General features: G+C 58.4%; 41 protein-coding genes, 2 tRNA genes and 3 pseudogenes (1 of these 46 cut by a window edge). 25 read left to right on the top strand and 21 right to left on the bottom strand.

The features are described from left to right. Window positions 1-95: pseudogene (locus NDI54_RS10120) on the top strand (IS5/IS1182 family transposase); the annotation flags it as partial. 149 nt (window positions 96-244) lie between these two features. Here the strand turns inward: NDI54_RS10120 and NDI54_RS10115 are convergent. Both NDI54_RS10115 and NDI54_RS10110 read right to left on the bottom strand, forming a co-directional pair. Then, window positions 245-1,732, bottom strand: coding sequence for an oligosaccharide flippase family protein (locus NDI54_RS10115; protein ID WP_310896322.1), 1,488 nt, complete (start codon window positions 1,730-1,732; stop codon window positions 245-247). Further along, complete coding sequence (locus tag NDI54_RS10110; protein WP_310896321.1) at window positions 1,729-3,018, bottom strand: CapA family protein; 1,290 nt, start codon at window positions 3,016-3,018, stop codon at window positions 1,729-1,731. The genes NDI54_RS10115 and NDI54_RS10110 overlap by 4 nt, the downstream gene beginning before the upstream one ends. Window positions 3,019-3,472: 454 nt before the next feature. On the opposite strand from NDI54_RS10110, the gene NDI54_RS10105 reads away from it, so the two are divergent. Further along, window positions 3,473-3,676: a hypothetical protein gene (locus NDI54_RS10105; RefSeq protein ID WP_310896320.1), complete on the top strand. Its 204-nt coding sequence runs from the start codon at window positions 3,473-3,475 to the stop codon at window positions 3,674-3,676. Continuing rightward, window positions 3,673-5,325, top strand: a complete 1,653-nt coding sequence (locus NDI54_RS10100; RefSeq protein ID WP_310896319.1) for an alkaline phosphatase family protein — start codon at window positions 3,673-3,675, stop codon at window positions 5,323-5,325. Before NDI54_RS10105 ends, NDI54_RS10100 begins: the two co-directional genes overlap by 4 nt. On the opposite strand, the gene NDI54_RS10095 is transcribed toward NDI54_RS10100, so the two are convergent. Together NDI54_RS10095 and NDI54_RS10090 are read right to left on the bottom strand one after the other, a co-directional pair. Continuing rightward, window positions 5,319-6,362 (bottom strand): glycosyltransferase family 4 protein, encoded by a 1,044-nt coding sequence (locus tag NDI54_RS10095; protein ID WP_310896318.1) that lies wholly within the window; start codon window positions 6,360-6,362, stop codon window positions 5,319-5,321. The genes NDI54_RS10100 and NDI54_RS10095 overlap by 7 nt on opposite strands. Beyond that, window positions 6,363-7,469 (bottom strand): glycosyltransferase family 4 protein, encoded by a 1,107-nt coding sequence (locus NDI54_RS10090; protein WP_310896317.1) that lies wholly within the window; start codon window positions 7,467-7,469, stop codon window positions 6,363-6,365. It abuts the gene before it with no gap. 113 nt (window positions 7,470-7,582) lie between these two features. On the opposite strand from NDI54_RS10090, the pseudogene NDI54_RS10085 reads away from it, so the two are divergent. Beyond that, a pseudogene (locus NDI54_RS10085) lies at window positions 7,583-7,870 on the top strand (glycosyltransferase); the annotation flags it as partial. Window positions 7,871-8,402: 532 nt separating this feature from the next. On the opposite strand, the pseudogene NDI54_RS10080 reads toward NDI54_RS10085, so the two are convergent. Next, window positions 8,403-9,037 (bottom strand): annotated as a pseudogene (locus tag NDI54_RS10080) (IS6 family transposase). 759 nt (window positions 9,038-9,796) lie between these two features. Beyond that, complete coding sequence (locus NDI54_RS10075) at window positions 9,797-11,101, bottom strand: transposase (RefSeq protein ID WP_310896315.1); 1,305 nt, start codon at window positions 11,099-11,101, stop codon at window positions 9,797-9,799. A gap of 44 nt (window positions 11,102-11,145) precedes the next feature. Between NDI54_RS10075 and tnpA the strand changes: the two genes are divergently transcribed. The 3 genes from tnpA (at window position 11,146) to NDI54_RS10060 (ending at window position 12,695) form a co-directional block, all read left to right on the top strand. After that, complete coding sequence (tnpA, locus tag NDI54_RS10070; protein ID WP_310896314.1) at window positions 11,146-11,544, top strand: IS200/IS605 family transposase; 399 nt, start codon at window positions 11,146-11,148, stop codon at window positions 11,542-11,544. A 216-nt stretch (window positions 11,545-11,760) separates the two neighbouring features. Then, window positions 11,761-12,045, top strand: coding sequence for an AbrB/MazE/SpoVT family DNA-binding domain-containing protein (locus tag NDI54_RS10065; RefSeq protein WP_310896313.1), 285 nt, complete (start codon window positions 11,761-11,763; stop codon window positions 12,043-12,045). Between the two features lie 212 nt (window positions 12,046-12,257). After that, the gene (locus NDI54_RS10060) at window positions 12,258-12,695 is read left to right on the top strand and encodes a hypothetical protein (RefSeq protein ID WP_310896312.1); all 438 of its coding nucleotides are present in this window, start codon (window positions 12,258-12,260) and stop codon (window positions 12,693-12,695) included. On the opposite strand, the gene NDI54_RS10055 is transcribed toward NDI54_RS10060, so the two are convergent. Together NDI54_RS10055 and NDI54_RS10050 are read right to left on the bottom strand one after the other, a co-directional pair. Then, window positions 12,692-13,231 (bottom strand): winged helix-turn-helix domain-containing protein, encoded by a 540-nt coding sequence (locus NDI54_RS10055; protein WP_310896311.1) that lies wholly within the window; start codon window positions 13,229-13,231, stop codon window positions 12,692-12,694. The two genes, NDI54_RS10060 and NDI54_RS10055, sit on opposite strands and share 4 nt — an antisense overlap. Before the next feature lie 182 nt (window positions 13,232-13,413). Further along, on the bottom strand, window positions 13,414-15,105 hold the full coding sequence (locus NDI54_RS10050; protein ID WP_310896310.1) for an SWIM zinc finger family protein: 1,692 nt from the start codon (window positions 15,103-15,105) through the stop codon (window positions 13,414-13,416). Window positions 15,106-15,204: 99 nt separating this feature from the next. Between NDI54_RS10050 and NDI54_RS10045 the strand changes: the two genes are divergently transcribed. Then, window positions 15,205-18,255, top strand: a complete 3,051-nt coding sequence (locus NDI54_RS10045; protein WP_310896309.1) for a hybrid sensor histidine kinase/response regulator — start codon at window positions 15,205-15,207, stop codon at window positions 18,253-18,255. Between the two features lie 7 nt (window positions 18,256-18,262). Here the strand turns inward: NDI54_RS10045 and cmk are convergent, their stop codons facing one another. The 4 genes from cmk to NDI54_RS10025 all read right to left on the bottom strand — a co-directional run bounded on the left by cmk (window position 18,263) and on the right by NDI54_RS10025 (window position 20,623). Continuing rightward, window positions 18,263-18,880: a (d)CMP kinase gene (gene cmk / locus NDI54_RS10040; protein ID WP_310896308.1), complete on the bottom strand. Its 618-nt coding sequence runs from the start codon at window positions 18,878-18,880 to the stop codon at window positions 18,263-18,265. Between the two features lie 72 nt (window positions 18,881-18,952). Continuing rightward, entirely contained in the window at window positions 18,953-19,423 is a 471-nt protein-coding gene (locus NDI54_RS10035) for an ArsR family transcriptional regulator (RefSeq protein WP_310896307.1), read from the bottom strand. Between the two features lie 337 nt (window positions 19,424-19,760). Next, a tRNA-Ser gene (locus NDI54_RS10030) sits at window positions 19,761-19,844 on the bottom strand. A gap of 26 nt (window positions 19,845-19,870) precedes the next feature. Continuing rightward, window positions 19,871-20,623, bottom strand: a complete 753-nt coding sequence (locus NDI54_RS10025; RefSeq protein WP_310896306.1) for a hypothetical protein — start codon at window positions 20,621-20,623, stop codon at window positions 19,871-19,873. Between the two features lie 101 nt (window positions 20,624-20,724). On the opposite strand from NDI54_RS10025, the gene NDI54_RS10020 reads away from it, so the two are divergent. Continuing rightward, a complete protein-coding gene (locus NDI54_RS10020) occupies window positions 20,725-21,267 on the top strand; it encodes a hypothetical protein (RefSeq protein ID WP_310896305.1) in 543 nt (180 codons plus the stop codon). Here NDI54_RS10020 and NDI54_RS10015 read toward each other — a convergent pair whose 3' ends face one another. Next, window positions 21,268-21,894 carry a uracil-DNA glycosylase gene (locus NDI54_RS10015; RefSeq protein WP_310896304.1) on the bottom strand — a complete coding sequence of 209 codons (627 nt, stop codon included), beginning with the start codon at window positions 21,892-21,894 and terminating at the stop codon, window positions 21,268-21,270. A 1-nt stretch (window position 21,895) separates the two neighbouring features. Then, window positions 21,896-23,143 carry a chorismate synthase gene (gene aroC, locus NDI54_RS10010; RefSeq protein ID WP_310896303.1) on the bottom strand — a complete coding sequence of 416 codons (1,248 nt, stop codon included), beginning with the start codon at window positions 23,141-23,143 and terminating at the stop codon, window positions 21,896-21,898. Window positions 23,144-23,327: 184 nt separating this feature from the next. Between aroC and NDI54_RS10005 the strand changes: the two genes are divergently transcribed. Both NDI54_RS10005 and NDI54_RS10000 read left to right on the top strand, forming a co-directional pair. Then, window positions 23,328-23,594: an AbrB/MazE/SpoVT family DNA-binding domain-containing protein gene (locus tag NDI54_RS10005; RefSeq protein WP_310896302.1), complete on the top strand. Its 267-nt coding sequence runs from the start codon at window positions 23,328-23,330 to the stop codon at window positions 23,592-23,594. Between the two features lie 3 nt (window positions 23,595-23,597). Beyond that, a complete protein-coding gene (locus NDI54_RS10000) occupies window positions 23,598-23,999 on the top strand; it encodes a PIN domain-containing protein (RefSeq protein ID WP_310896301.1) in 402 nt (133 codons plus the stop codon). 103 nt (window positions 24,000-24,102) lie between these two features. On the opposite strand, the gene aroA is transcribed toward NDI54_RS10000, so the two are convergent. Next, window positions 24,103-25,392, bottom strand: coding sequence for a 3-phosphoshikimate 1-carboxyvinyltransferase (gene aroA / locus NDI54_RS09995; RefSeq protein WP_310896300.1), 1,290 nt, complete (start codon window positions 25,390-25,392; stop codon window positions 24,103-24,105). Between the two features lie 96 nt (window positions 25,393-25,488). Here aroA and NDI54_RS09990 point away from each other — a divergent pair, with 96 nt between their 5' ends. Both NDI54_RS09990 and NDI54_RS09985 read left to right on the top strand, forming a co-directional pair. After that, a complete protein-coding gene (locus NDI54_RS09990) occupies window positions 25,489-26,196 on the top strand; it encodes an SDR family NAD(P)-dependent oxidoreductase (protein ID WP_310896299.1) in 708 nt (235 codons plus the stop codon). A 45-nt stretch (window positions 26,197-26,241) separates the two neighbouring features. Continuing rightward, window positions 26,242-27,108, top strand: coding sequence for a ZIP family metal transporter (locus NDI54_RS09985; protein ID WP_310896298.1), 867 nt, complete (start codon window positions 26,242-26,244; stop codon window positions 27,106-27,108). Window positions 27,109-27,456: 348 nt separating this feature from the next. Here the strand turns inward: NDI54_RS09985 and NDI54_RS09980 are convergent, their stop codons facing one another. Next, the gene (locus tag NDI54_RS09980) at window positions 27,457-28,689 is read right to left on the bottom strand and encodes an ornithine cyclodeaminase (protein ID WP_310896297.1); all 1,233 of its coding nucleotides are present in this window, start codon (window positions 28,687-28,689) and stop codon (window positions 27,457-27,459) included. A gap of 141 nt (window positions 28,690-28,830) precedes the next feature. On the opposite strand from NDI54_RS09980, the gene NDI54_RS09975 reads away from it, so the two are divergent. Further along, window positions 28,831-29,598, top strand: a complete 768-nt coding sequence (locus NDI54_RS09975) for a LolA-like protein (protein ID WP_310896296.1) — start codon at window positions 28,831-28,833, stop codon at window positions 29,596-29,598. Between the two features lie 51 nt (window positions 29,599-29,649). Here the strand turns inward: NDI54_RS09975 and NDI54_RS09970 are convergent, their stop codons facing one another. From NDI54_RS09970 to NDI54_RS09960, 3 genes are all read right to left on the bottom strand, one after another. Continuing rightward, window positions 29,650-30,216, bottom strand: coding sequence for a hypothetical protein (locus NDI54_RS09970; RefSeq protein ID WP_310896295.1), 567 nt, complete (start codon window positions 30,214-30,216; stop codon window positions 29,650-29,652). A 107-nt stretch (window positions 30,217-30,323) separates the two neighbouring features. Beyond that, on the bottom strand, window positions 30,324-31,112 hold the full coding sequence (locus NDI54_RS09965; RefSeq protein ID WP_310896294.1) for a M14 family metallopeptidase: 789 nt from the start codon (window positions 31,110-31,112) through the stop codon (window positions 30,324-30,326). Window positions 31,113-31,157: 45 nt separating this feature from the next. After that, window positions 31,158-31,640: a DUF309 domain-containing protein gene (locus NDI54_RS09960; RefSeq protein WP_310896293.1), complete on the bottom strand. Its 483-nt coding sequence runs from the start codon at window positions 31,638-31,640 to the stop codon at window positions 31,158-31,160. A 124-nt stretch (window positions 31,641-31,764) separates the two neighbouring features. Here NDI54_RS09960 and NDI54_RS09955 point away from each other — a divergent pair. The 4 genes from NDI54_RS09955 (at window position 31,765) to NDI54_RS09940 (ending at window position 36,124) form a co-directional block, all read left to right on the top strand. Next, window positions 31,765-31,848, top strand: a tRNA-Leu gene (locus tag NDI54_RS09955). Between the two features lie 668 nt (window positions 31,849-32,516). Next, entirely contained in the window at window positions 32,517-33,791 is a 1,275-nt protein-coding gene (locus NDI54_RS09950) for a PGF-CTERM sorting domain-containing protein (protein WP_310896292.1), read from the top strand. A gap of 384 nt (window positions 33,792-34,175) precedes the next feature. After that, window positions 34,176-35,816 carry a PGF-CTERM sorting domain-containing protein gene (locus tag NDI54_RS09945; RefSeq protein WP_310896291.1) on the top strand — a complete coding sequence of 547 codons (1,641 nt, stop codon included), beginning with the start codon at window positions 34,176-34,178 and terminating at the stop codon, window positions 35,814-35,816. 167 nt (window positions 35,817-35,983) lie between these two features. Then, window positions 35,984-36,124, top strand: a complete 141-nt coding sequence (locus NDI54_RS09940; RefSeq protein WP_406600176.1) for a hypothetical protein — start codon at window positions 35,984-35,986, stop codon at window positions 36,122-36,124. Window positions 36,125-36,253: 129 nt separating this feature from the next. Here the strand turns inward: NDI54_RS09940 and NDI54_RS09935 are convergent, their stop codons facing one another. Continuing rightward, entirely contained in the window at window positions 36,254-36,787 is a 534-nt protein-coding gene (locus NDI54_RS09935) for a metal-dependent hydrolase (RefSeq protein WP_310896290.1), read from the bottom strand. A gap of 116 nt (window positions 36,788-36,903) precedes the next feature. Next, on the bottom strand, window positions 36,904-37,926 hold the full coding sequence (locus tag NDI54_RS09930; protein WP_310896289.1) for a DUF1616 domain-containing protein: 1,023 nt from the start codon (window positions 37,924-37,926) through the stop codon (window positions 36,904-36,906). Between the two features lie 211 nt (window positions 37,927-38,137). Between NDI54_RS09930 and NDI54_RS09925 the strand changes: the two genes are divergently transcribed. The 7 genes from NDI54_RS09925 to NDI54_RS09895 all read left to right on the top strand — a co-directional run. Next, window positions 38,138-40,216 carry a hypothetical protein gene (locus NDI54_RS09925; protein ID WP_310896288.1) on the top strand — a complete coding sequence of 693 codons (2,079 nt, stop codon included), beginning with the start codon at window positions 38,138-38,140 and terminating at the stop codon, window positions 40,214-40,216. A gap of 118 nt (window positions 40,217-40,334) precedes the next feature. Further along, window positions 40,335-41,855, top strand: a complete 1,521-nt coding sequence (locus NDI54_RS09920; RefSeq protein ID WP_310896287.1) for a hypothetical protein — start codon at window positions 40,335-40,337, stop codon at window positions 41,853-41,855. A 65-nt stretch (window positions 41,856-41,920) separates the two neighbouring features. Then, window positions 41,921-43,609: a sodium:phosphate symporter gene (locus tag NDI54_RS09915; protein ID WP_310896286.1), complete on the top strand. Its 1,689-nt coding sequence runs from the start codon at window positions 41,921-41,923 to the stop codon at window positions 43,607-43,609. A 90-nt stretch (window positions 43,610-43,699) separates the two neighbouring features. Beyond that, on the top strand, window positions 43,700-44,401 hold the full coding sequence (locus NDI54_RS09910) for an ABC transporter ATP-binding protein (protein WP_310896285.1): 702 nt from the start codon (window positions 43,700-43,702) through the stop codon (window positions 44,399-44,401). Between the two features lie 6 nt (window positions 44,402-44,407). Further along, window positions 44,408-47,473: an ABC transporter permease gene (locus NDI54_RS09905; RefSeq protein ID WP_310896284.1), complete on the top strand. Its 3,066-nt coding sequence runs from the start codon at window positions 44,408-44,410 to the stop codon at window positions 47,471-47,473. Between the two features lie 92 nt (window positions 47,474-47,565). Continuing rightward, complete coding sequence (locus NDI54_RS09900) at window positions 47,566-47,841, top strand: hypothetical protein (protein ID WP_310896283.1); 276 nt, start codon at window positions 47,566-47,568, stop codon at window positions 47,839-47,841. Continuing rightward, a protein-coding gene (locus NDI54_RS09895; protein ID WP_310896282.1) for a DUF4350 domain-containing protein crosses the window boundary here: on the top strand, window positions 47,841-48,119 show its beginning. The gene runs 816 nt beyond the window's last position; 279 of the gene's 1,095 nt are visible here — the first part of the coding sequence; the start codon lies at window positions 47,841-47,843; its stop codon lies off the right edge, out of view. The genes NDI54_RS09900 and NDI54_RS09895 overlap by 1 nt, the downstream gene beginning before the upstream one ends.

The raw sequence follows: 48,119 nt of genomic DNA, 5'->3' as shown, positions 1-48,119 counted from the left end.
GTGCCGTGCGTGCGCGAAGCTGGTGGCTCGAATTCCGTGAAATCATCCTCAAAGCCACCGTCTACAACCTTCGTCGGAGCGTCCGATATCCGTGAAATCCAGCGCAGTGTATCGAAACTACAGAGCCGAAGAATTTGCAATTTCGGGAGGGACTTCATCTCGTCGAATTACACGGCAAACATGTAAATATCTGAGGATTTCAACAAAGCCTCTAGTTACTATTATAATGGACTGTAGATCTACTCTATACAAAGTCTTGACCGAGGTGGTCTTGCACTTTATCCAAGACCTCTCGAATGTCGTCTCGGGGGAAGGCACCGAACACTATTGAGAGAATCAGGAAGATCAAACCGCCTACCGGGGGAACAACCAGTAGAGATATCAATCCATCAAGCTGGCCGCCGAGCCACAAGATTACTGGTCCGGCAACCATTGATACGGCAAGAATCCGAATTGCGTTGTTCCAATTTACAGGACGATAATTGAGATACCATGCACAGACAACCATCGAGACTGGAAGTGCCGCATAGCCTGCTGTTGAGGCGGCTGCCGCTCCATTTACTCCATATTGAGGAATCAAAACTGCATTCAGGATCAGATTAAGCCCTGCTGTGAACCCTGTAGCAGCGATAAGTGGACGAAGTTTTTCACTTGCCTTCGTGATTCCAAACAGAGGACGCCCAATCGCCAACGCTGCTGTCCCAGGTAACAGAATTAACAGGGGTGTAACAGCCTCAGAGTATTCCCTTCCATAATACAATGGGACAACTGTGTCTGCTAAAGCTGCAAGGCCGAGAGCGAGAAGTATTGTGAGAAGGGAGACATACTGAGTTGCTCGTGTTGCAACGGCACTAATCTCCGATAGTTCATCATACTCCCAGTAATCAGACACTCGTTGGATGAGCGCCCACTGGACTGACTGAGGGACAAGCCAGAGAAATTCAACGAGAACCAGTGCTGCCTTGTAAATACCGATCTGAGACTCGGAAACAAATCCTTGTAGCATAAGGACATCGACGTGATACAGGGAGGAAAAGAAGAGAACGACAACTGTACTCTGTAGATTGTATGTGAGGAGATCTCGAGATGGGAAATCATTGGGGGTTCGTCGAGCAACGGACGAAAGGTTAACGTGATTTCGTAGAAACCAGAGCCCGACAGTAAATATTAGTATACAAGACACGATATGGCCGATAAGAACGCCCCCAACTCCATATCCGAAGTAAGCAAGAGCAACTGCAACAACCGCAAACGTACCTCGCTTAATAACAGTAAGTGGCTCAGAAAACTTCTCTAATTGAAGTCCCATGAGTACGCGCCGGACGTAAGTACTATACTGTAACGCGACAGCGTAGACGGCTAACAGATAGAAGTAGTTGGTAAAGTCTGGACCGAAGAAGTGTGCAGCAAGGCCGAAGTAAGCAAAAGCAGCGAAGGCAGCTCCCGCAAGTAATGCAAAAGCGCCTGCAACTCGGAAGAGAAACCCCCAGACTTGATCTACCCATTCAGGGCCACGAGACCGAGAAAAGTACGCCTGAGATGCGCTTGAAATGCCAGAACTCATCAATATCTGTGTAAGGCCAAAAACAGCGAGGATAGATGCGTATGCGCCATACCCATCGGAACCCAAAAGTCGAGCAATGATCGGCGTAGAGAGTATTCCGATTAACATCACAACGACTTTTCCACCGAAGATAGAAACGACCGCGGACAATACCGATTTCCGGGTCATTCTTTGATTCGCCGAATCGCGGTTTTTATTCGGCGATTCATCCTTTCGATGAAAGATTCCTTAGGTGTTTTTGACACGAACTCAAGTAGATATTCTACGTCTTCATTCACTTGGGGAGTTCGCCTATCAGAAATTACTCCGGAGCGGAGTTCGAGCGCGGTTCGAATCGCTTCTGAATGGGATTCGTTCTGTAGATAATTGATGATAGATAGATCTTTTTCAGATCGATCCAGATCTCTAGAAAAGTCTTGAGTTAAACGGTCTAAGGCCCAGATCGGCTCTGAAGTCAATGTTCCAATTATTGAACTCGACCAATCAGACAATCTCCGACTGTATTCTTCTTCAAATAAATGTGTCGCAATTGCTTGCCAGATTGCCCGATCACCACTTAACTCACCACTCCGGATCAGATACTGCTTGTGGGACGATCGATCTCGAGACTTCATCTTCTGAATGATTCCATCCTGTTGCTCTGTGAGGGTGACCTCAGCATGATGGAGTTCGTGATTCTGGATACATATTTCAACAAAGAATGACCACTGAGTTCCAGGATGTGGTTGATACGTCAGCCAGTTCCCCAGGCTATAGAATATTACCGAGTCGTCTCGAGTCTCCCAGCCCTGTGCCACATGGGGATGGTGTCCAATAACAGCGTCAACTCCAGCATCAACGAACGCCCGTAATTGATGAACCCAATTTAGTGGGGGTGTCGGAATGTGTTCCAATCCGCCATGCGCATTAACAATTACAATATCGCTGCGATCAGACTCAGCTTCGATCACTTGGATGGTCTTTGGATGATGAGACCAAGCTGCCCCCGCTCTATCATTATCTGCCATCCCGAACTCTCGCTGGGCGACCGAGAATATCGCTATCGAAGTACCTCCGACGACAGTTCGAATTGGTTCAACAGCTTCAGCTGGTGTTGAGCCAATCCCTGCTGTATCTAATCCCTCACTTTTACAGCTATTTTTGGTTAATTCTGCATCTTCAAACCCATAGTCCAACATATGATTATTCGCAAGTGAGGTCGCATCAAAACCAACTGATGAGATTAGATCGAGCGTAGATCGGTCAGTTTTAATTACAGGACCCCATTTGGGTTTTGGCTCCCCGTTGGCTATTGGTGCCTCAAGATTTGTCATCGCAAAATCCGCATCAATTATAGCTGTGTTGACTGGATCAGAAAGTGGATCCGAACGCCAAAAATTGGAGGTTAGCATCGTATCTCCCGTAAAGAGTAGCCGTTGGTAATTCTCGCTGCAACTCTGACCGATCTTAATCATAACAGAGTCACATTACCGGCAGTATATAACACATGTTGTTGGCGTATACTGTTTCTTTCTTCGCACATATCAGGGCGTAATTTACTTATTGATTGAGGTGGGATGTAGTTTTGTCGACATTAATTTTGTTCGGTATAAAGAGTTTGCAGCGCCGATCAGTAATATGTTTGTGTATTGTCTCGTCTGAACAACCAAATCAGCTCTAGGATGTCTACTCTGTCCATCTGGTGGTATTTCCAGAATAACTTAAAAATCGATATAAATCTCACCTATACTTTCCAACTGATCATAGTGTTAAGTTTACTCTGATTGGAAACAGCTACATAGTGGACCTAACTGAAAAACCACAGAGAGTAGTATTCTTACAATTAAGCCCAGAGTATATCCTTATACCCTCAACAGGTTAACAGAACACACCGTTGTGCTTTTGTATAATCGATGAACAGTAGCTATTATGGAAATTAGTGAGGAACGACTAGAAAAGTTCCGTGAGCTATCATCCTCTTTGTCGGGATTTGAGGACGAGGAAGAGCTGATCGAATATATTCTTGATGCTGCAGTTGAAGAGATAGAGAATCAATCGGGATCGGTACACCAGAAGAACATTGATGAAAATACTGTTGAGAATCGCCTAGAGGACCTCGGGTATCTAGGATGAGTCAACGTACTGTTTATCTGATAGGACTCGACGGGATTCCACCCCGTTTACTCGATGAGGCAATTGAAAAAGGCCATACACCAACCTTAGAAGAATTAGGAAAGACGGGAGTAAAGGGAACAACTAAAACGGTGATCCCGCCTCTCTCGATGGCAGCGTGGAGCAGCTTTGCTACTGGACGAGACCTGGGAGGACATGGAATTTTCAACTTTATGCTAAAACAGAAAGGTAGTTATAATACTCAGTTTGCCAATGGCTCCCTCCTCCATGAGTATTCTATCCCGTATTGGGACTATTTGGATGCAAATGGTCTGAAAACGGGTGTGATGAATCTTATGCCAGGCTATCCACCTTCAGAATCTGCTGGTTTTCACATCGGAGACCTCGTTACGTCGCCTCCAGATGGGAACTATATGTATCCCCCTGACCTAAATTCAGAAATCGAGGAAAACGTGAATGAGTATCTTCTCTATCCGTACTCTTCTTATACTCCCGATAAAAGTGAACGAGCTCTTGAGCAGTATATTGAAGATCTATTTGATATGGAGAAAAACCGATCTTCTATTGGAAAGTATCTTATCCAGAACAAGGATTGTGATGTGTTTAATTTCGTTTTCTCTGGGAGCGATTCAATCCAGCATTGTCTTGCGCACATTCAAGATTCTGACCATCCCCGACATGAACCCGAACTGATGAATGCGTACGCTGAGAAGCCGCTTGAACTTCTAGAGATCTACGATGAGTTCCTCAACTGGCTACAAGGCTATGCTGATCCTGAAGACGTTATTATTGTCCTCAGCGATCATGGCCACAGTTCTGTGTACTCGCAACTCAACTTGAATTCATGGCTCTACAATGAAGGATATCTAAATCTAGAATCAAACTCGTTAACGCAATTAAAAGCATTCGGATATAACCACTTGTTCGATGTTTTTGAATCAGTTCTCCACAAACTTGGGTTATTCTCAAAAGTCAAGAGTACTGTTGCACAGTCTGGTTCTTCAGATCCTGAGGAAACCGGTAACAGAAATCTCAAGGATCTATTGACAATTTCATCGATGGATTACGACTGGGATGAGACAGCAGCATTTACTATAGCTAGTGGTGGACAGATCTACCTGAACACATCTGAGGAACATCCTGCTGGGTGGATTACTAAAGAAAATTATGATGAAATAAGAGAATCTCTAAAAGATGATCTTCTTGATCTTGAACATCCCGAAACAGGAGAAAAGGTGATTGATTCTGTTTATTACGGTGAGGAGATATACAGTGATACACACGCTGAAACACGACCCGATTTGGCAGTTCTTCCCAAGGATAACTACCAAATTCAGTATCCTCAGACGATGAAAACCCAAGAGGTGTTCAGTACACCTCCAAAACCAGGGAGTCATACCTCTGAAACAGATAGAACCGGTATTTTTCTAGCTACTGGTGGAGGTGCAGGAGGTTCAAGCGTAGAAGTGGACATAACAGATTACGCGCCCACTCTTATGGCTCTCCTTGGATTGCCTGTGCCGGACTCTATGACAGGGCAAGTTAGAACTGACGTGTTTGATATCGATCCGACAAGAAAGAACTATGATGGACGAGTGGTAGCAAAAAGAGCAGTACGAAATACCATCCAAGGAATCATGGATCAATAAATATCTACTATCCTTTCGTATAGTTCAATATATTCTTCAATCATGTTCTGATTAGAATAATTATCAAGAATCCATTGTCGACATACTAAATTCGTTTCCGAACGGTCTTTAGACACCCAATTTAAGGCTTCAGATGCAAACTTACGCGTGTCATATGCAGGTACAACCGATCCTGTATGCCCAGTGTTGATTAACTCGTTGTGTGAGCAGATGTCGAATGCGATGACGGGGGTACCGTATGCCTGCGCCTCTAGCACGGTAAGGGGACATGCTTCAGCACGGGACGGAAAGAGTAGAGCATCTGCCTTCTCGTAATAGGGGCTAAGAGATTCTACACTTCCATGGAACTCTACGTCATTCGCCGCTTCCAATTGTTTTGATAGCGAATCGTCAGCTGGGTAGCCGATAATATCCAGTTCAATATTAGTTCCTCGTTCTTGGATCTTATCCCAGATCTCTGGAAGATATTTTCCTTTTCGAGGTCCAACTCTACCAACGAATAACAGATTCTTTGTTCCATCTTCAGTTACGGTTTCGTCTAGGTCTGGAACTTTCACCCCATTGTAGATCTGATCAGGCTTGATTCGCCGTTTTTCAAGCTGGCGCCTTGAGTAGTCAGAAACGGCAACAGGCTGGGTTGCCGCTCTAAGCAAGATATCATGAGGAATTTCTAAAGCAAATCCTTCTAGGAAGTGTTTCTTACTGAGAAACCAAGAACGTGGCCAGTTACTATGACTTGTAACTACATGTGGTATAGAAAACGGCTCGAAGTAGTATCCGAGATTATCATGAGAATGGAGGATTTCTGGTGCGAATTCAGTCAGGTGGTCCCTAATTATTTTGTATCCTTTGATTGGCCGTCGTGGTTTCTGCACTACCTCAATGTCAGAAGTAAACCAGTCTGTCTTCGTGTTTCCCTCATTGGTGATGATACTGACTTTATGTCCTTCATCAACTAATCCCTCTGCGATACGAACACATACCTGACAAGTTCCATTCCAGGGTACTAGCCACTTGGTAGAGAATGTTACCTTCATCTAGATGTTATTATATATTTTGTAGTATTTATTCGCTGCTTTTTTCCAAGAGAATTCTTCCCTACGTTCATATCCTCTCTTTTTTAACTCTTGATTCAGTTCCTCATTGTCGATGAGATCCACGATTGCTTCAGCACATTCTTGTGTATTTTTTGCTTCAATTTCTATTCCGGCGTCGCTTACGATCTCTGGCGCCGCACCTCCGTCAGAATGAATAATTGGAGTTCCTGCTTCCATCGCTTCCAAGAATACTAGACCAAACGATTCTGCGTAAGAAGGGAAAGCGAATACATCTGCAACTTCATATAGTGTATGAAGGGTGACATCATCTATATCTTTAATAAGGACAATCTGATCATCAAATACTGATTCAGTTTCCAGATACTCGTGAATTGATTCCGCGTCGTAGCCTCCAGAACCCGTTGCTAATACAAGTTTGATCTCTTCTGAGAACATTTTGTTAGCTTTCTCAAATCCTTTGATTGTAGTCCAACCATCTTTAAAACCATGTAATTTTCCAGTAAATAAAATTATATTTTCATCGGATGATAAACCAATACTGTCGAGATTCTTCGGAGATGTTTGTTCAAAAAGATTGGAACTTCCTCCGTGGTAAATAACATCAGCATTGACATATTTTGGTAGCCGACCAGCGTTATACTCTGAAACAGAAACAACGTGCCCTGTTCGGCAGACTAGAGGCAGAAAGATAGATTGTTCTACCAAATATTCGAATTTATGTTTGATAGAGCTAGACATTTCTGTCGGGGTACCTCCATAATGATGTGTGAATACGAATGGAATATCTCTAGCTAATTTATTAACAATTGCAGGAGATCCATAGCTTGCGTAGTTAATATGAATCACATCATGGTCCCCGAAACGAAATGAGTCACGAATCAAACTGGGGACTAGTCCTTTCTTCTCAGCGATTTTAATATTGGAAGGCATATCTGTCCACCATTGATGAGACGTAGGATCATCAACGGATATCGGCGTTGGATAAACAGTAATCTCCTCACAAAGAGGTCCTAGTTCCTTTAATAACTCTGTTGTGAATCTCCCAACACCACCATAATCAATAGTACTCTGAAAACCAAGATTCATACCGGTTAATACTGGTGTATCATATTACAAATTCCGATTTGATAGTGATAATAGATTAGTGATTACAGATAATAGATATGTTTTCACGAACTACGGGCTATCGACCTCTTTGGTCGTCGAGCACTCGTGAGAGATTCAGAATCACGTTCCTCGAGGCGATGGCTGCGGACTGTACCGTCATCGCGGCCGATCATCCTGAGTCGGCCGCCGACGAGGTGATCGCCGACGCCGGCTTCCTCGTTAAGCCCACGGTCGACGCGCTCACGGCACAGCTCGACGCCGCACTGGGTAGCGCCCGACCGCCGGCGTCGCCCGCCGACCACGCCCAGAAGTACGACTGGGACGCGATCGCCGAGCAAGCAGAAACAGCCTATCAACGCGCCATTGATGGGACCTGGTAGAAATACTCCAAAATAATGATAGAGGTGCAATTTCTTTTAAATATGCAAAATGGTTCTCGAGCTGTCGTTCTGGAGAGTTAGGTGTAGATCTACTGAATTTTGCGACACTACTATATACTAGTGTCAAGTGCCGCAAAGATGACGTTAGAGTAGCTTTACAGAAGTACTATCAGATTTTGTGAATAAAATCCCCAGATTTATCACTCTCACGCTAGTTTGTGTATCCAGCGAATCACCAGACGGGATCGGGCGTATCATGCTAGGTCACGATACCAACAGGGAAAACGGGGGTTGTTTTATAAGCAACCCGCCGCCGTATGGCGTACGCGAACCTGCATGCAGGGTGACGATCCCTGCAGGGTATCACTGAGTTCTACGAAAAATCCCATACAATGGCGATGCCTTTCGTTATTGATGGCTTCTCTATTAACCGCTGTGACGCCATTACGTATGAAGGGCAGACGAGGAACGGTCGAAATAGTGACAAAAAATAATGGCATCAAAAATCCGGAGAGGGCATTCATGGTAGTGTTTAGTTAGTAGCATTGAGCCATCGGCGAAGCTCTGCAGCCAGTTTCCGGCGGTTTCCGGTTGGACGTGATTGAAGCAGTTTGAAAACGACGAGGTTCGACGCTTCAGTTCTCGAAAAATCCGTTCGATAGCGTTCTGATTTCCGTGGCGACGTATCTGAAATCGGAGTCCAGCTCGTTGCAGTACAGTTTGGAGGTGTTGAGCGCCATCGACGAGAAAGACGGCAGTTTCGACATCGTGTTATTGCCGAAGTTCGCGCAGGAAAATTTCCGTGACGGTGGTCGTAGTCGTCGCAAATAGCCGGACGTGAAGCAGTTCATTCGACTGCGGATCGGCGGCGGCGTACAGCCAGAATTGCTGATCGTTGATCCGAATCACTGTTTCGTCCAGCGCAATCTGATTCGGAGATTTACCCGAGTCAGGCTGTAGATCGGCTTTCTGTACCCAATCATGGATAGCTTTCCGACTGCGTTGGACACCCAGTACTTCGAGTAATTCGACGGTATTCGATAGCGAAAGCCCCGCAACGTGGGATTGAATACCCAGCGCCATCGCTGGCTCGGGTGTCCGCTCGCGCTCCACAAAATCCAAATCAATACAGTCTCTACATCCACTGAGGCGTGTGATTTCTGCCATGGACAGCTGAAATCATTCTCGCCTCACTTTTCACGCTTAACTAAACACGGTCGCATTCATCTGGGTGATTTATTTCAGCACCGAATTTGACCTGCGAAATCGAGACATTCTGGAAGGCAATTAACTGGGTTCTTTTTCTGTCTCCGGCACCAAATTTGCTCTACGCGGCTAAAAATGAGGGTCTCAGGCATCGGATCGGAGCCGAATATGCGCTCAGACGCGGTTGGATGGAATTGCCCGCTCGAGGCAATCATCTGGCATAGGACATAGAAGAAGTGACTTCCGCTGACAATATGTTTTTGTCCGCCATGAGTCAGTCCGACTAATTTACAGTGCCAGAATAAAGCACTGCGGTTCAGCAACGGGTTCACGATCACTACCTCGCCAGAGACACTCCATCCAAGTTCTGTCGATACGCCAGTCTTTACTGGAGGGCATAGTGGACTTGACGATGTGTCCTACTTGTGTCGGTATTCAAAGATATCCTCGCTTGATCGTACGAGTGTATCCTAGGACTCTCAGCAGTTGGAGTCGTCGTCGATCTGGCAGTCGGCCGTTTCCGAGCACGTTTCGGATAGGAGTGTGTCATCTATCTCATCTCTGAGGGAATACAAAACACGATATATGATTCATGCGATGATTTATTATTAGTGTGGTTAGATAGGTTACTCGCAAGATGAGTAACTCCGAAGACAACAATGATCACCTCCATGAAGTAAACAGCCTCGGGCGCGGTGGCTCGAGGCTTTTGTAGTTCCCTCAGCCGTGCGCTAGCACTCCCTGCTCGGCAAGCGAGTGGGATGAGGTTGGGCGGCTTACATGCCCCGACCCGGACAGACGCACCAACCGTACTTGTGGTTGGGTTTTGTGAGTCCGGTAATTCGATTCGTTACCGTCGAGTTTCGCCTTCTCGCGCCACGCGATGTTCACCGATGCGTTCCGGTCAGCGTGGTCTTGCACCACGTCACACTCGTCGTTCGTACACCGGAACCGCCGCCCTTGTCGATACCCACGTTCACCACAGCACGAACACGTCTTCGAGTTGTAGTAGGCATCCACCGTGTCCGTGGGAATCTCTCGCCACGTCGCCTTGTACGAGACGAATTTCTCGAACGTGTGGAACGGCAGTTTGTGCAATCGGCGGTTCACGTACGACCCGTACTGCATTTCGTCGCGGATACCGCTCATATCCTCGAACACGATGACCGGATTCGTGAACTGCTCTGCGAACTCCACGACAGCACGGGAAAGACGGTGCAACACCCACTCGGTGAATCGTTGCTCCTGGTCACCGAGTTTCCGATGAATGCTCGTCTTGCCGTGTTCCTGACAGCGAGTGGTGATTGTGTGGTAGCGTTGGCGTTCCTGCTTGACTCGTCCGTAGTCGAGAACGAGTGTCCCTTTCGTCCGCATCGTCTCACGGTCGAGGGCGGTGAGAGCGACGTTACGCTCATTGATGTCTACGCCGACCACAGTATCAGCGGTATCAGGTTCGGGAACGTCGAACTCGCGTGTGACCGTGACGTGTAGGTAGTACACGCCATCGCGGTACAGCAGTTCGGCCTGCCCTACATCCATCTCGTCCGACGTGATAGCATCTCGGAGTTCATCCATCGCGTCCGGTTTACCACGCAAGTGGCCTGTTACCTTCTTGTAGGGTTTTGGGCTGATACGGAACTGGACGCGGTTCGTGTCGTCGTCCACGGTGAGGCGGTAGCCTTCCGCGTGCGCCATCACGAGCGGGTACGCACCAGAGTTGTCCGTGCTTGGCGGCGTCGGCTTGCCGGCATCAGGATCATCTTGATCGCGCCACCACTCAAGGAGTGACTGGTAGGAGTCCCACGTTTGGAGGGCTTTGCCGACGACCGCGCACTTGTTGTTCCGCAAGAAGTCGTCTCGGTCAACCTTTTGCTGTATCTCGGTGCGATTGTACCCTCTCTGTTTGAGGTGGATGGTGTCGTTGAATATCTCGCGTGAGGCGAAGCGGGCGTCGTGAAGCCACGACTGTTCACCAGACGCTATGTGAAGACGCGTCTGAATCGTCTTTGTGGCTTCCTCACCCATACTTTGACAATCGTTTCAGACTATCATAAATATGGGGATTAGGGATGGAGGAGTACCGTAGTCACGCACATTCGGTTAGTTCCTGTAAGTATTACTTCGTCTGGTGTCCCAAGTACCGCCACCCGGTTCTCGATGTCGTGGAGGCCGATGTGCGAGAGTTGTTTGCGGAGACTGCCGATCACTTCGGGTACGAGATTCTGGCGTTGGAGATTGCGAACGACCACGTACACCTGTTTGTGCAAACAGACCCGAAGCACAGTCCAGCGGATATTGCTCGGCAGTTCAAGTCGTACTCCGGCAAGCACCTGCTGGAACGGTATCCCGAGATTCGGGAGACGTATTTCTGGGGCGGCGGATCCTGGAAGGTCGGATACTACGTGGGAACGACAGGAGTGGTGTCGGAGGAAGTGGTTGAACGGTATATCGAGGAGACAGAACACTGAGTCGGGTGTCGGGCTTCACCCCCGACCCCGGTGGGTCGGGGAACTCGCCCTTGCAGGTTGTTTAGACCAGTCAGTTCAGCCGATCCTTTGTCACCACGATGAATAACGGGGTTAAAGGAACGCAGCGACTGCAGCCGTATCTGATTCCATCAGATTGGAGGATGCAATCAGTGTTCTGGATAAACCAGTTATAGCTTTCCCACGATAAGTGAGAATATGGCGAAGGTGGACTCAAAAGGGCGAATTGTTCTCCCGCAGGACGTGCGAGAGCGTCTCGGTATTTCGCCCGGTACAGAGGTCGAAATTCACGCAGAAGACGGGAAAGCAGTTGTTGAACCTGAGGAGAACCCCGAGCAGATTATCGGACGCTTGGAGAACCTCGTCAAGAAAACGGCTTCGGAGCGTGGGAAAACATCGCCGCTTGAGGGCGGAACCGACCCCATCGTCAAGAAGCACAGAGACGCTGTTCAGAGAGGGGCTGAGAAAAACAGCGATGTGTAAACAACTCTACCTTACTTCGCTCGGGGTCTAAGGACCCACTCGCTTGTTGAGGGTAGTGCTTTCGCGTGGACTCTCGTTCTATTCGCTCTCGGTGGTCGCTCGTTGAGGAAGGGGAATCCGCGCTACCGCCAGGCGATTCACTCAATTACAGAAGCAGATGTATCGAACCCCACAGGACATTCCTGTTCCCACTCAACCGCAAACACTGCTTCTTGGAGCGACTCGAGTCTACGCTCGACGACATCAATCGGGTGAGAGTCGATAAACTGTGCTGGTTGATGATCGACAGCCGTAGCGCCGTCGTTCACTTGCAGATGGACTGGTCCAAGGCCGTTGTGGGTGTCATCCTGGTGCCACCCGACAAGAAGACTGCGTTCGGGTTCGATCCAATTGAGCCAGTAATACACTTAGGGATCATTCGTGCGGAGCTGAAATCCGATTTCGATTCGAGCAGTCGTGACTGGATACTTAACATCACCAAGGAACTGGTGCAGGTCAATGTCAGCAACGACTCGGTACGGACCTGGTTCTCGTGGTTCGGCACGCCGTCGACGGACAGTCTCGAATTCAGTGCTGAGCCGATTTTGGATCCGTTTGTGGAGCCGTTTGCTCTGCAAGTTTGCTCGGTTAGCGAAAAACACGACCATTAACTGAAAGACAGGTCCGAGTCTGTCTGTGGCGAAGAGAGGTCCCTGACATCACTATACAGGTGAAGTGCGTGCTTCACCAGGCCGAGTTCCGTATTGATCGCTTCCCACGTGGCGATCACGTTGCGGCGCTCACGGAGTTCCGCCGCCGATAGCTCGTCCACGGCGAGTTGTTCGCGGAACTCTTCAAGCGAACTGACACCGTACTCTCCAGCCAGGTCTTCCTGTTCTTCTTTCAGTTCCGTGAGCTGAATCTCCAGTTCCTCACGTGAATACTCCGTAATCAGGTCAGTCACTTCGTCGAAGAGCAACCGTACAGGATTCAAATCGTAGGCCTTTGTTCCGTCACTAGTCGTCTCAGTGACCCAGTCATCACTCTGCAGGCGCTGGAGTTCATCATTAGCTGTTGCACGCGAAACGTCTGCTCTGTCCGCAATTTCCTGTACTGGCGTTGGTCCGTCCAGTAGTTCCACAACATGTCGGACACGCTCGCGCCCGCTCATGGTATCCGTCCACGATTCCGAACTCGTTTCAGCCATTGAATCTGTTCTTCGGGTGCTCTCCTCAAATAATTTGGCTTCACTCAAATATATATCGAGTGGCTGGAATGGTCGATGTCCCCGCGCGAAACCGACGAACCGACCGGGAGCCAGATCATCCAGTTCGAAGTCGACTCTGCAACCGAACTCGATCTGTGAGGAGGTGACCGATCGAGTCGGTCTCAGTGTTCGAGCGCCTTTATTTCGTCAAGGAAGGCAGGTCGGTTCGAGTGTTTTTCTTTCAGATGCGCAACGAACGCCTCGAACTCGTCGTCGAAGCCCAGTTCCCGCATCTCTTCGAGGTACTCCACGACCGTCTGATAATGATCACGTCCCGTCGTGTCCGCGAGAAACGGTTCGAGACGTTCCTCGTAGACCTCGTAGTAGGTCTCCGGGTCGTAATCCGCGACATCATCACGGTATTCGTTCTGAATCGCGAGGCCATTGTCACCGACTGCACGCTGGAATGCATCGTCAGGTTCCTCGCGAGCCGCCTCGATGACCGTCTCGAACGCGTCGGCCATGCGTTCCTCACGCAGATAGAGGTCGATCAGCCGACGCACGTTCGAGTCCTCGAACCGCGCTTCGATGTCCGCGACAACGCTCTCCCACTTGTTGTCCGAGCAGTGTGACCGCAATTGCTTGTAGTACTCCCAGTCCCCCGACTGGAGAAACTGCTCCCGGAGAAGTTCCTTGTGCCGCTTAGGATCGCGGTCGGCGTACGCGTCGATCAGAAAGCGTCGAAGCTCTCTAACATTCGAGAACGCGTTCAGCCCCTCCTCTGCGACCTCGATTGACTGGTCACCCTCACCCTCAGTTGCGAGCAGCCGTGCGTACCGCACACAGAACTCCCGGATGTCGAGATAATATTCCTCGTACACCTCCCGGAGTGTCTCGGTGTCGCCGAGTGAGTCGAGCACCTCGGCGTACGTTTTGATGCGTCGTTCGGCCTCGTAGCGGCGCGTATCGAACGACCCGATTCCGTCGTCGGGCTCACTCGTCTCGGGTATCTCGGCAGGGAGGTCGTCTTCGAGGCGGTCGCGCCAGTACTGTAGATCCGCGTCGGCGGTGCAAAATTCCCAGAGCGCGTCCTCGTACTGGCCCGAGAACGTGCTTAGGGCAGAATCGTCGCTTCCCCATCGTTCGAAGAGGTAGTCGATGTACTCGCGTTTCTCCTCGTGGTCGAGGTCGGCCTCGCGGATGCACTCGACGAACGCATCGAGTTCCGTCTCGAAGTCCTCGCCGTAGTAGTCCTGCACCATCTCCATATTCTCGATTCGCACCTCGGTCATCGCGCGGTAGATTGTGGCCGCCTCCAGCGGATTGCCCTGCTCACGGTGGGTTTCCGCAAGGTCGTGAAACTCCGAGAAGTCGGGGCCCTCGTACCGGTAGGTGTAGGGACCGCGGTACTGCTGGCTCATCTCTTTCTTGTAATCGTAGAGGCTCTGCGTGTCCTGCGCCTCGAAGCGTGTCAGCAGTCGCCGGCGTAGCTCGGCATCGCGCTCGCATTCGTCGAGCAAGAACTCGCGGAGTTCCTCGGGGTGTGCGTCCGAGAGGACGCGTTCGACGGCCTCGCGCTCGTCTTCAAGGGCGATGTCGCCCTCGGCGAGTTCCAGCAGCACCGCGATAATGTGCTTGCAGTACCCTCCCCAGTCGTATGGACACGTGCAGGAGGCGTCGACGTTTTCGGGCTCGTCACCACTGCGCTCGATCTCGACCGAGTAGGGTTCGGGTTGTGAGCCCTGCACAGCGGCGCTCATGGTCTCATCAAAGCGGTCGATGCGCTCGATGCGGTCCTCGTCGTGGTAGTTGCGGGCGCGATCGAACACCTCGCTCGTGCAGAGAGCACGGATCTGTTCGGTGGAGAGATTCATCCTCGATGGTGCCGGTGGTATCGTTTCCACGTCCTATGTCTGTACTGGTGGCTCTTCACGGCCCAACCATTATTGGTCGCCTCAATTACGCTGTACATGATGAACGGGCCTCCGGACACCATTCGGGTTCTCCACGTTGACGACGAACATGACTTCGCTGATCTGACTGCTACCTTCCTTGAACGTGAAGATGACCGGTTCACTGTCGAAACAGCCACCAGTGCCAGTGCCGGAACAGCACAACTCGAACAGCGCCAGTTCGACTGTGTGGTCTCGGATTACGATATGCCCGGCCAGAATGGGATTGCATTCCTCACATCCGTCCGGGAACAGTATCCTGACCTGCCGTTTATCCTGTTCACTGGGAAGGGGTCCGAGGAAGTCGCCAGCGATGCCATCTCCGCCGGCGTGACAGACTACCTCCAGAAGGAAGGCGGTACTGACCAGTATGCGGTACTTGCGAACCGGATCACGAACGCTGTTGAACACCAGCGGGCACAGCAACGCGTCGAACGAAGCGAGCAACGCTTGCGCGAGATCGTCGATGCCCTTCCCCATCTTCTCTACGTGGTTGACGAGGACGGGGACTACCTGCTGGCGAATGAAGCACTCGCGACCTTCCATGACACGACCGTTGCGGATATTGAAGGATCGAATATCGCTGCGGTTCTTGACGCGCCCGCTGCTGAGCAATTCCGCCAACATATCGCTGAAGTCCTCGAAGCTGGGACGACAAAACGTATTTTCGAGTTAGAAATCGACGATTCAGACGGTCAAACACACGTATTCGAACCGCGGTTACAACCATACAAATTCGGCGATGTCGACAATCGTGCCGTCCTCGGTATCGGTGCGGACATCACCGAGCGCAAGACGCACGAACGAACACTTGAGCGCACGCGCGAGCGGATGCAACTCGCGCTCGAACACACGAACTCGGTCATCTTCGAAATCGACTGCGACACAGGCGAAGTCGTCCGACACGGGGCCTACAGCGAGTTTTTCGATCTGTCGGCAGACGAGGTACTGACGTGGGAAGACCATCTCACGCGGGCGGTGCACCCGGACGACCGCGACCAATTCCAGCAATTCTACCAACAACTGGTCGACGGCAAGAGAGATAGTGGCCAACTAGAGTACCGGACGACACCCGAGATGGGTGATGTCCGCTGGATACGGGATACCGTCTCAGTCAAGAACGACTCCGATAGCGGATCGCGCCAGGCGCTCGGTATCGCTCGCGAGATAACCGAGCACAAAGAACGCGAACAGGAGCTCCAGCGGAAAGAGCGCCGCTATCAAGCGGTCTTCGACGACCCGAATATCCTCGTCGGGCTGATCGACACGGACGGGACGGTTCTGGAAATCAACGAGACGGCGATGGACTACGTCGACGCCACACGAGCGGACGTGACGGACGAACCGTTCTGGGAGACGCCCTGGTTCAATCACTCAGAGAGCCTGCAAGAAGACGTGAGAGGGTGGATCGAACGGGCGGCAGACGGCGAATACGTGGCGTTTGAAACTGATCTCGTCCAGCCCAGCGGTGAGCAATATACGGTCGAGGGAGTGTTCAGGCCTGTGCGAGATGCGGATGGCGATGTGGTCTCGCTCATCATCTCAGGCCGCGAGATTACAGAGCAAAAGGAGTACGAGCGGGAACTCGAACAGACGAACGCGCTCCTGTCGACGTTGTTCGATACACTCCCGGTGGGCGTGCTCGCCGAAGACGAGCAACGCAACGTCGTCGCTATCAACGAGCAGATGTTCGAGCTGTTCGACCTGCCGGGGTCCCCCGACGAGATTCGCGGCACGGACTGTGCCGGACTCGCGGCGGATGTCAGTGACGTGTTTGCTGACTCCGAGGGGTTCGTCGACCGGATTGGCGACCTGATTGCTGGGCAGGAACCCGTGTATAACGAAGAGATAGAGCTTGCTGACGGGCAGACGTATGCACGGAGCTACCATCCGATCGACCTCTCGGACGGAGGCGGGCATCTGTGGGTCTATCGTGATATCACCGCGAGAAAGACGCGTGAGACGCGCCTTGCAACCCTCAACGAAACGATGCCGGAGTTGATGGCTGCGGAGACGCGGACAGGCGTTGCCGAGATTGGAATTGAGGCCGCTGCCAACGTGCTGGGGTTGGAGGCGAGTGCAATTCATCTGTACGATGAGCAGGACGGACTCGTTCCGGTCGCACAGACTGACGCTGGAAACGATCTTATCGGAGAGCCACCGACGTTTACGGGCGAGGGAAGCATCGCGTGGCGCGTCTACGAACAGGGCGAAGCACTCGCCACCGAGGATGTCCACGACAATCCGGATATCTACAATCCGGATTCCCCAGTTCGAAGTGAACTCATCCTCCCACTCGGTGAAGTGGGGATTTTGATTGCCAGCTCACCGACCGAGGCAACCTTCGATGAGGAGGATCGCGTCCTCGGTGAGATTTTGGCCAGCAACATTACAGCAGCACTGGAACAGGTCGAGCGGACAGCAGAGATCCGTGCTCGCGAGGCGGAACTGGAGCGCCAGAACGAACGCCTCGAGGAGTTCGCTAGCGTCGTCTCCCACGATCTGCGGAATCCATTGCGGGTAGTCGAAGGACGACTGGAACTCTTGAAAGAAGACTGTGAAACCGAACAGGTAGCTCCCATCGAGCGGGCACTCGACCGGATGGATGCGCTGATCGAGGACATTCTGACGTTTGCTCGCGAGGGCAACAGAGTGAGCGAGATGGAAGCTATCGATCTGCGGGAGGTCTGTGAGGCGTGCTGGCAACACGTCGAAACGGCCGAGGCGACACTCGAGATCACGACCGACAAGACGATCCGAGCCGATCGAAGCCGTCTCCAGCAACTGATAGAGAACCTCGTTCGAAATGCCGTCGAACACGGGGGTGAGGATGTCACAGTGTCGGTGGGTGATCTTGAGACCGGGTTCTACGTTGCAGATGACGGCCCGGGGATTTCAGCGGACGAGCGCGAGTCGGTGTTCGATGCAGGATACTCGACTGCAGATGACGGGACTGGCTTCGGCCTGAGCATCGTCAAGCAGGTCGCTGATGCCCATGGGTGGGATATCACGATTACAGAAAGCGAGGCCGGCGGGGTACGGTTCGAGATTACTGGAACCGAACACGCCTGAGTGCGGACTATTGGTCGATTTCGAGTGCTTCAGTTTCGAATGCCCCTTCGTCAACCCCTGGGTCGTACTCCTCGATTGCTGTCCGGACGAGTTCGAAGACACCTCTCTGGCTCCAGCGTGCAGTGTTCAGATGCAGGTCGTAGAACTCCAGGTCACCCACATCGATTTCGTAGTAGGACTGGTAGCGGCCGGCTTCGCCCACTTCCCGGACGCCCATCTCGGCGCTGGTCTCCTCGCGGTTCTCGATACGCTTCTTTCGCACTTCCTCCGGGGCATCGAGGTAGATCCGCAGGTCAGCACGGTCACCGGCAAGTCGCCCGGCGAGGCGCGATTCGAGGATAAACGGCTTGTTCGCCATCCCCCACTCTTCGGCAATCTCACGGAGACGCCGGTCGAGCGCCCGATCGATCTCGTCTGACTCCTGTGCCTTCGCACCCAGTTGCGTGAGCGTCATGTCCCGGTTCTCGGCGATTTCCCGGAAGATATCTCCACCCGAGACGTAGGGACAGTCCATCGACTCCGACAGGCGGGAACACAGCGTGGTCGCGCCACAGCCGGGCGGGCCCGAGACTGTGATGAAGAGGTTCGTATCGATCAACGGAATCTCGGTGGCCTTCTCGCTCATACGCAACAAACGGTATTTCTGCTAAAAAGAAGCCGTGGTTCGATAGCGTGTGAATCGGCTCGTGGCTACCAGTTACTCCTCGTCGTCAAGTCGGAGCGTGGCACGGACCGGCTCTGGTAGTGGGGGACGTGGGGCCGTTTCGTGTCGCTCGATCTTCTCAGGCTTTCGCGTTTTCTGGTGGACAGCTCGTGCCATTGGGACACCCTTGAGATAATTAAAATCACCGAGGATGTCGGCACCATACTCGGTAAATCCGAAGAATTTCCACGGTAAGCCACGCTTTTCCTTGTTTGGCGGGTACTCATAGACCGCAAGGATGGACGCTTCAACGAGTACGTCCAGTTGCTCTCCCACGGTCTTTTTCGATTTACTTGGGATGAAATGGTTGATTTCATCCGCCGATGCGAGGGTCTTCGGGTGTCCCAGAAGTGCCTGAATGATGCTGTGCCGGGTTTCCTGTGAGAGCAACTCCATCAACTTCTGCTGTCGTTCCAGGGGGTTTTTCTCCCGGTCGGATTTGGAGTGAATGGGGATATCGGTCATATTGACTGGATGTTTGCTGGCTGGCAGTATAGACATATGGGGCTGGGATTTGAACCGAGCCGAGACGGTCCTGCTCGCTCGTTCACGGCTTCGCCGTTCGCGTTCGCGGTCCTCGCTTCGCTCAAACCGCATCTTCGCTGTGCGGGCTGCGACTCGTCGGCTTCCAATCCCAGTTGACGTACTTGCCACTCACGAGTTGTTCGTGGCAAAATACGGTGGGGCTGGGATTTGAACCGGAGCAAGACGGTTGCACTCACTGCGTTCGTGCGCTGCGACTTGCAGGGCTCAAATCGCCAGTACGTACCGCTAGCTCCTCGCGTATTCGTTCGGAGCAATACGGTGGGGCTGGGATTTGAACCCAGGAATCCGTGAGGATACCTGCTTTCAAGGCAGGCGCAATAGGCCGCTCTGCCACCCCACCGCAGTCGGGCATACTGCGTGGGCCTTCTAAGACCTGTCGGTCTCTCGGACCACAGCCGGTTCGCCGTCGTCGTCGATGACACGCACGCCGAGGTCATCGAGGAACGCCGTCGTCCGCTGAGGCACGACCCGTCCCGCCCGGTTTCGAGCCCGGAGGAGCGGAATCACGGTCTTGAGGTCTGCTCGCGTTTCGAGGACGGGCGTCGACGGGAGGAAGTCCACGTCGAGGCCAGCATCTGCGGCGCGCTCGCCGATAGTTTCGACAGTTGGCGTGGCGTAGCTGTCTTCGAAATCTATCGGCTCACCGAAGCCGGCGTAGTAGATCCGACCGCCCTCGGCGGGGCCGAGAACCACGCCGCTGGACCGGAGCTTCATCGCTGCGCTGTCGATGAGTTGGCGATTCAGCAACACTGCGGTCGGTTCGACGGCGGCGACAGTCGCTACGTCCTCTTGGTCCAGGAGGTGTGTCACGGTGTTGCCGACGCGGCCGGCGAACGTCGACCCGACCTGGACCTCGAACCGGGCGTTGCTCGGCGACTCGAGGGCGTCCGTCACCGGTTCCCGCACCGCGGCTTCGGGATCTACGCCGTCCGGGACCTGGTCCGATGGGCGGTAGTTCACCAGCAACTCGGCCCCGCTTGACTCCACCGCCCGACAGACATCACACAGCATCGCTTCGTACAGCGCGGCAGCTTCGGCGTCGTCCAAGAGGTCGCCCGCGAGGTCCTGTAAGACGAACCCCTCGACTGGCGGGTCCGCCAGCACAGTTACCGTGGTCATACTCTCCCATCGGCCCGACGGTGGTTAGTCGCTTGCGTTCCGGTCCAGTGACCGAACAGTTATAAGATGTGAGTAATACTTGATAACTAAGAAGAAACTACATGGAGCAAGCACAGACCTACAGATGCGACGGATGTGGGTCGGAGTATCGAGTTCGCGGGGAGCCACAGCCGAAGGTCGTCTGCCGGAACTGTGACCGAGAAGCCACGCTGTGTGGAACGGTAGCGGCACAACGGGCGTATCACGTCGGCTACACGCGGTATCGGGAGGCCCGCCGGCAACTGTCTGACGCGCTGTCGACAGTCGAGGACGGGGAGATGACGCTCGCACGCGGGAGCTTCGACAACGCGGCGACCGACTTCGAGGCGAGCGTCGAGGAGTTCACGACGGCTGTCCGGGAAGCCGACAACGACAGACTGTCCGACCAGTCCGAACGAGCGCGCAAAAAAGCGACTTGCCTCTGGCAGGCCACCGAGTGGCTCAGCGGCATGACCTTCGCCAGCGAACAGGGAGAGACAGACCAGGCGACGACGTACCGCCAGGACGCCGAGAACAGATTACAGGCGGCCAAAGAGTACGGAACAGTATCGCGCCCGGACGAAGTGCTTCAGACCGCCGAGGTCGAAACACGGACCGACGCCTGACTACCGGCCGCGTCGGCCCTTCGTTTGTCGGTAGTCCTGTCCGAGCGTCTCGCTGAAGTGGTCCAGAAACGCCGTCCGTTCCTCGTCAGTCTGTTCGCTTGGGGGGATCATCGGGAGGATTTCGAATCCCCGCCCACGGATCGTCGTGGCGTGTCGCTCCTCGATATCCAGTTCGTCCTCGCTCATCGTCGTGTACTCGAAGGCCAGTTCTTCGAGCGGGCGCTGGCCGACCGGGAGCAGGATCTCGGGGTTTATCATCCGGATTTCGCTGTTGAGATACGGTTCGCAGTTGACGACCTCCTCGTCAGTCGCGGCCCTGTCGGGATGGCGACAGCGGGTCACGTAGGTGAGGAATGTGTTCTGAAGCTGTGGTCGTTCTGCGTCCGGGTCCGAACACATGTCGACCGCGGCGAGGATGTCGAGGAGTTCGCGCTCCTGGTCGCCAGTAAAGGGGATGCCGGACGCGTCCGCGCCGGCCGCGGGCGAGTCACCGAGGACAATGAACTCAGCGCCCACGTCGCCGTAGCCGTGGACGACGTTCTCGCGTGTCTCACACAGCGCGGGACAGTTCTGGCACTCTTCGTCCATCCCGAACGGGTTCGACTTGGACTCCTGTTGTGCGTCCATCTTACTCGTCGTCGAGGGTCTTCGCGTGGGTGTCCGCGTCCTCGGGGTCGTTCTGCGGACTGGACGGGTGGTAGTCGGTGTCGTACTCGCCCGGTCGGCCGTCCAGCCGGTCGGGGTTGATGCGGCCGCCAAGCAGCATGAAGTCGAGGACGGTGCAGGCGAGCATGGCCTCGACGACCGGGACCGCCCGCGGTGGCAACACCGGGTCGTGCCGGCCGGTGACAGTGATCTCTTTCTCCTCGCCGGTCTCCCAGTCGACCGTCTTCTGTGTCTTGGGAATCGAAACGGGAGCGTGCCACGACACTTCGCCGTAGATGGGCTGGCCGGTCGTGATGCCGCCCTGGATGCCGCCGTGGTCGTTGCCCACGGGTGTCGGGTGGCCCGTCGCCCGCAGCTCGTCGCCGCTCGCGTCCTCCGAGGCTGTCGCCTCGCTGTCGTCGAACTCCCAGTTCTCGGTGTACTCGCTGCCCTTTGTCGTCCGGGCCTCGCGGCCGATGCCGTACTCGAAGTCGTTGACCGCCGGGATGGAGTACATCGCCTGGCCGAGCCGGGACGGGAAACTGTCGAACCGCGGCGCGCCGAGACCGGAGGGGACGCCCCGACACTCGAAGTAGATTGCGCCGCCGATGGAGTCGCCCTCTTTCTGGTGCTGATCGGCCACGTCGCGCATCTTCTCGGCGGCTTCGGGGTCGGCACAGCGGACCTCGTTTTCCTCGCTGTGTTCGAGCATGTCCTCGAAGGTGACTGGTCCCGACTCGACATCACCGATCTGGCAGACGTGGGCCTTTATTTGTACGTCGTAGTCGGACTGTTCGAGGACCTGCTTTGCGACGCCGCCGGCGGCGACCCAGTTCACTGTCTCCCGAGCGGACGAGCGGCCGCCGCCGCCCCAGTTCCGGGTCCCGAACTTCGCGGAGTAGGTGTAGTCTCCGTGGGAGGGCCGCGGAGCCGTGATGAAGGGCTCGTACTTGCCCGAGCGGGCGTCCTTGTTCTGGATGACCATCCCGATGGGCGTCCCCGTGGTGTAGCCGTCCTGAATCCCGGAGTTAATCGTCACCTTATCGGGTTCGCCCCGGGAGGTGGTAATCATCGACTGACCGGGCTTGCGCCGGTCGAGGTCTTTCTGTATCTCCTCCTCCGAGAGTTCGACGCCCGCCGGAACGCCGGAGACGGTACAGCCCATCGCCGCCCCGTGGGATTCGCCGTAGGTCGTCATGCGGAACAGACGACCGAACTCGTTGCCGTTCATTACAGTGGTGTCGGGGGCGGGGGCATTTGAACCTTGTAGATGTGGCTGACGGCGTGTCGTAGACCCGTTCGCAACCCCCTGTACGGTTATCGATGAACGCTCAATACAGACTCAGTACGGGCGGGAAATATGCCATGATTACGGGAATATTTTTGTTCTTTCCCGCACTACGGGTGAATACGTCATGTCGAAGACGACAGATGAACGAGGGCGGATCTACCTCCCGAAAGATGTCCGCGAACGATTCGGTGACCAGTATCGTATCGTTGAACTCCCGAGCCACGTCGCACTCTTCCCAGTTGACGAGGATCCGCTGGAGGGCCTCCGAGCGGCCGTTGGCGATGCCTTTGCGGAGACAGAGGCCGACACGTTGAAAACTGAAGCACGGAAGGCCATCTCACGAGAAGTGCAAGAGGAAGCGAACGGCCGGTCACAAGACGGCGGGGCGTAAGTCGTGTACGTTGAAACCGACTTTCTCACCGCACTGTTGAAGGACGACGACTGGCTTCAGGACGCCGCAATCCATGCCCTCGAAGAGCACGACGACATACATACCTCGATACTCGCGTACGCCGAGGTTCTGGTGTTGTTCTACGACCGTGAGGCGGCCGAGTACGAAATCGATGCGCCACGGGCAATTACCAACCTGCTCGAACTGGTTCCAATCGTGCCCGAAGCGCACGAGGACGCGGTTCTGGCCGCTGCAGCGTTCCTCGACGAGTACGACCTCACCCCATTCGATGCACTCCACGCTGGACTCGTCACGACCGGCGAAGAGCGAGTTCTTTCGACCGAGCAGGACTACGACATTGTCGGCCTCGACCGCACATCGTTGGAACCCACGCGCTCTGAGTGAAGATGGTGGAGACGCACACCTACTGAGTGAACAGTTCTATGACAGCCACGTGGCTGATACCTGTCCCCGGAACAGCGGGTGATAGCGTCGGTTTTCCCACGGTCTACCGCTCGACGGCCGCACCGAGCGATTCGAGCACGTCGAAGAAGTTCGGGAAGGACACGTCGACGTGTTCCGCGCCGGTCACCGTCGTCTCGCCGTCAGCGACGAGGCTCGCGACGGCCAGCGACATGATGATGCGGTGGTCAGCACGCCCCTCGACGGTCGTGCCGACGAGGTCGCTGTCATCGCCATAGACGATGAGTTCGTCCTGTTTCTCATCGACTTCGGCACCCATCTTCGTGAGTTCCTCGGCCATCGCGCTCACGCGGTCGGTCTCCTTGTACCGGACGTGCTCGGCGTCGGTGATCCGCGTGACGCCGTCGGCGGCGGCCCCCAGCGTGGCGATGGTCGGCAGGAGGTCCGGCGTGTCCTCGACGCCGACCTCGATGCCGGTTAGCGGGGACCGTGAGACGGCGATTTCGCCGCTGTCTTTGTCCCAGTCGAGGTCGGCCCCCATCCGGTCGAGAATGTCGACGATGGCGGCGTCGCCCTGGGCGCTGGGGAACGCCGACGTGACGCGCAGGCCGTCCTCGGCGGCGAACGCCCCAGCCGCGAGCAGGTAGCTCATCGACGAGAAGTCACCGGGGACGTTGTAGTCGCCGCCGGCGGGCGCGTAGGACTGGCCGCCCTCGATCGTAAACCCGGCGTCGGTCTTCTGGGCGTCGACGCCGAAGTCCGCCAGCACTTCAAGCGTGATGTCGACGTACGGCGACGATTTCAGCTCCGTCGTCAGGTCGATGTCGATGCCGTCCGGCGAGACGGCCCCGGCCATCAGGAGCGCGGTGATGTACTGTGAGGACACGTCGCCGGGGATTTCGACCGCCCCACCGTCGATGCCGCCGCCGACGACCAGCGGAGCCTGTCCGTTTCGGCGGGTCGACTCGGCGTCGCCGTCCAGTTGTCCGATGGCGTCGAGTAGCGGCCCCTGCGGGCGGGAACGGAGGGATTCGTCGCCAGTCAGGACTGTGAGGTCGTCCTGCAGCGCGGCCGTGGCGGTGACCAGTCGCATCGTCGTCCCGCTGTTGGCACAGTCGATAACATCCTCGGGCGTCTCCGGCCGGCCGTCGAAGCCCGTCACTTCGACCGTCGATCCGTCCTCGGCCAGCGAGACGCTGCCGCCGTAGGCCTCGACCGCTCGCATCGTCGCCTTGGTGTCCGCGCTCACGAGCGGGTCGCGGACGACCGCGCCGTCGGCGTAACCGGCGGCCAGCACCGCCCGGTGTGTGTAGCTCTTCGAGGGCGGGGCCTGTGCCGTCCCCTCGACCGTCGACTCCGCGATGGTGATGTCCATGCCCGGTCGGTAGCGGGCGTTCGACAAGAGACTACCGCTCTCTTAGCCCACCGAGGTGAGAGCAACGACCTTGTGGCTGGCAGCGGTACCACCGCTATGGTCTCAGGGATGGACGGCGCGACCGCTGTCGTCACGGGCGCGAGCAGAGGCATCGGCGAGCAGATAGCCCACGCGGTGGCGGCTGCGGGCGCGCATACGGTTATCTGTGCCCGCGATGCCGAGGCTCTCGATGAAGTTGCGGCCGACATTCGGGACACGGGCGGGTCCGTGACTGCGATACGGGCCGACGTGCGCGACGAGTTCGACGTGGAGCGACTGGTCGAAACCGCGACGCGGGAGAGCGAGGGGACGATACGGTACATCGTCGCCAACGCCGGCGTCTACCACGGGAGTGCCGGTGAGACACCGCTGACTGAGGAGTCCTACGCCGCCTTTGACGACCATCTCCGGACGAACGCTCGCGGCGTGTTCTCGACGATTCGTGAAGCCCTGCCCCACCTCGATTCGGACGCCCGTATCGTCGTCCCGACGGGCGCAGTCGCCCGCGAGGGGATGCCCGGCTACGGCTCCTACGCCGTCTCGAAGGCCGCTGCGGAGGCCGTCGCCCGCGGGTTCGCTGCGGACCTCGACTTCCCAGTCGGCGCGGTCGATCCCGGAAAGGTCGCAACGGATCTCTCCGGCGACGGCGGACGCGACCCCGAGACAGTCGCTGAGATGGTGCTGTGGGCGCTCCGGGACGCGGACCCGTCGGCGCTGGACGGCGGCGTCCTCGACTGGGGGGACTATCGGTCGGCGACACGGTGACCGCCATCGACGCATTTATTGGCAACAGACAGGTGTTAGTAACCAATGAATATTAACCTGGAAGGGGTGTTTAATAACACTGGCCGGGTATCACCGGTCGGCATTGCGAGCATTGTCGGCCTCCTCTTCCTCTCGGGCCTCGCCGTCACGGGCGATGCGCCGAAGGTTCTGGTCATCTCCTGGGTCGCCTTCGTGGCGATGGGCCTCGGTGCGTGGCTCGGTGCGCGGGCAGACGAGACGAACCCCTACCGCTTGGTCTGGGGCTACGGCCTCGCGAGCGGGGCGATGGTCACCTCAGCGGCCATGTTCCTCGTCCCGCAAGCGATGGGGCTGGGCGGCCAGGCGGGCGCGGCGCGCATCGGTGGCGTCGGCATCGCCGCCGGGCTAGTGACCGGCTACGCAACCCACACCATCGGCCACCGACTGACCCACGTCGAAACCGCCTTCGACATGACGACGCTCGCCATTGCCGCCCACGCGCTCTCGGCGGGGCTGGTCATCGGGCTGGTGTACGCCTCCATGCCAGAACTGGGTATCCTGCTCGGACTCGCCATTGTCTCACATAAGGGGCCGGCGGGCTACGCCGCCGCCCGGCGGCTCGGACGCAACGGGAAGTCCGCGACCGCACTCCTGCTCCCCGCGGCCGGCGTCGGCCTGACGGCGATCCCTTCGGCGCTGCTTCCGATTCCGGAGTCCGCGCTACTCAATGCACTTATTTTCGGGTTTGCCGCCGGTATCTTCCTCCACGTCGCGATGGACTTCCTGCCGAACTGCGAGGCCGGCAGCGAGATCGACGAGGTGTGTGAACTCCACGACCACTCACACGACCTGCTCGACGAACTCCGAACGCACGCCGTCGCCTCGACAGTTGTCGGCGCTGCCGTCATCGTGCTGGCGTGGGTTGCTATCTAAGTACCTTTTTCGACCTCGGGTTTCCTCGTTCGCTGCGCTCACTGCGGGAACCACTCGATTCAAAAATCTACGCGAAAAAGGCTGAACGCTCGGCTTCGCCTCGCGTTCAGGAGCCGATACTCATTCCGTCCGCAACCGCACTACTCTTCTTCCAGCAATTGTTCGGCCAGAATCGGCACGAACGTCCGCAATCCACCTTTTTCAGCGTCGGGTTCGCGCTGACCGCGCGAACCGCTCTCTGCTCACGGCGACTTTGTCGCCGTTCGCATGGTCAGCGGGACCGACGGTCCCGCTCGACTCGAAAAACGTGGGCGAAAAAGTCCGACCACTCGCGGCGCTCGGGTCGGTTCAGTCTTCTTCCAGCAACTGCTCGGCCAGAATCGGCACAAAGGTCCCGATGTCGGTGACCATCCCGACCGCCTGCGCTGAGCCGCGGTCGAGCAGTTGTGTCACCGTCGCGGGATTGATGTCGACACAGACGACCCGCGTCGTCGATGGGAGACAGTTCCCGACGGCGACCGAGTGCAGTAGCGTCGAGAGCATCAACACCATGTCGGCCTCGTGGGCCTGCTCACGGATGGCGTTCTGGGCCTCGACGGCGTCGGTGATGGTGTCCGGGAGCGGGCCGTCGTCGCGGATCGAGCCCGCGAGAACGAACGGTCGGTCGTTTTGGATGCACTCGTACATCACGCCCGATTCGATGGTGCCGGAGTCGACGGCCTCGGCGATGCTGCCCTCGCGGATGACCTCGCTGATGGCGTAGATGTGATGTTTGTGGCCGTGGCGGGGATGGTCCAGGCTCTCTGTGTCCATTCCCAGAGAGGTGCCGTAGATGTCCCGCTCGATGTCGTGGACGGCGAAGCCGTTACCGGCCGAGAGCATGTCGACGTACCCCTCCCGGACGAGGCGCGCGAGGTCCTCGCGCGCGCCGGAGTGGATAAGCGCCGGGCCACAGACCGCCATCACCTTGCCGCCCTCTTTTTTCGTCTCCTTGATCGCGTTCGCGATTTTGCGGATGGTCGATTCCGAGGGCCGCTCGGAGGAGACGCCGCCCTGCATGAAGCCGAACGCGCCGCCGGAATCGCGGGGACGCTCCGGCGGCTGGACCTTGATACCGGTTTCGTCGGTGACGACCATGTCACCCTCGTCGATAGCGTTGAGAACTTTGGTGTAGGCTCGGGGGCCGTCTTCACCGTCTTCGACCACCACCGCACAATCCATCTCCATGTCCTCGACCTCGACCCACTCGCCGTCGTGGCGGATGAACGTCGGGTGGTTCGTCGTCGAGTAGAAGCCATGCGGAACGACCTGGTTGTCGGGCGCGGGGACGAGTGTGGCGTCTTTCGGGTCCGAGGGGTTGACCCCGTGCTGGTGGAGTTCGTGGACGATCGACTGCAGCTGGTCCATGTCGTCGGCTTCGACGAGCAATCGGGCGTAGGACTCCTCGTCCTTGCGGCGGCCGATATCGAACTCCTGGACGGAGAAGGAGCCGCCCATATCCATGATGATGCCGAAACAGGACTGCATCATCCCGGAGTCGATGATGTGGCCCTCTAGCTCGACTTCGCGAGAGACGGTCATGGCGGAGACATGGGGGCAGGTGTGTAAGACGGTTTTGGGTCCGCACTGCTCCGAACCGGGTAGCAAAGCCGAGCGTGGGCCACTCTGGTGCCTCGGATCTAATCCACGGCTTTTTCGAAGCCGAGCGTCCGAGGACACCGTATGCGACGACTGGTCCTCGCCGTCTGCCTCGCTGCCCTCCTCGCTGGGTGTGGGTCGTTCGTCGGTGACAGTCCGCCCCCGAGTGACGAACGGGCCGTTGCGGCCATCGAGGAGGCGAATAATTCGATCGCTGCTGTCGAATCGTACCAGTTCGAGATGGGGATGCATGTGGCTGCGTCGGACGGTGACCAATCACAGTCCGCGCGTGTCGATGGCAGCGGTGCGGTAAACGTCTCCACGAAGCGGATGCAAGCGACGACGCGAACGCAGGATCAAACGGTTGAGACCTACGTCGACGGGTACAAAGCGTATCAGGGGTGTCAGGACCCATGGGGTGGGTACGGTGTCGAGAACGTCTCGCGCTCCGAGCCGTGGGCGACTGCGACGCCGCTCCATAGACAGTTACTGCTGTTTGAACGCTCGAACGTGTACTGGCAGGGGAACGAGACGCTCGACGGCACCCGGACCGTTCTCGTCACCGCTTCCCCGAGCACTGAAACCCTGCAGTCGGTCATGGACCGCCGCCAAGGAAGCAGCGTCGATCTGGACCGCGGTTCGCTTGAGAACGCCACGGCGCGGTTGTGGCTCGATCCGGAGACGAACCGACCGGTGCAGTCGGAACTCCGGCTTAAAATCTCACAGCGTGGCGCGACTGCGACTGCGACGCTCACGCTCCACTACACTGACTACGGGACGCCGGTCTCCGTCTCTGTTCCGCCGGATGTCTACGACAACCAATACCAACTCGGCTGTCCGGGTTCCAACTGAATCGGTTCAGAAGCGGCAGAGCGGCCGCTTCAACAGCGGACAAGAGGACGGTCAGTCCGCCCACGACTCGTACACGTCGCGTCCGACGACACCGAGGCCGATGAGTGATATGAGATTGAGGAGGAAGCCACCGACGACGGGAATTGCGAAGGGAACGGCCAGTAGCAGGCCGCCGGCGAGGCCGTCTGTGGCGCTGACGGTGCCGTCGTCGCCGATCACCGAGTTACCTGCCCAGACAACGGTAACCCCAGAGCCGACGATGCTGAGGATACCGATGAGCAGCAGTCCGGGGATCGAGACCAGGGCACCGATAACCGTCAATGCCAGCAGGACCAGTCCGATGGGGAGCAGGACGCCGACGAGCAAGCCCCAGCCGAAGGCAGCGCCAGGGTCGTCCTGAATCTCTCGCACAGCGTTGGTGGTGTACTTCGGTCCGGTAGCGGCGGCTGCGACACCCAAAATCGTGAGGATGACGAATCCGACACCGAAGCGGAGTACGACATTGAGTGCCGGGTCACCGACGCCGCCCGGACCTGTGGACTGTGCTGTTGCGACCCCGGCGAGTCCGAGGACGGCGAGCAGACTCCCGAGGCTACTAACGGCAGGCTTGGAGGGCATAGTAGCGTTTGGGAGTTTTTACTGGGATTGTAAACCTCTTCTGTGTGTTCAGTATCTGACAGAGGTATTACTCCCTCCCGAACCCGTGGCCGAAAGCAGAAACGCAGTCAGTCAAGCATCCCGATCCGATCCGCGGTAAAGCCGAACACGTCCTCGTAGCCGTAGGCTGAAAGCAGGACCGGGTGGAACGTTTCCTCTGCAAGGACGGTCTCGTCGTCGGCCGCTGCAACGGGGTCGCCTTCGGGCACCTGCTCGAAGTTCCGGACGAACACCTCGTACTGCTCGGCCGCCGCCTTCGGAATCGGTTCGCCGAGCTGGAACACCGGCAGTGGCTCGCTCCGCTGCAGGGCTGGACCGTCGGTAACACCGGTGGCCACGAGGAACTCCCGGATGACCTGCTCCGCGTTCTCGGCGGCCTCCGGGGAGCCCTGATAGCCACACTCCACTTCGACGACGGAGTCCACCGTCGCGAACAGCCGCCCCTCGTTTGCGCCCTTCGTCTGCACGACCGCATCCACGGAGAGGGCGCTACAGAGCTCCTCCAGCTCGGGCGTCAGGTCATCGACGAGGGCGAACATGCCCTCGTAAGATTGCGTGGAGTGCAGCGAGAGTACGGTGCAGTCCTGTAACTCCGCAGCGAGATCCACGGCTAGCCGCGTCTCGTGGGACTCGCTGTCGCCGTCGCCGGGGAACGAGCGGTTGAGATCCGTATCCAGATACCGCTGTTTTGCTTCGAGTGCGGCTTCGTTCGCGATGATGAACTTCACCGGACGTTTGACCTCGGGTGGATCGGCGAGGACGGCCTCGATGCCGTCCCGGCCACACGGTTCGTCGCCGTGGATGCTCCCCACGACGGCCACCTCCGGAACCCCGTCTCCCAGTTGCTCGATTCGCATCTATCCCGCCTAACGCCCCCAGCCTTTAGAATTGCCCGGATTCGGTCAGTGTTCGAGCGACTCCGCGAACTCGATGTCCTCCGGGCGACATGTGGGGTAGCCGCCGTCGAGGCGGATCTGCCAGCCGTGCAGCGCTGTCGGATCCGACAGCGCGTTCGTGACCGTCGTTCGCACGTCAAGCAAGTCGACGCCGTAGTAGTCGTTGGGGACGCCACGGAAGTACTGCAGCGACGTTCGAAACAGTGACCGCATCCCGTCGTCGTCCTCGAAGTCGAAGTGTTTGTACGCGCCAGCGGCGACCTGTACCATTCCGTGGAGGAACTTGCTCTCCGTGTTCCCCCGGCCGTAGTTGTACCACTCGTCCTCGAAGCAGTCGTGTGACTCGTGGAACTCACCGGAGTTGTAGAGGCGGACGCCGTGGACGACGGCCCGCCTGAGCGTCTCGTGTTCCCACTGCCCGTCTGCTCGCCAGCCCGAGGGGTTTCCGTCGGGGGGTTCGACGGTCGGGTCGCGCGTGTGATCGTCCATATCTACGCTACTGTCTCACAGGGGGTCAAACCACCGGTTCTGCCGGCTATCTGACCGCTGGCTCCGAGTCGCTTCCGTACGACATTTATACTGCACTGCCATGTGTACCGAATGCACTAAGCGTGCGAGGGTAGCCAAGCCAGGAAACGGCGGCGGACTCAAGATCCGCTCCCGTAGGGGTCCAAGGGTTCAAATCCCTTCCCTCGCACTGTTGGACCGACACGGTCCCTCGCAAACAGCGAGCGGCCGTCGTCACGGTTGCGAGCGTTCCATCGATCCCGATGGAATCTCGCTGAGAAGACGATGGCCGATCGGTGCTGGAAGACTCGCACGGAGCGGTCTTCCCTCGCAATTTTCCGACCAACTGGGCCAGAGATGTGTCTCCACAATGAACTACAGCGTAGTTCCCACATCTACTGGATTCCGATGAGCGTGTTCCTTGTCACGAACGGCCTGAAAACCGGGCCGGTGTCACGCTTCCGAGTATTTCACAGGGGCGGTTGGAGTACAGGAGGCGACTAATCGATTGGTTGTTAGCGTTTCCCACGAGTGCTCTCCACTCATGAAGGTCTACAATCTGTGCTTTATACCAGATAGCTACGGTGACACTAATTCTAGGTGCTGTCTACAGCTACTAGCATGCTATCTAAACCGTTTTTATATCAGTTAATTACAATTTTATATTCAAATACCCATACTAAGATACCAATTCAAAAATATCCATCATTTCTATTCCCGTTTGTATATAATGGCGGGTTTAGAGCCCTTCATACACTGCTATAGATAGTATCACTGCACAAGAAATATACCACAGGAATCTGTAATGTTTCGGTAATGGTAAAAACACCAATACTAAAACCGGCTGTCATCTTCGTGATGGCAGTTGCGTTAGTACTGGCTGGCCCGTTATCACTGGCGTCCACCGCTGTGGCAACCCCCGTTGCTGAGAGCCAATCGATCTCGGTGTCGGAAAACGTCAGTGTGTGGGAGCGGTCACCACTCACGCTTCGAACGACCTCCGAGGGACCGACGACGCTAGCGGCACCGCAGACGTTCATCAACGTCGAGTCGGCCGCAACCGGCGACCTCCCGCTCAATAAACGCACCGTGACGGTTCACGAGCGCAACGAGCCGATAAACATGTCCTTCGAACCGAGGATCGGAGCCGGAACGCGCTCCCTCGCTGGCGACGAGGCACAACTGCTCGCCGTCAAGCTAGACAGTGCTCCGACCACCGCTGGGGCAAACACCAGCGACATTGCGGCCTCCCTCGGCGATGTCTTCGCAAACAACTCGAACATCACGTCATCGGCGCTACTCGATGACGCGGAAGGCGTCGGAACGATAAATGAGGATGGCGAACTGAACGCGTCCTACACCCCTGAATCAGGTGGCGCATACGGCTTCGTCCTGGTGACTGTCGACGAGGGCGATGAGGGACTGTCGGTGTCGGACGGTAACGTCTCCGTCAACGGGGACGTGACTGTCGTGGGCGTCGAACAGGCCGTAGTGCAGGACAACGCCTCGAACGCCGAGCGGACCCAGAATCCGGTCAATCCCGGTGACAACGTCACGCTGGATGTCGACACCGAGATGGAAAACGAGTCCGTCGTCCACGCGGTCATGCTGGTCCGGCAGGGTGAGCTCCAGCGGCAGTCGAGCACGGTGACTGTGTCTGGCGATCTGAACGAGAACTTCGCGTCGGATCAGATCTCCGTCGAGAACTCCTTCAGCGGTGTCAGCGGCGTTGCGACGGTCGGGAGCGACACGGGGCTCGAAGGTATCACCCTCTCCGAGAACCAGTCGATACCGCCGTTCGGGTTCCAGGGCTTGTTCGGCATGGTCCTTACCGAATCAGAATCAGACACTGACGGCGACGTTATCCACGCCTCCACGACGGTCGTAGCGGACGACCCCGACGCTAGCGTGACGGTCCAAACGCTGGACTCCTGGCCCAACGGAGCGTACCAGTACGTCCACGTCGCAGTCGGCACCGAGTCCGGGACCATCAACTCCGATACCGGAACGGTGGCACTGAGTCCAGGCGGCGGGCCTGACAACGGTGGCGGACCCGGCAATGGGCCGGGCAACGGCGGTGGTCCCCCGGATAACGCTGGCGGACCGGATGATGACGAAGACGAAGACGAGTAACTAACTGGGAGCGCCCGGTCACAGGCACGGTTTATTAAATGGGTCACGCGTTGCGGCACTGGAGTTCATGGTTTTAAACCAGTGCCGCTCAATTACATTATATATAAATGATACTAAAAGCAGCTGCGCTGTCACCCGTCTATAGCTATTTACCTATTATTTCTAATAATTCTCAGAGTTACTAGCTGGGTCGCAAACTGAATCCTAAGTCGAGAACCGCGCGGTGAAACCCCCGGACAGAGCCATCGTGTCTCGTAGACACAATATGACGGTGGGTCACGCAGAATGTCACTGCATAAGAATTATACCGGACCCCTCCGAAAAAATTCAGTAATGTGTAAAACAACAATAGGAAAATACGCTGTAATTTGTGCGATTACAGCGATGCTGGTGTTAGCCGCCCCCCTGTCGGTAACAACTGCGGCGGCAACGCCAGTCGATGACGGACAAACGACGGCAATAACGGAAAACGTAGATGTCTGGGAGCGGTCGCTGCTCCCGTTGCGGGCAACCTCTCCAGGGCCAACGACGATAGCGGCCCCTGAGACGTACATCAACATCGAGTCCGCCCAGACCGGTGACATACCCTTGAACCGGGACCAGTACACGATTCACCAAGCGGGTGAGTCAGTCGCCCTCAGGTTCGAATCAACGACCGGCGCTGGGACCTCGGCGGTCGCTGGCGACGAGGCGCAACTGCTCGCCGTCAAGCTCTCCGACAGCCCTGACGCGGCCGGATTCAGCGACGGGAGTGTCAGAACCGACTTGGCTAGCATCTTCACGAACGACTCTACCGTCGATTCGGTCGAACTGCTAGACGACGCCGAGGGCGTCGGTTCGATAGATGACAACGGCGCACTTGCAGCCTCGTACACGCCTGAGTCGAGCGGGGCGTACGGCTTCGTCCTGGTTACTGTTGATGACGGCCAGGGCCTGTCTGTCTCCAACAACAACGTCTCGGCTGATGGGAACGTGACCGTCGTCGGCATCGAACAGACGCTCGTTCAGGAAAGCGCATCGACCGTCGACACGACAGACAACGTAACTGCTGGCGACAACGCCACGCTCGACATCGAAACTGACCTCGAGGACGACTCCGCCACGCACGCAGTGTTGCTGTTTAATGAGGACGAAATCCAACAGCAGACCAGTACCGTCCGGGTGACCGGTGATCTCGATGAAGACTTCTCTGAAGACCAGGTCACTGTTGAGAACTCCTTCGATGGCGTCAACGGCGTGTCGACGACGGATGGCGACGCCTCATTCACCGGAACGGACTCGACAGCGACCGGGGCGATGCCGGCGGCTGGCATGCTCGGTCTGTTCGGATTCGTTCTTTCCGAAGCATCGCCCAACACGACGGGCGACAACGTGATGCACGCCTCGGCGACGACGACATCTGATAGCCCCGATACCACGGTTGCCGTCGAAACGCTCGATTCCTGGCCGAACGGGACGTACACGTACGTCCACATCGCTGTTGGCGACGACTCTAACCAGATCAACTCCGACACCGGAACGATTTCACTGACTCAGTCGAACGAGACCGATTCAGGCGACGATTCCGATGGTGGTGACGGTGACGACGAGAGTGGTGATAACGGCGATAGCAACACCGGCGGTAGCGATGATGGAGACAACAACAGCGGAGACAGCGGTGACGACGACGATGGGAGTAGTAATAACGGCGACAGTAACAACGGAAACAACAATAGCGGTGAGGGAAGCAGTGACAACGGCGATAGCGACGACAACGCAACGGAGGACAGCACTGAGGACGCAACGACGACTGGAACGGACGATGAGACTGCCACGGACGACGGCACTGACACTGCCGAAACTGAAGACGGAAACACGCCGACGGAAGCGGCCACGACTGCAGGCGGTGGGGCACAGCAACCAGACGAGGGCGCTACTGAAACACAGGATTCAGTCGAAACCACGAGTTCGAGTGGCCCCGGCTTCACGGTACTCGTGACGGTCCTAGCACTGCTAGGTGCCGGATTCCTAGCACGCCGCGACTGAGGCGCGCGCACCGTTTCCGCGGTGAGCTGGGACTGTTTTTCCGCGATTGCAGATTCCACTCTTGATAGTTCTGGACTGTCCACAGCAACAGTATAGGCAGTGAGATGTTGCTGAGGGGGATAATTTTATATCAGTTTACGAACAACATGTGTATGCAAGGTACACACATGGGGGACTACGCAAAACCATCGCGCGCGGCGAAAATCAAATGTATCGAGTGTAACTCACCGGTCGTACTCACGGTTGACGACGAGTACATCTGTGTCAACTGCGGCGAAACGCCGATCAAATCCGCGACCCCGGCCTGACGCTGCCGGTAGGTGTCCAGCTTGTGGACCTAGCACGATGAACGGTATTTTCGACACACTGACTGTCTGTTTTAGTCTCTCGGGATTCTAGAGGCCCAGCCAGTGACAACGACTGGACGACCCGACAGCTTACTGGTGTGGAACTTCCGAGAGGTGTCGCTCACGTCTCCGGTACACCGCTATGACGCTGTAGCTGGCGGCCAGTCCCAAGACGACCAGTGGGACGAGAAGCGAGAACAGGCTGTCCGGCGCGTGGGCCGCGAACGACGCCTCTCGGTCGGGGTTTGCCGGTAGCAGCGGCCAGAACAGGTTCGGGAAGAAGTAGTACTCCGTCCCGAGGCGCAGTACCGGATAGAAGTCGCCGGCAATGTGTGAAAGGTAGGCGGCCGAAAACACCACTGCCTGTTGCCCGTAGCCTCGGCGAGCAGCCAGCAATACGAGTACGGAGAGAAGAGGGAGACAGACGACCAGCGAATGGGCGAGCATCCGGCCGCTGGGAAGGATAGCGAACGTCCACGCCAGTGGTTTGTCGATTATATCCGGGAGCTGTGTCGCGACGAGCAGGAGTAGCACCATCGGACCGGAGGGGAGCCGACGCCACCGCGCCACCGTATAAGCCGTCAACGGCACGGCTGCAAGGAGAAAGTGGCCTTCGGGGTACACTGTGAACGCAACGGTCCGAGGCAAGAAAAGCCGTTCGCCGGGATCGATCACCACCGAACTGCATGGTCACAGTCCACGTTTTTCGGGAGTAGATCGCCCCTCTATGCGAAAACGGGTCAGCCGGTCACGTTGATCCAGAGGTGGACTTCCCGGTATGCCGTCGACTGGCTGATGGTCTCTGGCGGTGCACCGCGATACAGGAGGTACTGGAGTCGGAGTCTCTCACCGGTCACGCCGGGCGTCACCTCGTGCTGGCGGTGCCAGGTCTCGTTGTGTCCCAGCGTCGGCTGGAAGCGTCGTAGCTCCGACCGCTCCTGGACCCGCGTCTGGTTTCCAACGCGCTCGACACGCTGTAACTCGGCGATGACCGTGTATTCCGTCCGTTCGTGTTCCTGGTTTCCGATACCGACGATCAGCGACCCGCTTTCGCCTTGCTGAAACTCCGTCGGATAGTTGTCAGCGACGAGTTCGCCGTCCTCGCTCTCGGTCAGCAGGTAGAACTCGCTGAAGCGCTCGCCCTCTTTCGGAACTGTGAGGGCGTACCCGACGCTGGCGGTCGCAAGCAGAATGCTTAGTACTAACAGCACGTTCAGGACGGCGTCCGTCCGCGAGGCCGGCGAGAATAGTTCTTCCCGGCCGGCGCTGAGCCACGCCCGGTACGGGACGCGAAACCGCTCTTCGGGGGGCAACGCCCAGCGCCGAACGGCAGCGACAGCGGTCAGTACGAGCGTCAGTCCGCTGAGTGATACGAGAATCGGGACCAGACGGATGCCCCACGGCGTGAAGTTCAACACCAGACCGACGAGGGGAACGAGCGCGATGCTGAGTCCGAACGAGAGTGCCACCCGTTCGATGCCGTCGATACCGTCGATACCCTCGGCCTCGGGGTTCGTGACAGTTTCATCGTCAGCGGTGGGGCCGTCACCGGCTTCCGGAAACAACGCGGCGATGAACGCGTACCCGGGAACGAAGAGGACAAACACCAGTCCGACGACGATGCGAACCCGTGTCTCAGAAACGACCGGCAGCAGGGCAGCCAGGTTCGTCAGAATCACGATGCCGATAACGCCAGCCAGATCGGCCGGGAGGTGGCGGAGTTGGCGCGGCAGGAGCAGTTTCCATGCCGGAGTGTCTGCCATTAGCAGTGACTCATGTCGGCACGATAAAAAAATAGCTGATTGCTTCGCTATTCCATCCTGCTGGATGATCTGCACTCCGCCCTGATTGGCCAACCGAACGCATTTTATCAACCCAGGAGAATAATTCGGTGTGTTCCGGAGCCAGTCGTGGGCCGTACTCGTCACCCTGGCAGTGGTAGGACTTACAGCAGGTGTGGGTGGGGTGGCGGCGATGCAAGCCGACGATGGGGGTCCGGATATGAACCGTCAGGTAGAGACGCCGACGCCGGACAACGAAACCCAGCAACAAAACCCGGATTCGGTGTCTGACGGCGAGTACAGCGACGAGACGGCCGCCTGGCTGGCTCGGACGATGGGTGCCCAGCTTGAAAACAGCAGTATCGCGTTATCGAACGAGCAGTACGACCGGGCGCGGTCTGTCCTCGGTGACGACTACAACGAACGTCTGGAGCAGTACGTCGAGGTCGCCGGTGATACCTCCTCGGAAGCAGACGACGCTGCCGCGAGAGAGTTCGAAGCAGCCCGTGGGAACCAGCAGAACTTCACGAACGAGGTACAGCGGTACCGCCAGCAGTACGCCGCGTATCAGGCCGCACGGGAGACCGGGAACGAGCGGGAAGCACGCATCACTGCCCGTCAGATGGAGCGGACAGCGGCGAACATCTCCGATACCAGACAGCGACTGAATCGGAACTTTGAACAGATTGAGAACACCACCACGGTCGACCTCTCCGAGGGACAGGGCGAGATCAACGAGACGACGGCGAATATCACGGCGACGCAGTCGGAGGTCCGGGAAGAAACGCTCGTTGGAACGACGCTCACGGTGCAGGCGAGAGACTCGACCGCGTCGTTCAGCGAACCGGGAACCATCACCGGGCAGCTACAGGCCGAGAACGGATCAGTCATCGCCGATGCGCAGGTCGAACTCAGGGTCGAGAACCGGACCCGAACGGTCCAGACTGATTCCAACGGGGCGTTCGAAACCCGGTATCGCCCGCGCTCGGCCAGACTTGGGTCACAGTCCGTGGAGGTCGAATATATACCAAGTGCCGACTCAGTGTACCTGACAGACAACGCCACGTTCACGATCACAGTCCAGCAGGTGACACCCGACGTGACGAGCGATATCTCGCCGGAGACAGTGGGCTACGGCGACCGACTCGACGCCTCGGCGTCCGTGACCGCCGATTCGACCGTTGTGACGGACATTCCGGTCGAGTTCGTCATGGGCGACACCGCCGTCGCACGGACGACGACCGGACCGAATGGGAGCGTCACGGCAGCGGTCCGAGTCCCGGCATCAGTAGACGACGGTGATCGGCAGGTCGTCGCCCGGATCCCATACCAGGACCGCGCTATCGCCGGTTCACAGTCGGAGCATCCCGTTGTCGTCGTCGAGACCCAGACGGATCTCTCAGTAAGCGCATCACGCACGGACGATGGGATTCTGGCCCGCGGCCGGCTACAGACCGTCGATGGGGCCCCTGTCGCCAATCTCCCGGTTCGTCTGCAGGTTGGTGCCGGTGAGACGCAGGTCGTCGAGACGACCCGGAACGGGTCGTTCCGAGCTGTAATCGCGGACCCGCAATCCGGGGAATCGGTTACCGTTACTGCCACCTACGACGAGCCGCGTTCGAACCTCGGTAACGCGACCGCAACGGCAACAGTCGGCGCAGGGGCCGGCGGTGGCAATCCACCGGTCGGCTCCGGTTCGGACCGGGATATCCTCATTGATACGTTGCTGGGAATCCTGTTCGGGTCTGACGAGAACCCGGGAATCAGCTTCGGAAACGGAGTCATCGGATACAGCTGGCTGCCTGTTCTCGGGGGCGGAATGGCGTTGATCGTCGTCGGCGCGTCCTGGTTCGTCGTGTCGCGGTTCAATCAGTCTGAGGACGCGGAGACGACTGCACCGGCAGGCACAGTCGACTCATCGACGATAGAGCCTGACCAGTTGACGACCTCGTCGGACGACACCGGCCCAACGTTCGAAGACCGTGTCGATACGTATCTGGACAGCGGAAACTACGACGCCGCAACGATGCTGGCCTACACCGTCGTTCACGACGAGCTAGTGAGCGAAAACGGCATCAGCGAGGGGATGACTCACTGGGAACTGCTTCAGCAAAGTCGGCAACACGATGTCTCCGAAGAACTGGTTGCAGACATCGAGACAGTTGTCGAGGCCTTCGAGATGGCGGCGTTCGCATCCGTGTCGGTCGACCCGTCACGCGCCGAAGCGGCCGTCGAACGCGCCCGAGAGATCAGGTCGAACGGTACCAAGTGACCGCCAAGTCACAGCTTGCGTTCCTGTATGCTTCCAGTTCCTTTCGAGGTTGCCATCGTTCAGCACTCAGCAGCGGAAACGATAAGAAGAATGTGTGTACACCCTGATATACTCGATAGTGACAGCTCCACAGCAGTGGCTCGTCGGTGCCTGGACGGTTCTGCTGGTCCTGCTCGTCGGGATCAGTGGATCGACAGCCGCTGCTACCGACAGCGCCGGAACAGCGATGCAGACCCAGACGGGGACTGTAAACACGACGCTCGACGTGCAGGACCTCTCTGGCCCGATTTCCTACACGAACCCCGGGACCATCCGCGGCACGTTGCGGACAGCAAACGGGATGCCCGTCGCAAACGAGGAGATCAGCCTCGAAGTCGAAAACCGAACGCGACTCGTCGAGACCGACGGCGACGGATCGTTCGCCTTCCAGTACCGGCCGCGGTCGGCTCGGACCGGGACCACCGACGTTGTGATCCGATACGTCCCGGCCCAGTCAGCACCGTATCGCGGCGACACGGCGACAGTCACCGCCGACATAGCGCAGGTGACACCGACGCTTGCTCTCGACCGGTCACCCTCCAGTCTCGTCAACGGAGACGAACTGACAGTCACGACAGCGGTTCGCGTCGACGGCACGGGTATCAGCGATGTCCCGGTCGAATTACGCATCGGCGGGACGCTGTTCAAGCGCCTGGTGACCGGCGGCAACGGGACTGCGACGACGACCATCAGGCTGCCGGCGAGTGTGCCGACTGGTGAGCAGTCCGTTTCGGCCGTAATTCCGTACGAAGACCGGGCAATTGCCGGCGCGCGTGCCACCGACTCGATTACGGTCGAGCCCCGGCCGGTGGCGTTGTCGATGGACGCGGCCCGCGAAAGCGGTGCCATCGCTGTGAATGGGACGCTGACAACTAACGACGGACAGGCCGTGCGCGGGCAGCCCGTTCAGATCTTGGTTGACGGGGAGCCACAGGGTAGTGTCGAAACCGATGCAAACGGGGCCTTCAGCACACGGCTTCCCACGGAAGGAACTAGCTCAGTGACCGTCACTGCGAGATACGACGCAGCGGGCACGAATTTCGGGACGGGTGAGGCCTCGACGACCGTCGACCTGTCGGGCAGCCCACAGACTATCGCTTCACAGATCCGTTCGTACCTGACAGTCCCGGTTATCGCCGCGCTGCTGACCGGGGTCGTTCTCATTGTTCTCGAAATCACTGTCCGCCGTCTGGGCCTGTTTGCCGATGCCGTCCCCGAGTCCGAGGAAGCGACCGTCGCCACGGACAGCGATGAAACCGAGGCCCCCGAGTCGACAGCCGACACCTCCGCATCGACCGGCAGTCCGACCGACCGGATGGGGCACGCCCTCGCGGCCGGCGAGTACGACTCGGCGGTGACGATGGCGTACGAATCGGTCTCCGAGGAACTCAAAGACTCGTCGGGGTTTCAGAACGGGAAGACCCACTGGGAGCTACTGGACTGGTGTGAGGACAGCGCTCTCAGTGCAGATCAGGTCGAGGCAGTCCGGACCGTCGTGGAGGCGTACGACAGCGCGGCCTTCTCGGCCGACACGCTTGACCACGACAGTGCCGAAGCCGCGGTCGAACGCGCCCGGGACTTCCAGGTCGACGACGTTTGACTGGCCCCGAGCCGGCCGCCGGAATGCGATAACTATCTTACACCCACCCGCTGTAGGGACGGGCAATGAGTGACGGCCGGAAGGGGCGACTGCTGCTCATCGTGGCTGTGGTGGCCGTTGCAGTCGCTGCGCGCCTGACGACGCTCCACTGGACACCGCTGCCCTCAACGCTAGACGGATTCGGCTACGTCGCTCTGGCTAGGGACGCGCTTGAGACCGGAACGTTCCCGTTCACGCGGTTCCGCGCGGACAACATCGTGTTCACCGCTGTTCTGACGCTCGTCGGCGCAGTCACCGGCGAGCGGCCGCTGTATATCGCTCAGCCAGTCGTCGCGATCACCGGGGCGGCATCCTGCCTGACCGCGATGGCGCTTGTCAAACGGCTCGCACAATCGATTCGCTGGCGTCACTCGCGAACGACTCTAGCGATGGGCATCGTCGGGATGGGGCTCGCGGTCGAAGGCATCTATCTCCGGCGAACCGGACAGACGGACGAGGAGGCACTGGCGTTCCTGTTGCTCCCGCTGTTTGCGATTGCCGTCCACCGGTTGCTTACGACCGACCGCTACAGACGCCGCTGGGGCGCGGTCGTGGTGGTCCTGTTCGCTGTCTTCCCGCTCCTGCATACGTTCAGTTCGCTTATCGTCGGATTGGTGCTTACGGGCGTGTTGGCCGCACACCTCGCCCGGATTCCGTCACGTCGTGACGCCGGCACCGCGCTGGCCGTCGTCGCTGGCTTCTGGGTGTACATGTGGGGGTACTACCGGCTTGCGGAACAGTCGGTCTTCGTGGTCCCGTACGTCGACCGTATCAGCGCGTATCCGGGGCTGTTCCTGGCGTGGGTCGTCGTGCTTGTGGCGACGCTGATCTGGTTCCAGCGGACAAGCGCCCGCCTGCAGCGAGCGACGCTGGGCGGCGCGGTCGGGCTCTGGTTCCTGACGCTCGCCGTCAACGCCACACAGACCGTGTTTCCCGGGACACAGACCACACCGGTCGGCCTCCTGGTGCTTGTCGCGGCCTTCGCCGTCCCGGTGGTGTTTGCGGTCGTCGGGCTTCCGCGTGCCAGCCGCGACCGCCGGCGCATCGGCCCGGTCGTGCTGGCGCTGCTGCTTGCGCCGATCGTCATCGTGTACTTTTCGCTGACCGCGTCGCTGACGCCGGAGTACTACGCGACGGCGCTGCGCGGACAGACGTTCGTTCACCTCCCCGTGTTCGTCCTCGCCGGCATCGGCGTCGCGTCCGTCGCCTATCGGCGGTCCCCGACACCGGATGGCGGGCTCGGAACGCCCGGAACCCCCAGCCACCGGCTCGCGACCGTTCTGACGGTCCTCATCGTGGTCGCCGCAGTCGTGACGATGCCCATCGCGTTCGTCAACCTCGACACCTTCGCGTTCCCGACCGGAGCGACCGAATCGCAGTTCGCGGCCGCGACGTTCACCGCGGACCACGTCGACGAGCAGTGGGCCTCGGACCACCCGTTCCACCAAATCGTCGACCTGTACTACCCGGGTGCGACCAACGGGACGTACCAGCCGATCGCGCGGTGGCTCGGTGGGGGACCAAAGCCCACCTGCCCGACGCTGACGAGGGCTTCCTGGGGAACCACCGGAGCCCATCTGTTCCCGGCCGGGAGCGAGAAGACCACACCGGCAGCGCTGGCCGAGTGGCGCTACGAGCACGACGTGGTCTACGATACCCGCAGTCTCGATTCGGTGTACCTCGTTCGGCCGGGCGGGAATCGGACGAGCTGCTGAGCGACGGCGGTTCAATCGCGCCCTCCGAGCCTCGTCTTGACTGGGTATGTAACCGTGGCATACAATACGGGGCCGGCGGAAAGACAGACAATGACTGATCCCGTCCTCGTCGGGTCGGACCTGTGTGTCACACGGCGAGGGACCAAGATTCTCGACGGCGTCTCTCTCACGGTCGGGTCCGACGCGGCGATGCTCGTCCAGGGGCCGAGTGGGGCCGGGAAGTCGACGCTGTTCAACGTCCTCGGACTGCTAGAGCCGCCGTCTAGCGGTCGGCTGGAGATCGACGGCCGGGACGCGAGTAAACTATCCGAGCGCCAACGCGCTAGCCTCCGGCGAACGACGCTCGGGTTCGTGTTTCAGGACTTCCAGCTCATCGGTGACCTCACCGCGCGCGAGAACGCGTCACTCCCGCAGGAACACGCCGGCGACCGCGACCCTGACTGGCTGGACACGCTGTTTGACCGCCTCGGTATCGCCGCACTCGAAGATCAGTACCCCGCGACGCTGAGCGGGGGCGAGAAACAGCGGGTCGCCATCGCACGGGCGCTCGCCAACCGTCCCGAGATCGTCCTCGCCGATGAACCGACCGGCCAGCTAGACCCGGACACGGCCGAGTCGGTGCTGAACCTCCTGTTTAGCATGAAGGAATCGACGGAAACCGCGCTCGTCGTCATCAGCCACGACCCGCAACTGGCCCAGCGGTTCGACGAACGGCTGTTCATCCGCGGCGGCACGCTCGTCTCCGACGCCGCCTCGACACCGGATGCGAGCCCGTCCACGGAGACGAACTAACGACCGATGGGATACCGAAATGCCCTCCTGTTTCGCTGGTCCAGACGGGACCGGCTCACCGTCGTTGTCGTCGCCGTGACGGCCGCGTTTCTCATCGGGACGGTCTTGCTGTTGTTCACCGCCGTCACGTACTCGGAGACGTTCGCCGAACCGCTTGCGAACTCCGGGACAGTCACCTACCATGACGCGGCAAACGGCCCGCCAGACCCCGACGGGGATGTCACTGTGCTCCCGACAGCGACGGCGACCGCAAACGGGACCGAGGTTCGTCTCGTCGGCATCCCACCCGATACGCCCAGAGTGCTCATCGAGGGGTCGGCCCAGTGGCAGGAAGGCCGATTACCGACGATTCCGGACGGCGTCGACGGTCGGGGGCCTGTCTCCCAGCAGCGGACCCGAACGGTCAGCGGGGCCAACGGGATGCTCTCGCTCTCGGTCGTGCCACAGGAGCGCGGGACGACGTTCCTCTCCAACCAGTGGTACGCGACGAACGCCTCGACCGCACAGCAGGTTGGGGTCACGGGCTATTTCGTCATCGATCACAGCCCGAGCGGGACCGGGCTGGGAAGCCTGCCCAGCGAGGGAGCACCGCTCGTCAGCGCGCTCCTGTACGTGCTGGGTGGCCTAGAGCAGGTCCTCTGGGCGCTGGGGATCGCGGCGGCCGCCGGCGGACTGTTGGTCCTCATCGTCGTCTACAACGTCACGAAGATGAGCGTCCGCGACCGACTCGACGCGATCCGGGTCATCCGCTCGACCGGCGCGTCAGGCTGGCGCGTGGGACTCCTGTTTACGCTTCGTGCCGGCTTGCTCGTGACGACCGGCGTGGTTCTGGGCTATGCTGTCGGGCTCATTCTCATCAAAGCGCTGGTCAACGTCGCGATTTACGTCGGACTGCCCATCGCGCTCGATGTCACCGTTACGGGACAGAGCGCGACGGTCGTCGGCGGCGTCGTCGGTGTCTTCGTTCTGATGGGACTCGTCGCCGGCGCGCTTGCGGCTTACCCCGCCGCGACTCGCCCGCCGGCCTCGCTCGGTAGCCGGCACGCCCGGGGCGGTCAGTCCGGGCAGTCGACGCTTGCGACGCTCAAAAACTGGGTCAGACCGACGTTCCTGTCGTGGCGCTCGGTCGTGCCGACAGCGGCAACGTTGACGGTGTTCGGCATCACGTTCCTGCTCGTCGTCTCCCTGGCCGGCCTTGCCTCACCGCTCGGCGGCGGCGGAGGCAACTCCGGAACCATCACCGAAGCCGGCGCGCCTCATCCGCTGAACAGTCGCCTCGACGCCGAGTACGCGTCGGCGCTCCGGGCCGACGGGACGCCGGCCAGCCCGGAGATTATCTACGCGCAGGTTTCCGACGGCCAACCCTATATGGCCCACGGGGCGGAGTACGACGCGTTCGCGAACGTCACCGGAGCCACGCTGGTCGAGGGCCAGCGACCACAGCGACACGACGAGGCCGTCATCGGGAACGACCTCGCACAGACTCTCGATGTCGAAGTCGGCGACGAACTGACCGTCAGTGGGAGCGTCAAGCCCGGGATTCGCCGGGTCACCATCGTCGGACGGTACGACGCCCCGAGAACGCTCGATGACCTGCTCATTCTGCCGCTTGACTCCGCGGCCGACCTGGCGACCGGGCCGGGACAGGTCCACATGATTCGCGTCAAGGGGCCGGTGTCCGAGATCGACGACGCCGACGGTGTCGCTGCCAACCAGTCGGGCGCTGTCGTGACGGGGCTATCCGGTCCGGGGCGAGTCACGAAGGGTGACACTGTCAACCTCTCCGTCGCTGTGCGAAACGTCGGCAGCGAGCGGGCAACCCGAGAGGTCACCGTCCAGTATCGGGGCGACCAGCAAACGACGACGGTGGCTGTCCCACCGGGACAGGAGCGGACCGGGACCGTCTCCTTTACCGCGTCGGAACTGGGGACCGCAAACGCCACTGCCGGGGAGTACGCCCACGCGGTGACCGTCGTCTCGCCGGACGCCATCGAGATCCCGAACCAGTTACCGTCACAGGCTCCGCCGGGGTCGGGACTCTCCGTTCCTGTCGTCACGAAAACCGGAGAGCGCGTTTCCAACGCCACCGTCTCGGTGAACGGACCATCGATCAGAACGGGATCGAGCGGCGTCGCCGTCGTGCCCCTGCCCCGCGAACCCGGGAACTACACGATAACCGCTCGCTCGGGGGACCAGACGGCGACACACGACATTCAGATCGTTCGGGGAACCGAGCGGGAACTGTACGCGGAGCTGTCGATCTCGCCGTCCACGGGGTCAGTCTTGACGACCCCGACGCTCACCATCGGGCTGGCAAACCCTTGGCAGGAACCGATCACGCGCGACGTGGGCGTCATCGGCCCCGGCGTCACCGAGAACCGAACCGTCTACATGCCGCCCGGAAACGTCACGCAGACCCGGTTCTCGCCGGGCGGCGGACGGGGCCAGCCTGGCACGTACACCTACCGGGTGACGGCCAACGGCACTACGCTTACAACGGCGGACTACACGGTGACCGGCGACCGCCGGCTGGCCTCCGCGGTGGCAAGTAGCGGGTCCTACGCGTCCGGCACCCCTATCGAACGCTCCGTCGAGGGCGTGTTCGGGAACGTCCAGTTGATTCTGGGCGTTCTCGTCGCGCTCTCGGCGCTGAGTACCGTCGGCAGTACCACGGCGACGTTCGCACAGGGGGTCCACGCACGCCGCCAGGCTATCGGCATCCATCGGTCGACCGGCGCGACCCAGTGGCGCGTCCTGCGGACGATTCTGGCCGATATCGCCCGTATCGCCGTCCCCGCAACGGGCCTCGCGCTGGTGCTTTCTGTCGCTGCACTGCAGGTGCTTGAACGGGCCGGCTGGCTCGTCTTCTTCGGGTTCCGCCTCTCCGCGCGGACGCCGCCGACCATCCTCGCAGCGATCTTTGCTGGTGGTGTCTCGCTTGCGCTGTTCGGCGCGCTCGTCGCGACGGTCCCGTATCTGACGGCGTCGCCGGTGTCGCTGCTCCCGAGCGGTGACCGGACACGCACCCCCGACGACGAGTCAACTGACGCGAGACAACCTAGCGACGACTGAACCGAACTGCTAGATCAATTGTCAGTTCATACTGTTTCAGCCGGCGACCGTCGGTCGGAACTTTGACTGTCTGCCGAAGACAACGCCGTGGCATGGCGACCCGACAGCGCCAGCAGTTCATCTACGGGCATCTCATGTGGGTGCTTGGCACAATCCTCGTGTTGACCCTGCTGGATGCGCTGACCCTAGAGCTGTTTTTCGTCGTGTCGCTGATCGGGTTTCTCGTTACTGTCGAACTGGTCGCACCACAGGCCGTGTCGCCGCGCTGGCGACGGCGGCTCTGGTGGCTCATCGGCCTGGGGCTGATGGGCTTTGCCTACGTGGTCATCAAACGGATCCTCGAGATTCTACCCCCGGGGCTGGTCTGATGGCGTCGACATCGCTCTCTGCTGGTTCTCGGCTGCCGTCGCTCAGCCTCCCACAAGTCCTGCTGGCCGCCTACGCCGTCCTCACAGTCATCGCCCTCGTCTACGCTGCGAGCACGTCCTCGGCAGCGTTCGGCGTGTACAACTCCCAGTGGGACGGTGCGGGGGAACTCCGAGGTATCGCCGCCGACGCCGGCGCAAACGTGACCGTCGGGACGAACGTGAGCCAGTATCCGACCACTGGTGCAGACGGCACCGTCGCCGTCGTTCTCTCGCCGGAA

The organism is Haloarcula terrestris (genome assembly GCF_031624315.1).
Taxonomy (GTDB): domain Archaea; phylum Halobacteriota; class Halobacteria; order Halobacteriales; family Haloarculaceae; genus Haloarcula; species Haloarcula terrestris.
Note: the sequence above shows the minus strand (reverse complement) of the source record. Positions and strands in the feature narration are given on the sequence as shown.

Coding starts and splice junctions, on each gene's coding strand:
- NDI54_RS09950 (WP_310896292.1), top strand. CDS start 32,517: ATGGCAGTTGCGTTAGTACTGGCTGGCCCGTTATCACTGGCGTCCACC.
- NDI54_RS09930 (WP_310896289.1), bottom strand. CDS start 37,926: ATGGCAGACACTCCGGCATGGAAACTGCTCCTGCCGCGCCAACTCCGC.
- NDI54_RS10115 (WP_310896322.1), bottom strand. CDS start 1,732: ATGACCCGGAAATCGGTATTGTCCGCGGTCGTTTCTATCTTCGGTGGA.
- NDI54_RS10090 (WP_310896317.1), bottom strand. CDS start 7,469: ATGAATCTTGGTTTTCAGAGTACTATTGATTATGGTGGTGTTGGGAGA.
- NDI54_RS09960 (WP_310896293.1), bottom strand. CDS start 31,640: ATGGACGATCACACGCGCGACCCGACCGTCGAACCCCCCGACGGAAAC.
- NDI54_RS09985 (WP_310896298.1), top strand. CDS start 26,242: ATGAATATTAACCTGGAAGGGGTGTTTAATAACACTGGCCGGGTATCA.
- NDI54_RS10110 (WP_310896321.1), bottom strand. CDS start 3,018: ATGATTAAGATCGGTCAGAGTTGCAGCGAGAATTACCAACGGCTACTC.
- NDI54_RS09975 (WP_310896296.1), top strand. CDS start 28,831: ATGCGACGACTGGTCCTCGCCGTCTGCCTCGCTGCCCTCCTCGCTGGG.
- NDI54_RS09905 (WP_310896284.1), top strand. CDS start 44,408: ATGGGATACCGAAATGCCCTCCTGTTTCGCTGGTCCAGACGGGACCGG.
- aroA (WP_310896300.1), bottom strand. CDS start 25,392: ATGGACATCACCATCGCGGAGTCGACGGTCGAGGGGACGGCACAGGCC.
- NDI54_RS09910 (WP_310896285.1), top strand. CDS start 43,700: ATGACTGATCCCGTCCTCGTCGGGTCGGACCTGTGTGTCACACGGCGA.
- NDI54_RS10075 (WP_310896315.1), bottom strand. CDS start 11,101: ATGGGTGAGGAAGCCACAAAGACGATTCAGACGCGTCTTCACATAGCG.
- NDI54_RS10065 (WP_310896313.1), top strand. CDS start 11,761: ATGGCGAAGGTGGACTCAAAAGGGCGAATTGTTCTCCCGCAGGACGTG.
- NDI54_RS09945 (WP_310896291.1), top strand. CDS start 34,176: ATGCTGGTGTTAGCCGCCCCCCTGTCGGTAACAACTGCGGCGGCAACG.
- NDI54_RS09980 (WP_310896297.1), bottom strand. CDS start 28,689: ATGACCGTCTCTCGCGAAGTCGAGCTAGAGGGCCACATCATCGACTCC.
- NDI54_RS09965 (WP_310896294.1), bottom strand. CDS start 31,112: ATGCGAATCGAGCAACTGGGAGACGGGGTTCCGGAGGTGGCCGTCGTG.
- NDI54_RS09900 (WP_310896283.1), top strand. CDS start 47,566: ATGGCGACCCGACAGCGCCAGCAGTTCATCTACGGGCATCTCATGTGG.
- NDI54_RS10045 (WP_310896309.1), top strand. CDS start 15,205: ATGAACGGGCCTCCGGACACCATTCGGGTTCTCCACGTTGACGACGAA.
- aroC (WP_310896303.1), bottom strand. CDS start 23,143: ATGAACGGCAACGAGTTCGGTCGTCTGTTCCGCATGACGACCTACGGC.
- NDI54_RS10100 (WP_310896319.1), top strand. CDS start 3,673: ATGAGTCAACGTACTGTTTATCTGATAGGACTCGACGGGATTCCACCC.
- NDI54_RS10050 (WP_310896310.1), bottom strand. CDS start 15,105: ATGAATCTCTCCACCGAACAGATCCGTGCTCTCTGCACGAGCGAGGTG.
- NDI54_RS09940 (WP_406600176.1), top strand. CDS start 35,984: ATGGGGGACTACGCAAAACCATCGCGCGCGGCGAAAATCAAATGTATC.
- NDI54_RS10035 (WP_310896307.1), bottom strand. CDS start 19,423: ATGACCGATATCCCCATTCACTCCAAATCCGACCGGGAGAAAAACCCC.
- cmk (WP_310896308.1), bottom strand. CDS start 18,880: ATGAGCGAGAAGGCCACCGAGATTCCGTTGATCGATACGAACCTCTTC.
- NDI54_RS10095 (WP_310896318.1), bottom strand. CDS start 6,362: ATGAAGGTAACATTCTCTACCAAGTGGCTAGTACCCTGGAATGGAACT.
- NDI54_RS10005 (WP_310896302.1), top strand. CDS start 23,328: ATGTCGAAGACGACAGATGAACGAGGGCGGATCTACCTCCCGAAAGAT.
- NDI54_RS10020 (WP_310896305.1), top strand. CDS start 20,725: ATGGAGCAAGCACAGACCTACAGATGCGACGGATGTGGGTCGGAGTAT.
- NDI54_RS10015 (WP_310896304.1), bottom strand. CDS start 21,894: ATGGACGCACAACAGGAGTCCAAGTCGAACCCGTTCGGGATGGACGAA.
- tnpA (WP_310896314.1), top strand. CDS start 11,146: ATGGAGGAGTACCGTAGTCACGCACATTCGGTTAGTTCCTGTAAGTAT.
- NDI54_RS10055 (WP_310896311.1), bottom strand. CDS start 13,231: ATGGCTGAAACGAGTTCGGAATCGTGGACGGATACCATGAGCGGGCGC.
- NDI54_RS10105 (WP_310896320.1), top strand. CDS start 3,473: ATGGAAATTAGTGAGGAACGACTAGAAAAGTTCCGTGAGCTATCATCC.
- NDI54_RS09970 (WP_310896295.1), bottom strand. CDS start 30,216: ATGCCCTCCAAGCCTGCCGTTAGTAGCCTCGGGAGTCTGCTCGCCGTC.
- NDI54_RS10025 (WP_310896306.1), bottom strand. CDS start 20,623: ATGACCACGGTAACTGTGCTGGCGGACCCGCCAGTCGAGGGGTTCGTC.
- NDI54_RS09915 (WP_310896286.1), top strand. CDS start 41,921: ATGAGTGACGGCCGGAAGGGGCGACTGCTGCTCATCGTGGCTGTGGTG.
- NDI54_RS09990 (WP_310896299.1), top strand. CDS start 25,489: ATGGTCTCAGGGATGGACGGCGCGACCGCTGTCGTCACGGGCGCGAGC.
- NDI54_RS09925 (WP_310896288.1), top strand. CDS start 38,138: ATGCAAGCCGACGATGGGGGTCCGGATATGAACCGTCAGGTAGAGACG.